The organism is [Roseibacterium] beibuensis, from assembly GCF_039542305.1.
GTDB lineage: Bacteria > Pseudomonadota > Alphaproteobacteria > Rhodobacterales > Rhodobacteraceae > Roseibacterium > Roseibacterium beibuensis.
Genome location: NZ_BAABHW010000001.1, coordinates 1124975 through 1182645, shown reverse-complemented (window position 1 = coordinate 1182645; position 57671 = coordinate 1124975). Strand labels below are relative to the sequence as shown.

At 65.8% G+C, this 57671-nt stretch carries 52 protein-coding genes (2 of these 52 running past the window's edge); 38 read left to right on the top strand and 14 right to left on the bottom strand.

From position 1 onward, the window contains the following. The 4 genes from obgE to ABD923_RS05835 all read left to right on the top strand — a co-directional run. Positions 1-667 carry the 3' portion of a GTPase ObgE gene (gene obgE, locus ABD923_RS05850; RefSeq protein WP_259546159.1) on the top strand. Its footprint begins 371 nt before the window's first position, so the window shows 667 of its 1038 coding nt (coding positions 372-1038); the start codon falls outside the window, past its left edge; its stop codon occupies positions 665-667. After that, positions 655-1788 carry a glutamate 5-kinase gene (gene proB, locus ABD923_RS05845; RefSeq protein WP_259546160.1) on the top strand — a complete coding sequence of 378 codons (1134 nt, stop codon included), beginning with the start codon at positions 655-657 and terminating at the stop codon, positions 1786-1788. Before obgE ends, proB begins: the two co-directional genes overlap by 13 nt. A 60-nt stretch (positions 1789-1848) precedes the next feature. Then, the gene (locus tag ABD923_RS05840) at positions 1849-3123 is read left to right on the top strand and encodes a glutamate-5-semialdehyde dehydrogenase (protein ID WP_259546161.1); all 1275 of its coding nucleotides are present in this window, start codon (positions 1849-1851) and stop codon (positions 3121-3123) included. Between the two features lie 170 nt (positions 3124-3293). Then, a complete protein-coding gene (locus ABD923_RS05835; RefSeq protein ID WP_259546162.1) occupies positions 3294-4484 on the top strand; it encodes a trans-sulfuration enzyme family protein in 1191 nt (396 codons plus the stop codon). Here the strand turns inward: ABD923_RS05835 and ABD923_RS05830 are convergent. Genes ABD923_RS05830 through ABD923_RS05820 form a run of 3 tightly spaced genes read right to left on the bottom strand, consistent with a single transcriptional unit; the run spans position 4481 to position 5633 of the window. Further along, entirely contained in the window at positions 4481-4843 is a 363-nt protein-coding gene (locus tag ABD923_RS05830) for a hypothetical protein (protein ID WP_345229433.1), read from the bottom strand. The genes ABD923_RS05835 and ABD923_RS05830 overlap by 4 nt on opposite strands. Then, the gene (locus tag ABD923_RS05825; protein ID WP_259546164.1) at positions 4840-5214 is read right to left on the bottom strand and encodes a hypothetical protein; all 375 of its coding nucleotides are present in this window, start codon (positions 5212-5214) and stop codon (positions 4840-4842) included. Before ABD923_RS05825 ends, ABD923_RS05830 begins: the two co-directional genes overlap by 4 nt. Beyond that, positions 5211-5633, bottom strand: coding sequence for a hypothetical protein (locus ABD923_RS05820; RefSeq protein ID WP_259546165.1), 423 nt, complete (start codon positions 5631-5633; stop codon positions 5211-5213). The genes ABD923_RS05825 and ABD923_RS05820 overlap by 4 nt, the downstream gene beginning before the upstream one ends. A 309-nt stretch (positions 5634-5942) precedes the next feature. Between ABD923_RS05820 and ABD923_RS05815 the strand changes: the two genes are divergently transcribed. The 9 genes from ABD923_RS05815 to ABD923_RS05775 all read left to right on the top strand — a co-directional run bounded on the left by ABD923_RS05815 (position 5943) and on the right by ABD923_RS05775 (position 15431). Further along, positions 5943-7025, top strand: a complete 1083-nt coding sequence (locus ABD923_RS05815) for an ATP-binding protein (protein ID WP_222187362.1) — start codon at positions 5943-5945, stop codon at positions 7023-7025. 203 nt (positions 7026-7228) lie between these two features. Beyond that, complete coding sequence (locus tag ABD923_RS05810; RefSeq protein ID WP_259546166.1) at positions 7229-8254, top strand: PstS family phosphate ABC transporter substrate-binding protein; 1026 nt, start codon at positions 7229-7231, stop codon at positions 8252-8254. A gap of 94 nt (positions 8255-8348) precedes the next feature. After that, the gene (pstC, locus tag ABD923_RS05805; RefSeq protein ID WP_259546168.1) at positions 8349-9917 is read left to right on the top strand and encodes a phosphate ABC transporter permease subunit PstC; all 1569 of its coding nucleotides are present in this window, start codon (positions 8349-8351) and stop codon (positions 9915-9917) included. Further along, positions 9917-11674 carry a phosphate ABC transporter permease PstA gene (gene pstA / locus ABD923_RS05800; protein ID WP_259546169.1) on the top strand — a complete coding sequence of 586 codons (1758 nt, stop codon included), beginning with the start codon at positions 9917-9919 and terminating at the stop codon, positions 11672-11674. Before pstC ends, pstA begins: the two co-directional genes overlap by 1 nt. A gap of 19 nt (positions 11675-11693) precedes the next feature. Next, on the top strand, positions 11694-12491 hold the full coding sequence (gene pstB / locus ABD923_RS05795) for a phosphate ABC transporter ATP-binding protein PstB (RefSeq protein WP_259547396.1): 798 nt from the start codon (positions 11694-11696) through the stop codon (positions 12489-12491). A gap of 24 nt (positions 12492-12515) precedes the next feature. Beyond that, a complete protein-coding gene (phoU, locus tag ABD923_RS05790) occupies positions 12516-13217 on the top strand; it encodes a phosphate signaling complex protein PhoU (RefSeq protein WP_259546170.1) in 702 nt (233 codons plus the stop codon). 33 nt (positions 13218-13250) lie between these two features. Then, entirely contained in the window at positions 13251-13937 is a 687-nt protein-coding gene (gene phoB / locus ABD923_RS05785; protein WP_259546171.1) for a phosphate regulon transcriptional regulator PhoB, read from the top strand. Positions 13938-14190: 253 nt separating this feature from the next. Further along, positions 14191-14628 carry a type II 3-dehydroquinate dehydratase gene (gene aroQ / locus ABD923_RS05780; RefSeq protein WP_259546172.1) on the top strand — a complete coding sequence of 146 codons (438 nt, stop codon included), beginning with the start codon at positions 14191-14193 and terminating at the stop codon, positions 14626-14628. A 2-nt stretch (positions 14629-14630) separates the two neighbouring features. Further along, entirely contained in the window at positions 14631-15431 is an 801-nt protein-coding gene (locus tag ABD923_RS05775) for a helix-turn-helix transcriptional regulator (protein WP_259546173.1), read from the top strand. 403 nt (positions 15432-15834) lie between these two features. On the opposite strand, the gene tsf is transcribed toward ABD923_RS05775, so the two are convergent. Next, entirely contained in the window at positions 15835-16710 is an 876-nt protein-coding gene (gene tsf, locus ABD923_RS05770; protein WP_259546174.1) for a translation elongation factor Ts, read from the bottom strand. A gap of 76 nt (positions 16711-16786) precedes the next feature. Further along, on the bottom strand, positions 16787-17587 hold the full coding sequence (gene rpsB / locus ABD923_RS05765; RefSeq protein WP_259546175.1) for a 30S ribosomal protein S2: 801 nt from the start codon (positions 17585-17587) through the stop codon (positions 16787-16789). Positions 17588-17883: 296 nt separating this feature from the next. Between rpsB and ABD923_RS05760 the strand changes: the two genes are divergently transcribed. The 5 genes from ABD923_RS05760 (at position 17884) to adh (ending at position 23157) form a co-directional block, all read left to right on the top strand. Next, on the top strand, positions 17884-18777 hold the full coding sequence (locus ABD923_RS05760; RefSeq protein ID WP_259546176.1) for a PfkB family carbohydrate kinase: 894 nt from the start codon (positions 17884-17886) through the stop codon (positions 18775-18777). Then, positions 18770-19678 (top strand): pseudouridine-5'-phosphate glycosidase, encoded by a 909-nt coding sequence (locus ABD923_RS05755; protein ID WP_259546177.1) that lies wholly within the window; start codon positions 18770-18772, stop codon positions 19676-19678. The genes ABD923_RS05760 and ABD923_RS05755 overlap by 8 nt, the downstream gene beginning before the upstream one ends. Positions 19679-19775: 97 nt before the next feature. Next, positions 19776-20486, top strand: coding sequence for a DUF502 domain-containing protein (locus tag ABD923_RS05750; protein WP_259546178.1), 711 nt, complete (start codon positions 19776-19778; stop codon positions 20484-20486). Positions 20487-20574: 88 nt separating this feature from the next. Next, a complete protein-coding gene (locus ABD923_RS05745; protein ID WP_259546179.1) occupies positions 20575-21507 on the top strand; it encodes a helix-turn-helix domain-containing protein in 933 nt (310 codons plus the stop codon). A gap of 129 nt (positions 21508-21636) precedes the next feature. After that, entirely contained in the window at positions 21637-23157 is a 1521-nt protein-coding gene (gene adh, locus ABD923_RS05740; RefSeq protein ID WP_259546180.1) for an aldehyde dehydrogenase, read from the top strand. Between the two features lie 66 nt (positions 23158-23223). Here the strand turns inward: adh and ABD923_RS05735 are convergent, their stop codons facing one another. Beyond that, complete coding sequence (locus ABD923_RS05735; protein ID WP_259546181.1) at positions 23224-25035, bottom strand: extracellular solute-binding protein; 1812 nt, start codon at positions 25033-25035, stop codon at positions 23224-23226. 275 nt (positions 25036-25310) lie between these two features. Here ABD923_RS05735 and ABD923_RS05730 point away from each other — a divergent pair, with 275 nt between their 5' ends. From ABD923_RS05730 to ABD923_RS05705, 6 genes are all read left to right on the top strand, one after another. Continuing rightward, positions 25311-26096 (top strand): 3-hydroxybutyrate dehydrogenase, encoded by a 786-nt coding sequence (locus ABD923_RS05730; RefSeq protein ID WP_259546182.1) that lies wholly within the window; start codon positions 25311-25313, stop codon positions 26094-26096. A 63-nt stretch (positions 26097-26159) separates the two neighbouring features. Beyond that, positions 26160-27209: a patatin-like phospholipase family protein gene (locus ABD923_RS05725; protein ID WP_259546183.1), complete on the top strand. Its 1050-nt coding sequence runs from the start codon at positions 26160-26162 to the stop codon at positions 27207-27209. 70 nt (positions 27210-27279) lie between these two features. After that, a complete protein-coding gene (locus ABD923_RS05720) occupies positions 27280-27627 on the top strand; it encodes a hypothetical protein (protein ID WP_259546184.1) in 348 nt (115 codons plus the stop codon). Positions 27628-27700: 73 nt separating this feature from the next. Continuing rightward, positions 27701-29188, top strand: a complete 1488-nt coding sequence (locus tag ABD923_RS05715; protein ID WP_259546185.1) for a class I adenylate-forming enzyme family protein — start codon at positions 27701-27703, stop codon at positions 29186-29188. Beyond that, on the top strand, positions 29185-29829 hold the full coding sequence (locus ABD923_RS05710) for a DsbA family oxidoreductase (RefSeq protein ID WP_259546186.1): 645 nt from the start codon (positions 29185-29187) through the stop codon (positions 29827-29829). Before ABD923_RS05715 ends, ABD923_RS05710 begins: the two co-directional genes overlap by 4 nt. After that, positions 29826-31064, top strand: coding sequence for a multidrug effflux MFS transporter (locus ABD923_RS05705; protein WP_259546187.1), 1239 nt, complete (start codon positions 29826-29828; stop codon positions 31062-31064). Before ABD923_RS05710 ends, ABD923_RS05705 begins: the two co-directional genes overlap by 4 nt. A 21-nt stretch (positions 31065-31085) precedes the next feature. On the opposite strand, the gene ABD923_RS05700 is transcribed toward ABD923_RS05705, so the two are convergent. The 3 genes from ABD923_RS05700 to ABD923_RS05690 all read right to left on the bottom strand — a co-directional run bounded on the left by ABD923_RS05700 (position 31086) and on the right by ABD923_RS05690 (position 35946). Further along, the gene (locus ABD923_RS05700; RefSeq protein ID WP_259546188.1) at positions 31086-31799 is read right to left on the bottom strand and encodes a DUF2306 domain-containing protein; all 714 of its coding nucleotides are present in this window, start codon (positions 31797-31799) and stop codon (positions 31086-31088) included. Positions 31800-31870: 71 nt separating this feature from the next. Beyond that, positions 31871-35374 carry a transcription-repair coupling factor gene (gene mfd, locus ABD923_RS05695; RefSeq protein ID WP_259546189.1) on the bottom strand — a complete coding sequence of 1168 codons (3504 nt, stop codon included), beginning with the start codon at positions 35372-35374 and terminating at the stop codon, positions 31871-31873. Positions 35375-35427: 53 nt separating this feature from the next. After that, positions 35428-35946 carry a component of SufBCD complex gene (locus tag ABD923_RS05690; RefSeq protein ID WP_259546190.1) on the bottom strand — a complete coding sequence of 173 codons (519 nt, stop codon included), beginning with the start codon at positions 35944-35946 and terminating at the stop codon, positions 35428-35430. A 173-nt stretch (positions 35947-36119) separates the two neighbouring features. Between ABD923_RS05690 and hemB the strand changes: the two genes are divergently transcribed. From hemB to ABD923_RS05650, 8 genes are all read left to right on the top strand, one after another. Next, a complete protein-coding gene (hemB, locus tag ABD923_RS05685) occupies positions 36120-37118 on the top strand; it encodes a porphobilinogen synthase (RefSeq protein ID WP_259546191.1) in 999 nt (332 codons plus the stop codon). Between the two features lie 192 nt (positions 37119-37310). Beyond that, on the top strand, positions 37311-37868 hold the full coding sequence (locus ABD923_RS05680) for a lipid-binding SYLF domain-containing protein (RefSeq protein WP_259546192.1): 558 nt from the start codon (positions 37311-37313) through the stop codon (positions 37866-37868). 80 nt (positions 37869-37948) lie between these two features. Then, positions 37949-40420, top strand: a complete 2472-nt coding sequence (locus ABD923_RS05675; protein WP_259546193.1) for a penicillin acylase family protein — start codon at positions 37949-37951, stop codon at positions 40418-40420. 106 nt (positions 40421-40526) lie between these two features. Further along, positions 40527-41405: an ATPase gene (locus ABD923_RS05670; protein ID WP_259546194.1), complete on the top strand. Its 879-nt coding sequence runs from the start codon at positions 40527-40529 to the stop codon at positions 41403-41405. A gap of 34 nt (positions 41406-41439) precedes the next feature. After that, the gene (locus ABD923_RS05665) at positions 41440-42399 is read left to right on the top strand and encodes a homoserine O-succinyltransferase (RefSeq protein WP_259546195.1); all 960 of its coding nucleotides are present in this window, start codon (positions 41440-41442) and stop codon (positions 42397-42399) included. Further along, on the top strand, positions 42396-43343 hold the full coding sequence (locus ABD923_RS05660) for an alpha/beta fold hydrolase (RefSeq protein ID WP_259546196.1): 948 nt from the start codon (positions 42396-42398) through the stop codon (positions 43341-43343). The genes ABD923_RS05665 and ABD923_RS05660 overlap by 4 nt, the downstream gene beginning before the upstream one ends. A 54-nt stretch (positions 43344-43397) precedes the next feature. Beyond that, positions 43398-44288 carry a polyphosphate kinase 2 gene (gene ppk2 / locus ABD923_RS05655; protein WP_259546197.1) on the top strand — a complete coding sequence of 297 codons (891 nt, stop codon included), beginning with the start codon at positions 43398-43400 and terminating at the stop codon, positions 44286-44288. Between the two features lie 4 nt (positions 44289-44292). Further along, a complete protein-coding gene (locus tag ABD923_RS05650; RefSeq protein ID WP_222187411.1) occupies positions 44293-44910 on the top strand; it encodes a TetR/AcrR family transcriptional regulator in 618 nt (205 codons plus the stop codon). Between the two features lie 237 nt (positions 44911-45147). On the opposite strand, the gene ABD923_RS05645 is transcribed toward ABD923_RS05650, so the two are convergent. Then, on the bottom strand, positions 45148-48555 hold the full coding sequence (locus ABD923_RS05645; RefSeq protein WP_259546198.1) for an indolepyruvate ferredoxin oxidoreductase family protein: 3408 nt from the start codon (positions 48553-48555) through the stop codon (positions 45148-45150). A gap of 205 nt (positions 48556-48760) precedes the next feature. Between ABD923_RS05645 and ABD923_RS05640 the strand changes: the two genes are divergently transcribed. From ABD923_RS05640 to ABD923_RS05615, 6 genes are all read left to right on the top strand, one after another. Continuing rightward, complete coding sequence (locus ABD923_RS05640) at positions 48761-49675, top strand: LysR family transcriptional regulator (protein ID WP_259546199.1); 915 nt, start codon at positions 48761-48763, stop codon at positions 49673-49675. 177 nt (positions 49676-49852) lie between these two features. Further along, the gene (locus ABD923_RS05635; RefSeq protein ID WP_345229432.1) at positions 49853-50398 is read left to right on the top strand and encodes a GNAT family N-acetyltransferase; all 546 of its coding nucleotides are present in this window, start codon (positions 49853-49855) and stop codon (positions 50396-50398) included. 63 nt (positions 50399-50461) lie between these two features. Continuing rightward, positions 50462-52621: a phosphoribosylformylglycinamidine synthase subunit PurL gene (purL, locus tag ABD923_RS05630; RefSeq protein ID WP_259546202.1), complete on the top strand. Its 2160-nt coding sequence runs from the start codon at positions 50462-50464 to the stop codon at positions 52619-52621. Positions 52622-52717: 96 nt separating this feature from the next. After that, positions 52718-52954, top strand: coding sequence for a BolA/IbaG family iron-sulfur metabolism protein (locus ABD923_RS05625; protein ID WP_222187421.1), 237 nt, complete (start codon positions 52718-52720; stop codon positions 52952-52954). 285 nt (positions 52955-53239) lie between these two features. Then, the gene (gene grxD / locus ABD923_RS05620) at positions 53240-53605 is read left to right on the top strand and encodes a Grx4 family monothiol glutaredoxin (RefSeq protein WP_222189570.1); all 366 of its coding nucleotides are present in this window, start codon (positions 53240-53242) and stop codon (positions 53603-53605) included. 7 nt (positions 53606-53612) lie between these two features. After that, a complete protein-coding gene (locus ABD923_RS05615) occupies positions 53613-54113 on the top strand; it encodes a hypothetical protein (protein WP_259546204.1) in 501 nt (166 codons plus the stop codon). On the opposite strand, the gene der is transcribed toward ABD923_RS05615, so the two are convergent. The 4 genes from der to ABD923_RS05595 all read right to left on the bottom strand — a co-directional run. Further along, on the bottom strand, positions 54110-55573 hold the full coding sequence (gene der / locus ABD923_RS05610) for a ribosome biogenesis GTPase Der (protein WP_259546205.1): 1464 nt from the start codon (positions 55571-55573) through the stop codon (positions 54110-54112). The two genes, ABD923_RS05615 and der, sit on opposite strands and share 4 nt — an antisense overlap. 74 nt (positions 55574-55647) lie before the next feature. Continuing rightward, a complete protein-coding gene (locus ABD923_RS05605; RefSeq protein WP_259546207.1) occupies positions 55648-56106 on the bottom strand; it encodes a YaiI/YqxD family protein in 459 nt (152 codons plus the stop codon). Further along, positions 56103-57143, bottom strand: coding sequence for an aldose epimerase family protein (locus tag ABD923_RS05600; protein ID WP_259546208.1), 1041 nt, complete (start codon positions 57141-57143; stop codon positions 56103-56105). Before ABD923_RS05600 ends, ABD923_RS05605 begins: the two co-directional genes overlap by 4 nt. Further along, on the bottom strand, positions 57140-57671 hold the 3' portion of the coding sequence (locus tag ABD923_RS05595; RefSeq protein ID WP_259546209.1) for an HpcH/HpaI aldolase family protein. It continues 230 nt past the right edge of the window; only the last 532 of its 762 coding nucleotides appear in the window; its start codon lies off the right edge, out of view; the stop codon is at positions 57140-57142. The genes ABD923_RS05600 and ABD923_RS05595 overlap by 4 nt, the downstream gene beginning before the upstream one ends.

Below are 57671 nucleotides of genomic sequence, written 5' to 3'. Positions count from 1 at the left end.
CTTTGGCAACCTGCATTTCAAGACCGCGACCAACCAGGCTCCGCGCCGCGCCAATCCCGGCCAGCCGGGGGTGGAGCGCACGATCTGGCTGCGGCTGAAGCTGATCGCGGATGTGGGCCTGCTGGGCCTGCCCAATGCGGGCAAATCGACCTTTCTGGCCGCGACCTCGAACGCGCGGCCCAAGATCGCCGATTATCCCTTTACCACCCTGCATCCCAATTTGGGCGTCGTGGGTGTCGATGGCGCGGAATTCGTCGTGGCGGACATTCCCGGCCTGATCGAGGGCGCGCATGAGGGGCGGGGGCTGGGGGACCTCTTCCTTGGCCATGTGGAGCGCTGCGCGGTCCTCTTGCACCTGATCGACGGCACGTCCGAGGACGTGGTGGCCGATTACCACACGATCATCGAAGAGCTTGAGGCCTATGGCGGCGGGCTGGCCGAGAAGCCGCGCGTGACCGTGCTCAACAAGATCGACGCGCTGATGGACGAGGAGATCGACGAAAAACGCGCGGCGCTGCAGGCCGAAACGGGGGGCGAGGTGATGACCATGTCGGGCGTGGCGCGCACCGGGCTGGTCGAGGTGTTGCGCGTGCTGCGCTCCAAGATCGACGCCGACCGGCTGCGCATGCGCGCCGACCGCGAGGAGCCCGAGCCGTGGCGGCCCTGAGCGCGGAGGCACGCAGCGTGGGCCTCGCGGAGGCGAAACGGCTGGTCGTCAAGATCGGCTCGGCCCTGTTGGTGGATCGCGAGACCGGCGCGCTCAAGGCCGATTGGCTGCGCGCGCTGGCGTTGGACGTGGCCATGCTCAAGGCGCGCGGGGTGGACGTGATCCTTGTCTCCTCCGGCTCCATCGCGCTGGGGCGCGGGGTGCTGGCGCTGGGGCAGGGTGCGCTGTCGCTGGACGAGGCGCAGGCAGCCGCCGCCGTGGGCCAGATCCGGCTGGCGCGCGCCTATGAAGAAGCCTTCGCGCCCCATGGCATCACCACCGCGCAGATCCTGCTGACGCTGGACGATAGCGGCGACCGGCGACGCTACCTGAACACGCGCGCGACCATGGCGGCCCTTCTGGCGCGCGACGTCGTCCCGATCGTCAACGAGAACGACACCATCGCCACCGACGAGATCCGCTATGGCGACAATGACCGCCTGGCGGCGAATGTCGCCGTGATGGCGGGGGCCGATACCTGCGTGCTGCTGTCCGATGTCGATGGCCTCTATACCGCCAATCCCAACGAGGACCCGAGCGCGCGGCACCTGCCCGTGGTCGAGGCGATCACCCCCGAGATCGAGGCAATGGCCGGCGATGCCGGGTCGGGCCTGTCGAAAGGCGGGATGAAGACCAAGCTGATGGCCGCGCGCACCGCGACCGGCGCGGGCTGTGCCATGGCGATTGCCGAAGGCCGGGGTTTGCGCCCGGTTTCCGCGCTGGACGAGGGCGCGCGGGCGACCTGGTTCATTGCGACGCTCGACCCGCAGGCGGCGCGCAAGCGCTGGATCTCGGCCATGAAACCCCGCGGGGTGCTGCGCCTCGATGCCGGGGCGGCGGCAGCGCTGGGGCGGGGCAAATCGCTGTTGCCCGCGGGCGTCACCGACGTGTCGGGCGATTTCCAGCGCGGCGACCCGGTGCGGATGGAGGGCCCCGACGGGGCGGCGCTTGGCCTTGGGCTCAGCCGCTACACCGCCAGGGAAGCGCGCGCCATCGCGGGGCACCGCTCGGACGAGATCGAGGCGATCCTGGGCTATCCAGCCCGCGCCGCGCTGGTCCATCGCGACGACATGGTTCTCTGAAGCCTTCCTGATCCTGCGAAAACCCCGTATCTTCACCGCAACCCCGAGATGAGGTTCGCCATGAAAGACCTGCCTGACAGCCAAGAGATCGCCGCCCTGATGGACGAGATCGGCCGCCGCGCGCGTGCTGCGAGTGCCGAGCTGGCCTTTGCCGCGCCAGAGGCGAAGCGCAGGGCGCTGGAGGTGGCCGCGGCTGAGGTGCGCGCGCGCGAGGGCGAGATCATCGCGGCGAATGAAAAGGACATGGCCTTTGGCCGCGACAAGGGCCTCAGCGCGGCGATGATGGACCGGCTGATGCTGGATGCGGGCCGGATCGAGGGCATCGCCAAGGGGCTGGAGGCCGTGGCCGCGCAGGACGATCCCGTGGGCGCGGTCCTCACCGAATGGGACATGGCGTCGGGCCTGCATATCCAGCGGGTGCGCACTCCCTTGGGCGTGATCGGCGTGATCTACGAGTCCCGCCCCAACGTGACGGCGGATGCAGGCGCGCTGTGCCTGAAATCCGGCAACGCGGTGATCCTGCGCGGCGGCTCGGAGAGCTTTTATTCCTCCGGCGTGCTGGCCGAGTGCCTGAAGGCGGGCCTGCGGGCCGCCGAGCTGCCCGAGGATGCGGTGCAGCTTGTCCCGACCCGCGACCGCGAGGCGGTGCGCCAGCTTCTGACCATGACCGAGTATGTGGACGTGATCGTGCCGCGTGGAGGCAAGGGGCTCGTCGGTCTCGTGCAGCGCGAGGCGCGGGTGCCGGTCTTTGCCCATCTCGAAGGGATCTGTCACGTCTATCTCGATGCGAGCGCCGACGCCGAGAAGGCGTTGAAGGTGACGCTGAACGCCAAGACGCGGCGCACCGGCATTTGCGGATCGGCGGAATGCCTGCTGATCCATCGCGACGTGCTGGACACGATCGGGCAGGGCGTGGTGCGCGCCCTGATCGACGCCGGGGTCGAGCTGCGCGGCGATGCCGAGTTGCAGAAGATCGAGGGCGTCGTCCCGGCCACCGAGGAGGATTTCGGGCGCGAGTTCCTCGACATGATCATCGCGGCCAGGGTCGTGGACGATATCGACGCGGCCATTGCCCATATCCGGCGCTATGGCTCGAACCATACCGACAGCATCATCGCCGAGGATGACGCGGCGGCGCAGCGCTTCTTCCAGCGGCTCGATTCGGCGATCCTGATGCGAAACGCCTCGACCCAGTTGGCCGATGGCGGTGAGTTCGGGATGGGGGCCGAGATCGGGATTGCCACCGGCAAGATGCATGCGCGCGGGCCGGTGGGGGCGGAGCAGCTGACCTCGTTCAAGTATCTCGTGACGGGCGACGGCACCGTCCGGGCCTGATCGCGTTGGGCCGCGCCGGGCAGGGGGGCTCTGCCCCCCGGCCTTTCGGCCTCCCCCCGGCATGTTCGGGGGATAAAGATGCACGGGACAAGGGGCCGTGACGTCGGCCCTTTTCTCTTGCCGGAGCGGGGTGTTAGATGCGCCGTCCGAGAAACCGAGAGAGGCCCCAGATGACCGAGGATCGCCGTAACATCCGGCCCGAAACCCTTGTGCGGCGGATGCCGCTGGCCGAGGGCGTCAGCCGCCCCGTGGTCACGCCGATCCAGCCCTCGGTCGTCTATGCCTCCCCGTCCATCGACACGCTGCATGCGCAATACGAGGGGCGCGAGACGGGCTACACCTACGCCCGCGAAGGCCACCCGAACGCGACGCTTCTGGCGCAGAAGATCGACGCCATGGAAGGCGCGACGGGCGGTATCGTCACCGGGTCCGGCATGGCGGCGGTGACGGCGGCGCTGATGGGGCTGATGGGGGCCGGGGACCATGTGGTGGGCGGCAACCAGCTTTATGGCCGGTCGTTGCGGCTGATGCACCAGGACCTGGGCCGCTTCGGGATCGCGACCAGCGTGGCCGACCCGACCGATGCCGAGGCCGTGCGCGCCGCGATCCGGCCCGAGACCAAGATGATCCTGGTCGAGGTCGTGTCGAACCCGACCCTGCGGGTGGCGGACATGGACGGCATCGCCAAGGTCGCGCGCGAGGCGGGCGTGCTTCTGGCCGTGGACAACACCTTCACCACGCCGCGCGCCTGGCGGCCCTTCGAGCATGGCGCGGATATCGTGATTCACTCGGTGACGAAGCTGTTGGCCGGGCATTCCGACGTGACGCTGGGATATGTCGTGGCCAAGGACGCGGCGCTGCAAAAGGCGATCTACGATTTCGCGGTGACCACGGGGCTGACGCCGTCGCCCTATGAATGCTGGCTGGCCGAGCGGGGGCTTTACACCTTCCCGCTGCGCTATGACCGGGCCGAGGCGAATGCCGCCGCGCTGGCCGATTTCCTGGCCGGGCACCCCAAGGTCAAACGCGTGCTTTACCCGGGCCGGGACGATCACCCCGATCGCGCGCGCGCCAAGGCGCTGTTGGGCGAGCGAACCGGCAACATGGTCAGCTTCGAGATCGAGGGCGACGAGCGCGCCGCGAACCGCATGGTCGAGGCCGCGCCGCAACTGCCCTTCGCGCCGACGCTGGGGGATGTGGGCACGACGCTCAGCCACCCGGCAAGCTCCAGCCACCGCGCCCTGACCTCCGAGGCGCGGGCGGAATTGGGCATGAGCGACGGGTTCTTCCGCGTTTCGGTCGGGATCGAGGAGATCGATCTGCTGATCTCGGATTTCGAGCAGGGGCTGGCCGCCGTCTAATCCGGGCAGCGCGTCCACTCGACGACCGATCCATCGCGTATGATGGCGATCCCTGCGCGGGTCGCCATCAGCATCACGCGCCCGCCATCGTATTCGACGCCTTCGCCGGCGCATTGCGTGTCGAAAAGCATCGCGTCCATGCCGCGCAGCTCGACCGGGTCGGTAAGCGTGCAGGCGTTCTCCAACCCGATCAACTGGCCGTCGCGGATGCCGAGGCGCCCGCCGATCAGGCCCCATTGGCCGTCGCAGCTGAACCGCGCGGCCTCCGGGGCGGGGGGCAGGTAGGACCCTTCGAGGCGCGGCAGGAAATCCTCCTGCGCGGCAAGCGGCGTGGCGCAGAGCGCCAGGGCAAGGGTCAATCGGTGCAGCGGGGCCAAAATTGCATCCTTCCGTCCTGTATGAACCATAGCCCCTCCTCGGTGGGCATCAGCATCGTGCGCCCGGCATCATAGGGTGTGCCCGTCTCGCCGGTGCAACTGACATCGTAGAGGATCGCGTCCATGCCGCGCACCGGGGTTGCGGTGTGGAAGCGGCAGGTGAAATTCGCTCCGTAATAGGTCTCGCCCTCGAAGCCGACGGGGCGGCCGCCTTCCGGGGCGGCAGGCGGACAGGGGCTGCCTTGGGGCAGGCCGATGCCGCCGGCATAGCGCCCGGCGATGCGGTCGGTGAAATTTTCCTGGGCGGTCGCGGGCAGGGCCGCCAGCAGCAGAAGGACGGTTGCGCGGATCACAGAGAGTGCAACGGGGTGGAGCCATCCAGCACCACCACGTCGAAATTCAGGTCGGGCGACTGCGCCTCGACCTCGCGCCGGATGAGGTTGGCCGAGGGCAGTTTTTCGACCAGAGCAAGGTAGCGCCCGCGATAGGCGCGCTGGCTGAGGTATCGGGCAAGGTCGATGGCATCGAAAAACGGCGTCAGAAGCGGCGACAGCACCAGCGCCGGCGCATCCGGGCCCGAGAAATGCATCGAGTCGAGCTCGTCGTAAGACGCGCGGGCGATGTAGGAATGGGGTTCGAGCACGTTGCGCGGCAGCAGGTCCAGCACGTCCGAGGCGAGCGCCACGGCCAGCACGCGGCAACCCTGCACATCGCTGGCATGGGCGTCGCGTTGCGTGGATCTGGGACCGGGCTTCTGGCCTGTGTCTCTCATACTCGTTCAACCGGTAAACGGCTGTCCCTGCATGGTGCCTGGCACCGCGCGGCCCCGGTTCCGCGGCGGCGAGCGGGTCCGCGCGACGCTGTTGAGTCTAACAATACTTTCGTTTGATAGGAAGTTTTCTTCGCGGCTGCGCGCCCTGTTCCAGCAGAATTTCAGAGCTTTACTCGCGCTAACCGCGATCATGTGTCAAGATCCTGCCACCCTGCGGCGAGCGTCGCTGACGCGTGGTTGAATACGCGCGGGATTCGGCCCTACTGAAGGCTGACGTGCCCCGCCGTTTTCCAGCATCGGACCTCCCGCATGAGTGACACGCCGCTGAACGACCTGCTCGAATCGGTGCTTGGCGCCGTGCCAGAACCGATGCTTTACCTCGACGCGACGGGGACGGTGGCGGTGACCAACCTCGCGGCCTGCCAGTTGTTCGGGGATTGGATCACGGGGCGCAACTACGCCACGGTGCTGCGGCAGCCGGGCCTTCTGGGCCGGATCGAGGCGGCCCAATCGGGAGAAAAGGGCGGGGAATCCCGCTTCGAGTTGCCCGACACCGCTGGCGTGACGCAGTTCCGCGTGCGCATCACGCCCTTGCCCGTCGGACCGGATCGGTCGCTGCGCGCGAACCGGGTGCCCGTTCTGCTGCATTTCACCGACATCACCCATCTGCGCGAGGCCGAGGAGATGCGCCGCGATTTCGTCGCCAATGTCAGCCACGAGTTGCGCACGCCGCTCACCGCCGTGATGGGGTTCATCGAAACGCTGCGTGGCCCGGCGCGGAGCGACCCGGCGGCGCAGGACCGGTTCCTGGGAATCATGGAGGCCGAGGCGCGGCGGATGAACCGGCTGGTCTCGGACCTGCTGTCGCTCAGCCGCGTGGAAAGCCAGGAACGCATGCGCCCGTCGGACGAGGTCGATCTTTCCGCCGTGCTGGACGGGGTGGTGGCCGCGTTGCGCCCCGCGGCGCAGGACTCCGGCAATACGCTGGAGATCGAGCGCCACGTTCCCGATGGGCAGCGCACGGTGATCCAGGGCGACCGGGACCAGTTGATGCAGGTGTTCCTGAACCTCGCCGAAAACGCGCTGAAATACGGGGGGCCGAACAAGCCGGTGACATTGCGCCTCGTGGCCGAGGCGGGCAGCGGCTCGATGAAGGGAACGGTCCTGCGCGTGGACGTGATCGACCGCGGCGAAGGGATCGAGGCGCGTCACATTCCGCGACTCACCGAGCGATTCTACCGCATCGACACCCACCGCTCGCGCGAGATGGGGGGAACGGGCCTCGGGCTGGCCATCGTGAAGCATATCGTGAACCGCCATCGCGGCCGGCTGCGGATCAGTTCGGTGGCGGGGCAGGGCAGCACCTTCAGCGCGATTTTTCCCGCTGTTTGAGGCCCCTGTCCCATGTGCTGTGGCAGCAGGTCGCGGGCGAAACCCAAGGCCCGGATGACAACTGACGCAGCGGCAAGGGTCGCTGTCATAAAACTGTTACGCAACTGTCACAGAAGCGTTGTGCCAGGCCGATAGGTCGCCGCTGAGCGCGCGCAAAAACAGACTGCGCGTTCGCGATGTCTGAAAACCTAGGAGAGTCATTCATGTCGCTCGTCAAACTTTCTGTCTCGGCTCTGGCCGTGGCCGCCGTGTCCGCCACCGCCGCCGTTGCACAGGGTCGTGACAACGTTCAGATCGCTGGTTCGTCCACCGTTCTGCCCTATGCCAACATCGTTGCCGAAGCCTTCGGCGCCGAGACCGATTTCGCCACCCCCGTCGTCGAAGGCGGCGGATCGTCGACCGGCCGTCGCCTGCTTTGCGAAGGCGTGGGCGAAGGCACCATCGACATCGCCAACTCGTCGAGCCTGATGAAGGACTCCGAGGCCGAGGTCTGCGCCGCCAACGGCGTGACCCCGATCGAAGTGCGCTTCGGCTATGACGGCATCGTGTTCGCCTCGGACATCAACGGCCCGTCCTTCGCCTTCACCCCGGCCGACTGGTACATGGCGCTGGCCGCCGAGATCCCGATGGACGGCGAAATGGTCGCCAACCCCAACAGCTCGTGGGCCGACGTCAACGGCGATCTGCCGGACCAGGCCATCAACGCCTTCATCCCCGGCACCAACCACGGCACCCGCGAAGTCTTCGAAGAGAACGTGATCCTGGCCGGCTGTGAAGCCACCGGCGCGTTCGACGCGATGGTCGAAATGGGCATGGACGAAGATGCCGCCGAAGAGGCCTGCCTGGCCATCCGCACCGATGGTGCCTCGGTCGACATCGAAGGCGACTACACCCAGACGCTGGCCAACCTCGACTCCACGCCCACCGGCATCGGCGTCTTCGGCCTGTCGTTCTACGAGAACAACACCGACCGTCTGCAGGTTGCCACCATGTCGGGCATCACGCCCTCGACCGAGACCATCGCCTCGGGCGAATACCCGGTGTCGCGCCCGCTGCAGTTCTACGTCAAGCAGGAGCATATCGGCGTCATCCCCGGCCTGCTGGAATATGTCGAGTTCTTCATCTCCGACGAGATCGCCGGCCCCGGCGGCCCGCTCTCCGAATATGGCCTCGTGCCCGATCCGGAACTGGCCGCGACCCAGGAAATGGTTGCCGCGCTCGGCCAGTAAGGCCAACGCCTGAACCCAACGGTGCGGGCGGCCCGGTGCGGCCGCCCGTTTCCGCCAGAACGACCCACGGCTCGCCCAGTCCAAAAGGCCCAGCATGTCCGCTCTTCTCACCCTGCCGACCGCTCTGCTGATCGTGTTCATCCTCGCGGCCGCGGGGTTCGTTCTTGGGCGAAAGCGCGCCATCCGCGCGGCGGGCAGTGACCAATCCTCGCTTCATTCCCTGCCCAAGCAGCATGGCTGGCACGTGGCGCTGGCGACCGCCGCGCCGGCCTTCGTGCTGATCATTTTCTGGAGCTTCTTCTCGGGGCTGGCGTCGAACATCTATGTCGAAGCGATCGTGCCCGAGGATCAACCTGAGCTGCGCCTGCCGCTGGACCAGCGCGAGGGGCTGTCCGACCGCGAAATCGAGATCCGCATCGAGGGGCGGCGCGACCTGTTCATCGCGAATGTCAAAAGCCTTGCCGTCGCCATCGACGGCTACATCGCCAACGGAAACGCGACCGAGGCCGAGGTCGAAAACTGGCGTGCCGATCTGGCCCCGTTGCAGGAACGCCTGCGCGCCGATGGGCAGGTGGTTGGCTCCTCCGTCACGCAAGGCGCGCTGACCCATGCGCTGAGCCTGCGCAGCTTCAACCGGGGTCTGGCCGTGACCGGCCCCGCCCTGGCGATTGCCCTCTCCGTGATCGGGTTCGCGCTGTCGCTGGCGCTGATCAAGCGCGACTTCCGCGCCCGCATCGCCGTCGAAGGCTGGGCGCGCGGGTTCCTGGTCTTCGCGTCGACCATGGCGATCCTGACCACCGTCGCGATCCTTTACGCACTGACCGCGCCCTCGCTGACCTTCTTCCGCGAATACGGGTTCTTCAACTTCCTCTTCGGCCTCGAATGGGCGCCGGCAGGCGACGTGGCGGGCGTGCCCGAGGGGCATGATGGCGAATACGAATCCGCGCTCGGCTTCCTGCCGCTGATCTGGGGCACGCTCTACATCGCCCTTGTCGCGCTGCTGGTTTCCGTACCCTTGGGCCTGTTCGCCGCGATCTACCTGTCGGAATTCGCCTCCAAGCGGGTACGCGCCTGGGTCAAACCGGCGCTCGAGATCCTCGCCGGGGTGCCGACCATCGTTTACGGCATCTTCGCGCTGGTCACGATCGGCCCGTTCCTGCAGGCGGTTGTCGGCTCCACCGTCATGCCGAACACGGTGTCGGTCGTCACCGCCGGAACGGTGATGGGCATGATGCTGGTGCCCTTCGTGTCGTCGCTTTCGGATGACGTCATCAACGCCGTGCCGCAGGCGATGCGCGATGGCTCGCTCGGGCTGGGTGCCACGCCGTCCGAAACCGTCTTGCAGGTGATCCTGCCCGCCGCCCTGCCGGGGATCGTGGGGGCCATCGTCCTCGCCGCCTCGCGCGCCATCGGCGAGACGATGATCGTGGTTCTGGCCGCCGGTGCGCTGTCGAACGTCACGGGGCTGGAGCCGAACCCCTTCGGCGCGGTGGTCACTGTGACGACGCGCATCGTCGCGGTTCTGACCGGCGAAGGGTCGGGCTTTGACTCCATCGACGTGCTGGCGGTTTTCGCGCTGGCCTTCACCCTCTTCTTCATCACGCTGGGTCTGAACCTTCTGGCACAGCGCATGGTCGCCAAATACCGGGAGCAGTACGACTAATGACCGACGCAACTGGTTTCGACGCGCCGATCCCCCCGGCCGCCCGCGTCTCGCTCTACGAGCGGTCGGCGCAGGTCAAGCAGCGCCATCGCAAGGGGGCCGCGCTGCGCTACCTCGGGGTGGCTGCCATCACGCTGGTGCTGTTCTTCCTCGCCGTTCTGCTGTGGTCGATCTTTTCGCGCGGCATCCCGGCGCTGTTCCAGTACCAGGCCGAGATCGAGATCTATTACGACCCCGAGATCCTGAACCCCGATGGCGGGCCCGTGACGCCGGAAGAGATCGGGGATGTCAGCCTGCGTTCCGGGTTTGAACGCGGCATTTTCCTCATTTCGCTAAAGCGCACGCTGGACAGCGCCGGGATCGACGTGGCGCAGGTCGTCGCCGACAGGTGGATCGAGGAAGCGGTCGAACGCCTGAACACCGTTGGCCTGTCGGGTGGCGCTGAGATCATCGCCGGGGCAGGGGCCCCGTCCGACGGCGCGCGCCTTTTGGGTCAGACCGGCAACACCCTGCGGGCCGCGGCCAGCGCCCTTGGCGGCGACGATCAGGCCGCCGCGGTCGAGGCCCTGGAGACCGCGAGCACGGCGCTGGCCGAGGCCGGGTTCGCCGAGGCCGCCGCGACCCTCGCCGAGATTGCCGCAACCGCAGGGCAGGGGGCGCTCAGTGACGCCGCCGATGCCTTGACCGCGACCGGCTACCAGCAGGCGCTGTTCGACGCCGCCGGTTTCCTGCGCCAGCCCGACCAGTTCGATGATGGCGACCTGTCGGCCATCATCTATGCCGCGAACCGGCGCGACGTGCGCGACCGCCTTGTCGCCAACCCCGACCTCGTCGGCGAAACCGCGCAAGAGGGTGTTCCGATCGACATCTCGGTGACGCGCTACCTGTCGGGTGAATTGTCGGGCGAGGGGCAGGCGAACATGCCGCCCGGCTTCAACGAGGCGCAACTCGCCATCGTGGACGAGATGGTGGAGGCGGGCATCATCGACCGCAATTTCCGCTGGAGCTTCTTCACCAATGTCTATTCGCAGAATGGCGAGGTGGCGGGGATCGGCCCGGCGCTGATGGGCTCGGCCTACATGATGCTGGTGGTGCTGGTCTTCTCGCTGATCTTCGGGGTGGCCGCGTCGATCTACCTTGAAGAGTTCGCGCCCAAGAACAAGATCACCGATTTCATCGAGATCAATATCGCCAACCTCGCGGCCGTGCCCTCCATCGTGTTCGGTATCCTTGGCGCGGCGATGCTGTTCACGCTGACGGAACTGGGGTTCGGAAACTCGATCCGGGGGACGGCGTTGCTCGGCGGGCTGGTCCTGTCGCTGATGACGCTGCCCACCATCGTGATCGCCACCCGCGCCGCGCTGAAAGCGGTGCCGCCCTCGATCCGCGATGCCGCGCTCGGGATCGGGGCGTCCAAGGTGCAGACGGTGTTCCACCACGTCCTGCCGCTCGCCGCGCCCGGCATCCTGACCGGGACGATCATCGGCATCGCGCAGGCCCTTGGCGAAACCGCGCCGCTTCTGCTGATCGGCCTGTCGGTCTCGACCGGGGCCGACATCCTGTCCTCGCCCTTCTCGGGCGGTCTGCTGGAACAGGCGCAGTCGATGCCGACGGTGGTCTATCTCTTTGCCCAGAACGAAGACGCCCCCGTGCGCGAAGGCCTGGCCCAGGCGGCTATCATCGTGATGCTGCTCCTGCTATTTGCGTTGAACTTCATCGCGATCATTCTTCGGCGCCGGTTCGAGCGGAGGTGGTAATCCCATGGAGGATACGGACATGAACGACATGCTGATGACCCGCAACAGCGTCGGCAGCGAAGACATCAAGATCTCGGCGCGCCATGTGCAGGTCTTTTACGGCGACAACCATGCCATCAAGGACGTGGATGTCGATATCAACGACAAGACGGTGACCGCCTTCATCGGCCCGTCGGGCTGCGGCAAATCCACCTTTCTGCGCTGCCTGAACCGGATGAACGACACGATTGACGTCGCCCGCGTCGAAGGCGACATCCTGCTCGATGGCGAGGATATCTATGACAAGCGCGTCGATCCGGTGCAGTTGCGCGCCAAGGTGGGCATGGTGTTCCAGAAGCCCAACCCGTTCCCCAAGTCGATCTATGACAATGTCGCCTATGGCCCCAAGATCCACGGCTTGGCCAGGTCGAAAGGCGAGCTGGACGAGATCGTCGAGAAGTCGCTGCGCCGTGCCGCCCTCTGGGACGAGGCGAAGGACCGTCTTGACGAGCCGGGCACGGGCCTGTCGGGCGGCCAGCAGCAGCGCCTTTGCATCGCGCGCGCCGTCGCCACGAACCCCGAGGTTCTGTTGATGGACGAGCCGTGTTCCGCGCTCGACCCGATCGCCACGGCCCAGGTCGAGGAATTGATCGACGAGCTGCGCGAGAACTTCTCGGTGGTGATCGTGACCCACTCCATGCAGCAGGCCGCGCGCGTCAGCCAGAAGACCGCGTTCTTCCACCTTGGCAACCTTGTCGAGTTCGACGACACGACCAAGATTTTCAGCAATCCCGAGGACCCGCGCACCGAAAGCTACATCACCGGGCGCATCGGGTAATTCACAAGGGCAGGGCGATCAGACATGCCGACTTCAGAACATATCGTCAGCTCCTTCGACCGTGATCTCGAAGGGATTCAAGGCCTCATCATGCGGATGGGCGGCTTGGTCGAGGAAGCGATCTCGGACGCGGCCAAGGCGCTCGACACGCGCGATGTCGAACTGGCGCAGAAGGTGCGGGCCGGAGATGCCGCCATCGACGTGCTGGACCAGACGATCAACGAGGAAGCGGCGAACATCATCGCCCGCCGCCAGCCCATCGCGCGCGATCTGCGCACCGTGCTGACGGTCTTCCGCATCTCCAACAACCTCGAACGGATCGGCGATTACGCCAAGAATATCGCGAAACGCTCCGAGGCGATCATCGAGCATCCGCCGGTCGAAGGCACCGGCGCCTCGCTGCGGCGCATGGCGCGCCAGGTCGAGTTGATGCTCAAGGACGTGCTGGATGCCTATATCCAGCAGGACGCCGACAAGGCGCAGGACGTGCGCGAGCGCGATATCGAGGTCGACCAGATGTATTCCGCTCTGTTTCGCGAATACCTGACCTTCATGATGGAAGATCCGCGCAACATCACCACCTGCATGCACCTGCATTTCATGGCCAAGAACATCGAGCGCATGGGCGACCACGCGACCTCGATCGCCGAGCAGGTGATGTATCTGGTGACCGGCGAGTTGCCCGACGATGAACGGCCCAAGGCCAACGCGGTGCCGATGGCTTAACAGGCCCTTGGGCCCAGGGTAGGAGAGACAACGATGGCTGGCGAACCCACCGTTCTGGTCGTTGAGGACGAACCCGCGCAGCGCGAGGTTCTGGCCTATAACATACGCGCCGAAGGCTATGACGTGCTGACGGCCGAGGCCGGGGACGAAGCCCTGACCGTGGTGCGCGAAACGCCGCCCGATGTCATCATCCTCGACTGGATGCTGCCCAACGTCTCGGGCATCGAGGTGTGCCGCCAGCTCAAGATGGGGGCCGACACGGCCGGTATCCCGATCATCATGCTCTCGGCGCGGTCCGAGGAGACCGACCGCGTTCGCGGGCTCGAGATCGGGGCGGATGACTATGTGACCAAGCCGTATTCCGTCGCCGAATTGCTGGCGCGGCTACGCACGCAGTTGCGCCGCATCCGTCCGGCCGCCGTGGGTGAACGGTTGGAATACGAGGATATCGTCCTCGATATGACCGAACACCGGGTCTACAGGGGAGGGGATGCGCTCAGCCTCGGACCAACCGAGTTCCGGCTGCTGACCGCGTTCATGGAACGGCCCGGTCGCGTCTGGAGCCGCGAGCAACTCCTCGACCGTGTGTGGGGCCGCGACATCTATGTCGACAGCCGCACGGTGGACGTTCATGTCGGACGTCTGCGCAAGGCGCTGCGGGCAGATGCAGCCGGCGATCCGATCCGCACGGTACGCGGCGCGGGGTACGCGCTGGGATAGACCGAAGATTGGCCATAGCCACGGGCCAATCCATTGGGCCGATAATCATGATTATGTAAATATTACGCATGGGCCGAATTGGCGAGGCTGCGCATGCATTTCCTGAGCTGCGCGGCCCAAGTCCTTTTCCTGAAACGATATTACGCCCGCCTCCCGCGGCCATGACGCGCCCCGCGCCGGTGCTCCGTTTCTGCTATCGACGCGGCGTCAGCCGTGATTATACTGCAAGATCAAAGGGACAGCGAAATAACTCATGCATTACCTCGTTCTGAACGGGCCTAACCTGAATCTCCTTGGCACGCGGGAGCCCGCGATCTACGGCTCGCACACTTTGGCCGATATCGAAGCCGCTTGTCGCGCCAAGGCCGCGACGCTCGGCGCGACCCTCGATTTCGCGCAGTCGAACCACGAAGGCAGCCTTGTCGATCTTCTGCACGACGCGCGTGGCAAAGCCGATGGCGTGGTTCTGAACGCCGGCGCCTACACTCATACCTCGGTCGCGCTGCGCGATGCCATATCGGCGGCGGAGCTTTCTGTGATCGAGCTGCACCTCTCCAACACGCATGCGCGCGAGGCGTTCCGGCATGTCTCGCTTATCGCGCCGGTCTGTATCGGCGTGATCCAGGGCTTTGGCGCCGCTGGCTACCCGCTCGCCCTTGATGCGCTTCACCAGTATCTCGGCAGGACTTGAACATGAAACGGCTGCGCCCTTACCTCGAAATGACCACGGTCGACGACCTTTGGGCGCATCACAGCAACGTCATGGCAGAATTCGGATTCGACCGGCTGTTCTACGCGTTCAACGCGTTTCGCGGTGCCGGCCTCTACGACAATCCCGAAGATGCCCTGCTGCTGACGACCATGCCCACGGACTACGTCGAGGCCTATGTCGACGGCGGCATGTTCCGGGACGGCATCATGATGCGGTGGGCCATCGAGAATGTCGGCGTCGCGTCATGGGCGCAGGTCTATGAACAGATGCAAGACCAGTCCCTGACCGAGGGCGAGAAAGCGATGCGCGCGCTGAACGAGCGCCACGGCATTGTTGCTGGCTACACGATCAGTTTTCCGATGGCGATCAAGAACGCGAACGCCGGGATCGGCATGGCGGTCAAGAAAGGCATGACGCAAGCGGATGCGGATGCGATCTGGGCCGAGCATGGCGTCGAAATCGAGATCATCAACAACGTCGCGCACCTGTGTATCCTGCAACTGCCGGCCACGGGGCAACAGCGTCTTTTGACACCGCGGCAGTCCGAGGTGCTGGAACTGGTCGCCGATGGCAAGACGATGCAGGACATCGCCCTCTTGCTGGAGCGCAACGTGGCGACCGTGGAAAAGCACCTGCGCGGCGCGCGTGATGCCCTTGGGGTCGAGACGACGGCGCAGGCGGTACGCAAGGCCTCGATCCTCAACCAGATCTTCCGGCTGGATGGCGCAGGCGGCGATTCCAGCCCGCCGAAAATGCCGGGCACCATTGCCCGGCGGCGCTGACGACCACCCTGCCCTATGGCGGGTTGAATTTTCCTGTGGAGAATTCAGCCCGTTGCGCGGAGTCTTTCGACCAGAATATCAAAGGGTAAGGATTCCCTGACTTTCGATATCTCCGGTTCTGACGCAAGGTCACCCCTGTTCCGCGAGTGAAGGCAATTTTGCCTGGAACATTGAGCTTACGGGGGCGGCATAGTCCCGTTCCGAAGTTCAGTCCCGAGGCTGTCCCGCGTCGGGTTGCGAACGCGCTGCCGGTTGTATTGCCACCGGTAGCGCGCTCGTCTTTCGGGCCCGGCGCGCTGTCCCCAGACCCTGCGCCGGGCCCACCCTTTCCCCACGCTGCGCCCCAAAGAAAAAGGGCAGGGTTTGACCCCTGCCCCGTTTCCAAGTCTTTGCGTTCGGACGATCAGCCCTGAGCGGCCTTGGCCACTTCTTCCGCGAAGTTTTCTTCTTTCTTCTCGATGCCTTCACCGACTTCGAGGCGGATGAAGCCCGACAGCGAAACACCGGCTTCTTTCGCGGCGGCGCCGACGGTCAGGTCGGGGTTCACCACGAAGGCCTGGTTCACGAGGGTGACCTCGGCGAGGAACTTCTTCATGCGGCCTTCGATCATCTTCTCGATGACCTGCTCGGGCTTGCCCGATTCGCGCGCGATGTCGATCTGAACCTGGCGCTCCTTGTCGACGATGGCCTGGTCGAGTTCATCCTCGTTCAGGGCGGCCGGGTTCACGGCGGCGACGTGCATCGCGACCTGGCGGGCAAAGGCTTCGTCGTCGCCCGAGAAGGCGACCAGAACGCCGATCTTGCCCATGCCCTCGCCGGCGGCGTTGTGGATGTAGGACACCACCTTGTCGCCCGAGATCTTGGCCATGCGGCGCACGCTCATGTTCTCGCCGATCTTGGCGATCTTGTCGGTGAGGGTTTCCTCGACCGTCTTGCCGCCCAGGTCGGCCGCTTTAAGCGCATCGATGTCATCGGCCTTGAGCGCGGCCTGCGCGATATCGGCCACCATCGACTGGAACTCGGCGTTCTTGGCGACGAAATCGGTCTCGGCGTTCACTTCGACGGCCACGGCGGCGCCGCCATCGGTCGCGACAGCCACGAGGCCCTCGGCCGCGGTGCGGCCCGATTTCTTGGCGGCCTTGGCGAGACCCTTGGTGCGCAGCCAGTCGGTTGCAGCTTCCATGTCGCCATCGTTTTCGGTCAGCGCCTTCTTGGCGTCCATCATGCCTGCGCCGGTTGCTTCGCGCAGTTCCTTCACCATTGCAGCGGTAATCGCCATGGTCTGATCTCCTGGATTGAAACGGTGGTCGGGCCGGGTTCTACCCCGGCCCGCGTGTCAGGGATGTGACGGCGGCTCAGGAGCCGGCGGTTTCCTTGGCCGGAGCCTCTGCGGCGGCGGCGTCTTCGGCCAGCGCTTCTTCGACGCTGCCTTCTTCCAGCGCGCCGAGATCGACACCGGCGGTTTCCAGCTGGGCGCTCATGCCGTCCAGCGCCGCGCGGCTGATCAGGTCGCAGTAGAGCGCGATGGCGCGCGCCGCGTCGTCGTTGCCGGGGATGATGTAATCCACACCCTCGGGCGAGCAGTTGGTGTCGACGACGGCGACGACCGGGATGCCCAGCTTCTTGGCTTCGGCGATGGCCAGGTCTTCCTTGTTGACGTCGATCACGAACAGCAGGTCGGGCAGACCGCCCATTTCGCGGATCCCGCCGAGCGAGGCCTGCAGCTTGACCTGGTCACGCTCCATGCCAAGGCGTTCCTTCTTGGTCAGGCCTTCGAGGCCCTGTTCCATCTGCTCGTCGATCTGCTTCAGACGCTGGATCGAGTTCGACACCGTCTTCCAGTTGGTGAGCGTGCCGCCCAGCCAACGGTGGTTCATGTAGTACTGCGCGCAACGCTCGGCGGCTTCGGCGACGGGCTTCTGCGCCTGGCGCTTGGTGCCGACGAAGAGGATGCGGCCGCCCTTGGCGACGGTTTCGCGCACGACGTTGAGCGCCTGGTCCAGCAACTCGACGGTCTGGGTGAGGTCCAGAATGTGGATGCCGTTGCGGTCACCGTAGATATACGGCGCCATGCGCGGGTTCCAGCGTTGGGTCTGGTGGCCGAAGTGAACGCCAGCTTCAAGCAGCTGACGCAAAGAGAAATCAGGAAGCGCCATGTCCTTGGTCCTTTCCGGTTTGCGCCTGGGGCGAAGGATCAGGGGCGGATGCCCCAACCGGTGGACGCACGGGGATGTCTCCCCCGCAGGCCCGCCTTCGCCTGAGTGATGAGCGCGCCTTTAGGGGGTTTGGCGGGGAATGGCAACCCCCCTGCCCCTTTGCGCGGCTTGGCGGGCGGGTGCGGGGGCTCTGCCCCCCGCGCCTTCGGCGCGTCCCCCGGAGGTTTTTTGGCCAAGATGAAGAGGGTTTCGTTTCGCGATGGACCTGTGCGGGGTGTGCGGTTACCACGGCGCGCATGAGTGCCCGTCCTGATATCCTGTGCATCGGCTCCGTCCTGTGGGACGTGATCGGCCGGAGCGACCTGCCGATGGTGGCGGGCAACGACAAGCCCGGCCGCATCACGCGCCTGCCGGGTGGTGTGGCGCTGAACATCGCGATGACGCTGCGGCGCTTCGACCTGACGCCCGCGCTGATCTCGGTCGTGGGCGACGACCCCGAGGGGCGGGACCTGATGTCGGCCTGCGGGCGCATGGGGCTGATGACCCAGCATATGCTGGTCGATCCGGACTTGCCGACGGATCGCTACATGGCGATCGAGGCGCAGGGCAACCTGATCGCGGCGATTGCCGATGCCCACTCGCTGGAAGCCGCGGGGGCGTGCATCCTCGTGCCGCTTTGGGATGGACGCCTTGGCGCCCCCGAGGCGCCCTGGTCCGGGCCGGTCGCGGTGGACGGGAACCTGACCGAGGACCTTCTGGCCGAGATCGCCGAAAGCCCGGTCTTCGCCGCCTCCGATCTGCGTCTTGCCCCGGCTTCGCCCGGCAAGGCGGAACGCTTGCGCCCGCTGATCGGCCATCCGCGCGCGACGCTTTACGTGAACCTGGAAGAGGCCGGGCTGCTGACCGGCACGGTCCATGCCGGGGCGCAAGCCGCGGCCGAGGCCCTGGTTGCAGCCGGTGCGCACCGGGCCCTGGTGACCGAGGGCGGTGACGCCGCCGCCTGTGCAGATGACGCGGGTTGCCGCCTGTGCACGCCACCCCGGATCGAGGCGCGGCGGGTCACCGGCGCGGGCGACACCTTCATGGCCGCCCATATTGCAGCGGAACTGCGCGGGGCAAGCCGCGAGGACGCATTGAACCAGGCGGTGCTGGCCGCCGCCGCCTATGTCGCTGGAGAAGACCATGGATGACGTGATCGTACGATCGGATGAGGTGGCCGCCGCACAGGCGGAGGGGCGAGCGGTCGTGGCGCTGGAATCCACGATCATCACCCATGGCATGCCTTATCCGCAGAACCTCGAAACCGCCCGGCGCGTCGAAGCCGAGGTGCGGGCCAGCGGCGCCGTGCCCGCCACCATCGCCGTGATGGGCGGGCGCATTCGGGTGGGCCTGTCGGACGCAGAGCTGGACGCGCTGGCCCAGGCCAAGGGCGTGGCCAAGCTCAGCCGGGCGGATCTTGCGGTCTGCCTCGCGCAAGGTGGCGTGGGCGCCACGACCGTGGCCGCGACGATGATCTGCGCCGCGCGCGCCGGGATCGCGGTTTTCGCCACGGGCGGGATCGGCGGGGTTCACAAGGGCGCGGAGGACAGCTTCGACATCTCCGCCGATTTGCAGGAACTGGCGCAGACCCCCGTGACGGTGGTTGCCGCCGGGGCGAAGGCGATCCTCGACCTGCCCAAGACGCTGGAAGTGCTGGAGACGCTAGGCGTGCCGGTCATCGCCCACGGACAAGACGCCTTCCCCGCGTTCTGGAGCCGGGAAAGCGGGTTGGCCGCGCCGCTGCGCCTCGACACGCCCGAAGAGATCGCGGCGGCTCACCGGATGCGGGGGACCCTTGGCCTGCCCGGCGGGCAACTGGTGGCGAACCCCATCCCGCCCGAGGCAGAGATCCCGGCAGACAGGCTGGCGCCGCTGATCGCGCAGGCGCAAGCCGAGGCCGATGCGCAGGGCGTCGCAGGCAAGGCTGTCACGCCCTTCCTGTTGCAGCGCCTGTTCGAATTAACCGAGGGACAGTCGCTGGAGGCCAATATCGCCCTCGTTCTGAACAATGCGCGGCTAGCGGCGCGCATTGCACGGGCGCTGGTGGGCTGAAAACGGACTGTTCCTGCCCTGCCCCGCATCCGCGCTTGTGCCGCCCTGCGCCTGTGCCTAGATAACCACTGACGTACCGGACACAGCCAAGACACGCATGCAGCTCCCGCCAACGCCACCACCGCCGAAACGCGGGTTTCTCGCCTCGCTCCGGTCGAGCTTTCTGACCGGGCTGATCGTGATCACGCCCATCGGCGTGACGATCTGGCTGATCTGGACATTGACCGGCTGGATCGACAGCTGGGTGCTGCCCTTCATCCCGCAGGCCTACAACCCCTCGACGCTGATCCGCGAATATACCGGGATCGAGGTGAACATCCGCGGCATCGGCGTTGTGACCTTCCTGCTGTTCACGATCCTCGTGGGCTGGATCGCCAAGGGCCTGATCGGGCGCTCGCTCATCCTGTGGGCCGAGAGCGTGGTGCTGTCGATCCCGCTGATCCGTTCGCTCTATTCGGGGCTGAAGCAGATCGTCGAAACGGTGCTGGCGCAGGGGCAGCAGAATTTCGACAAGGCCTGTCTCTTGGAATACCCGCGCAAGGGGATCTGGGCCATTGCCTTCATCTCGACCACCGCCAAGGGCGAGATCTCGAAACGCCATGGCTCCGAGGAAATGGTCTCGGTCTTCCTTCCGACCACACCAAACCCGACCTCGGGGTTCCTGCTGTTCGTGCCGCGCAAGGATGTAACCATCCTTGACATGTCGGTGGAGGATGCCGCGAAGCTCGTGATCTCGGCGGGGCTTGTCTACCCGAACCAGGACGACACGAACGCCGCGCGTGAGGGCCTGCCCGAGGCCGCGGAATAAGCGCCTTCCCAAGCTGCGCGGCCAACCCTATGGTTGTGTGCGGGAGGAAAACGCCATCTCCAGATCTTCAGACCGCCACGCAATCCGCGTGATCGAAACTGCGTCCAATGCGCAGGCAGCGGCGCTCTCGCGTCTTGCTGCGTCGTGGCGGCGGTCTCTCGACCATCACGGATTGGACCCGGCGCAGCGGGACGGCGTGAACCGCGTCACCGAGGGCGCACTGGCCGAACGGCGTGACCGGTCCGAGGCGCTGATGCGCGTGGCGACGCCGCGGCTCGATGCGCTTTATCAACTTGTGGGCAGTTCCGGATGCGGTGTTCTTCTGACCGATGACGAAGGGGTCGTGCTGGATATCCGGGCGTCGGATGCCGATGCCGGGGTGTTCGATGACTGGGGGCTTTGGCCCGGCGCGGATTGGTCTGAGCGTTCCGAAGGCACGAACGGGATCGGCACCTGCCTCGCCGAGAACCGCCGCGTCACCATTCATCGCGACGAGCATTTCCATGCCAGAAACACCGCGATGAGTTGCATGGACGCGCCGATTTACGGACCGGATGGCAGCATTCTTGGGGCGCTCGACGTGTCTTCGGCGCGGGCCGACCAGACCGAGGGGTTCAACAGGCTGATCGCGGCGATGGTGGCCCAGACGGCCCGCCAAATCGAAAGCGATGCGTTTCGCACCAGCTTTCGCGATGCGCGTATCCTTGTTGCCGAAGCGCCCGACACCGAGGCGGCGACGCTTCTTGCCATCGACAGCCACGATATCGTCATCGGGGCCACGCGCGGGGCGCGCCGCGCGTTCGGCCTGTCGCAGAGCGGGCCGATCTCTCCGGTGCCGGCGGGCGATCTGCTGGGACGCGGCGACGGACCGACCGGCTTCGAGAAAGCCGAACGCGCCGCCGTGATGCGCGCCCTGACCCGCGCAGGCGGAAACGTGTCCAAGGCCGCGCGCGCCCTCGGGATCGGGCGCGCGACGCTTTATCGGCGGATGAAACGCCTCGGGATCGACGAGACCCGCTAAGACTGTCTCAGTCCTGAGACAGGTGGCGCGATCCACCTGCCCCGCCCCGGCTGACTCCGATCAGACCCTGGCCGAATGCTCTTTCCATCGCCCGGAGGGAGCCGGGCGTCTGTTTAGGAGGAGGATCTCATGAACGAGATGACCCAGATCGCGGGCACGTACACGTCGCCCTTCAAGACCCGTTACGACAACTTCATCGGAGGCCGGTTCGTGGCCCCGGTGAATGGCCGGTATTTCGAGAACGTCACGCCGATCACCGGTGCGGTGGTCTGCGAAGTGGCCCGGTCCGATGCTGCGGACGTGGAGCTGGCGCTGGATGCGGCCCACGCCGCCAAGGACGCCTGGGGCAAAACCAGCCCCGCCGAGCGCGCCAACACGCTTCTGAAAATCGCCGACCGGCTGGAAGAGAACCTCGAGCTTCTGGCGCAGGCCGAGACATGGGACAACGGCAAGCCGATCCGCGAGACGACCGCCGCCGATATTCCCCTGTCGGTCGATCATTTCCGCTATTTCGCCGGTGTCCTGCGCGCGCAGGAAGGCACCATGTCGGAAATCGACGCCGATACCGTGGCCTACCATTTCCACGAACCGCTGGGTGTCGTGGGTCAGATCATTCCGTGGAATTTCTCGATCCTGATGGCGGCATGGAAACTGGCGCCCGCGTTGGCCGCCGGCAATTGCATCGTGCTGAAGCCCGCCGAACAGACCCCCGCCGCGATCATGGTGCTGGCCGAGCTGGTCGCCGACCTGTTGCCCGCGGGCGTTCTGAACGTGGTGAACGGCATGGGCCCCGAGGTGGGCGCACCGCTGGCCACCAGCCCGCGGATCGCCAAGATCGCCTTCACCGGATCGACCGAAACCGGCCGGATCATCATGAAGGCCGCGACGGAAAACCTGATCCCGGTGACGCTGGAACTTGGCGGCAAATCCCCCAATATCTTCTTCTCGGACGTGATGGCCGAGGATGACGCCTATCTCGACAAGGCGGTCGAGGGGTTTGTCCTGTTCGCCTTCAACCAGGGTGAGGTCTGCACCTGCCCCAGCCGCGCATTGATCCAGGAAGACATCTACGAGGAATTCATCAAGCGCTGCATCGCGCGCGTCGAGGCGATCAAGCAAGGTGATCCGCGCGATATGGAAACCATGGTCGGGGCGCAGGCCAGCAAGGAACAGCAGGACAAGATTACCTCTTACCTGACCATCGGCGTCGAGGAAGGGGCCGAGGTTCTGACCGGCGGCGCGGCCGCCCGGTTCAACGGGGAGCTCGCCAACGGCTACTACATCCAGCCGACCATCCTGAAAGGCCACAACAAGATGCGCGTCTTCCAGGAAGAGATCTTTGGCCCCGTGGTCTCGGTCACGACCTTCAAGGACGAGGAAGAGGCGCTCGCCATCGCCAATGACACGATGTACGGCCTCGGCGCCGGCGTCTGGTCGCGCGATGCGAACCGTTGCTACCGCTTTGGCCGCGCCATCGAGGCGGGCCGCGTCTGGGTCAACAATTACCACGCCTATCCGGCCCATGCGGCCTTTGGCGGCTACAAGCAATCGGGCATCGGGCGCGAGACCCACAAGATGATGCTGGACCACTACCAGCAGACCAAGAACATCCTGATGAGCTACAATCCCAACAAGCTCGGCTTCTTCTGAGGTCTCCTCCCTCAGGATGTGGAAAGGGCGGCCTCCGGGTCGCCCTTTCCTTACTGCGTGGCTGAATCAGTCCTCGGCGTACCACCAGACATCGGGCTGCCAGTTGATCCAGTCGCCATAGATCGGCAGCGTCCCGGGGTAATGCAGGTTCGCGTCATGGGCGATGCGCGCGATCGGGTTGTACCAGAAGGGCACGACATAGCGCTGCGAGGTCAGGACGCGGTCCAGGGCACGGGTGGCGGCCAGGAAATCTTCCTGGCTTTCCGAGGTCAGCAGGCGTTCGATCATCGCGTCGATGGCCGGGTTGCACGCCCCCATCAGGTTGCGCGAGCCTTCGGTCCCGGCCATCTCGCAGCCCCAGTAGAGGCGCTGCTCGTTGCCCGGGCTGAGCGACAGGCCGCGCGCGTAATAGGTCATGTCGAAATCGAAGGCGTCGGTGCGTTCGCGATACTGCGCCGGGTCGATGGACGAGATCGTCACCGCGATCCCCAGCCGCTCCAGCGCCTCGGAATAGATATTGGCGATGGCCTCGTTCTCGGACGAGCCGTTTTGCAACAGGATCTCGAAGGTGAAGGGCTGACCGTCGGGGCCGGTCATCACGCCCTGCTGCACGGTATAGCCCGCCTCTTCCATCAGGCGCAGCGCCTCGCGGATGCCGGCCCGGTTACGCTCGGACCCGTCCGAAACGGGCAGGCTGTAGCCCTCGATCGCGCCGGGCAGCAGGTCGTCGGCGAAGGGGGCCAGGAATTCGGCCACCCGGCCCTCGGCAGGACCATGGGACATTCCAAGCGGCGAGTTCGAGAAATACGAGGTGATGCGAGGGGCAACACCGCCGTTGAGCGTCTGGTTCACGAATTCGAAGTTGAAGGCCTGGATCATCGCCTCGCGCACGCGCCAGTCGGCGAAATGCGGGCGGCGGGTGTTCATGACGAACCCGATGATGCCAGAGGGGCGTTCATGCGGGACCTCGGACAGCACCACCTCGCCCGATTGCACGCGCGGGAAATCGTAGCGCGTGGCCCAGTCGGCCGCGTTGGTTTCGCGGATGGTGGTGATGACCCCGCTGGTGAAGGCCTCGAACATGGCGGTGCCATCGGCAAAGAACTCCAGCCGGATTTCGTCGATCACGTTGGTGCCGCGCCGGAACGGCAGGTCGGCGCCCCAGTAGTCGGGGTTGCGGCGCAGCGAGACGAAACGCCCGGCCTCGAAATCGTCGATCACGTAGGGCGCGCTGGCGATGGGGATCACGTCGAGACCGGATTCGGCGAAATCGGTCTCCTGCCATTGTGCGGCTTGCAGGATCGGGCGCAGCCCCATGATCAGGGCAAGCTCGCGGTCGGGTTCGGTGAAGGTCAGCCGCACCGAGCGCTCGCCCGTCTGCTCGATCGAGGCGACGCGGCCCCAGGCATTGAGGTAACGCGGGTGGCCCTCGGTCCCCAGCGTCTCGTAGGACCAGATCACGTCGGCGACGGTGACCGGGCTGCCATCGGAGAACCGCGCCTCGGGACGCAGGGTGAACTCGACCCACATATGGTCGGGATCGACCTCGACCGATTCGGCGAGAAGGCCGTAGAGCGAGAACGGTTCGTCGTAACTCCGGCCCATGAGCGATTCGTAGGCGAGGAACCGAAGTTGCCACGGCGTGGAGCCGCGGCGGATATGCGGGTTGAGACTGTCGAAACTGCCGACCTCGCCGGTGACGATCCGCCCGCCCGTGGGGGCGTCGGGGTTGGCATAGGGAAGATGGCGAAAATCGGGCGGCAGCGCAGGCTCGCCATACATCGCGACACCGTGCATTGGTTGGGCTTGCGCGCCTCCGGCAAGGCCAAGCGCCAGACCCGCCGTGGCCAGGATTTTGGTGAAACAATGCAGCGCCATCCGCGAACAATCCTCCGCTTTCCAGTGTTTGCGGGAGTTTGCGGCGTCCACCGGCCCGGGTCCAGCCAAACATTTGGGTTGGACTCCGGGCATGTCATTGCTTATAAAGGTGGCACTGCTCGATAGGTTTCTTGCCTGTATGAAACCTGCCTCAATAACTTAACGCCGGCTTCGTGCCGGCGTTTTTTTTGGCCACGGTTTCGCCACATCCCCTGTTTCTTTCGCAGCCGCAGCATTAGCTTGGCGACAAAGGACCATCAGCGGGAGCATTCACCATGGCCATCACCTTCGATCTTTCCGGCAAGACCGCCGTCATCACCGGGTCGAACTCCGGCATTGGACTCGGGATCGCGCGGGAACTGGCCATGGCGGGGGCGGACGTGGTTCTGAACTCTTTCACCGACCGCGACGAGGATCACGCCCTGGCCGAAGAGATCGCGAACGTGGCGGGCGTCAAGGCGCGCTACATCAAGGCCGACATGTCCAAGGGGGCCGAGTGCCGCAAGCTGATCGAAGAGGCCGGCGCCTGCGATATCCTGGTCAATAACGCGGGCATCCAGCATGTCGCCCCCATCGACGAATTCCCCGAGGAAAAATGGGACGCGATCATCGCGATCAACCTTTCCTCGGCCTTTCACACGACGGCGGCCGCCCTGCCCCTGATGCGCAAGGCGGGCTGGGGCCGCGTGGTCAACATTGCCTCGGCACATGGCCTGACGGCGAGCCCCTACAAGTCGGCCTATATCGCCGCCAAGCACGGGATCGTCGGCCTGACCAAGACCACGGCCCTGGAAACCGCGGAAGAGCCGATCACCGCCAACGCGATCTGCCCGGGCTACGTGCTGACCCCGCTGGTCGAGGCGCAAATCCCGGACCAGATGAAGGCCCATGACATGGACCGCGACACGGTCGTGCGCGAGGTGATGCTGGCGCGCCAACCCTCCAAGGAATTCGCCACCGTCGAGCAGATGGGCGGCACCTGCGCCTTCCTGTGTACGGATGCGGCAGCGCAGATCACCGGCACCACGATCAGCGTTGATGGCGGTTGGACCGCACTCTGAGCGGGGTTTGAGGGGGCTCTGCCCCCGTCGCTGACGCGACTCCCCCGGAGTTTTCTTGCCAAGATGAAGGACGCAACCATGGCGCAGGCGAAACCGATCAACCTGGCCTTGCAAGGTGGGGGCGCGCACGGGGCTTTCACCTGGGGCGTTCTGGATCGGCTGCTGGAGGCGCCCGAGATCGAGATCGCGGCGATCACGGGCACGTCTGCCGGGGCGTTGAACGGGGCGGCGGTAAAGGCCGGGATGGTGCGTGGCGGGCGCGACGCGGCGCGGGAAAACCTTGAATGGCTGTGGGAACAGGTGGGCGCGATCACGACGCCCGCCCTGGCCCCGTGGCTCGATGCGATCGCGCCGGTGGCGGTCAGCCGGGCGATTGAAGCCTCGCTGCCCTTTGCCTTCGGCGACGGGATCGCGCGCCTTGTCAGCCCCTATGACAGCGGCCCCTTCTACATCAACCCGCTGCGGCGCATCGTGGAGCGCTTCCATTTCGACGAGGTCTGCGCCGAGGCGGGGCCCGCCTTTCACATCTGTGCGACCAATGTGCGCAGCGGCAAGATCCGGGTCTTCTCGGGCGAGGAGATCAGCGCGGACGCGATCCTCGCCTCGGCCTGCCTGCCGACGCTGTTCCGCGCGGTCGAGATCCCCCATCCCGAAACCGGCGAGATGGAGGCCTATTGGGATGGCGGTTATACCGGCAACCCGGCGCTTTTCCCGTTGTTCGAGGGCGATCTGCCGGGCGACATCCTTGTCGTGAACATCAACCCGCTGGAGCGCGCCGACCTGCCCGTCAGCGCGCGGGAAATCCAGAACCGCGTGAACGAGATCAGCTTCAATTCCTCGCTGTTGCGCGAGTTGCGCGCCATCGATTTCGTGCAGCGCCTTTTGGATGACGGCACCCTGCCCCAAGGCGCGATGAAGCGGCTGCGCATTCACATGATCGCCGATGACGCACTGATGGGGCAGTTGTCGGTGGCGACCAAGCTGGTGGCGACACCGCAGATCCTGCACCAGTTGCGCGCCGCGGGGCGCGCGGCGGCGGACAGGTTCCTCGACGCGCATCTGGGTGCCATCGGCATCGAAAGCAGCGTCGATCTGCGCGCGATGTTCGGCTGACGGGTCGGAACCGCAGGGACGCCCGGTCGTTTCCTTTCCAACGCACCTGCGAACAGGAAAGGACAACGCTATGCAATGGAGCGACATTCAACAGAACTGGCGCGCGATGATTCCGGCGATCCAGGGCCGCTGGCCCGACGTGGCCGAGGAGGACCTGATCGCGCTGTCCGGGGACCGTGACGAGGTCATCGCGACGGTTGCGGGCGCGACCGGAGAGACGCCGGCTGAGATCGGGCGCCAGATGGAGGACTGGCAGCAAGGTCCGATGCCCGCCGATGCCTATGCGGACCCCACCCATGACGAGGCCGCGGCGCGCGACTCGGAGCGTTACCTGCCCGACGGAGAGGATGTCTATTCGGGCGACGACCGCTTCGGCGACGATGACGTGGCTGACCGGCCCATGGGGCGCCGGGACTGAGCGCCAACCTCTCGGGGCGATCTGTGCGGTTGCGCAGGTTGCCTTGACCGGGGCGGCGGCGTAGGCGGGGACTATGACCACACCTTGCCCTGCCCCCTTCAACCTGTCGCACTATGTCTTGAGCCAGGCCGAGCGCCTGCCCGACAAGGTTGCACTGGCCGTCCTTGGCCCCGCCCGCGCCGAACGCTGGAGCTATGCAAAGCTGGAGCGCGCCGTGCGCGGCATGGCGGGCGGATTGCTGGCGCAGGGATTTCGGCCCGGCGACAAGCTGCTGCTCAGATTGGGCAATACGCCCGAGTTTCCGGTGGCCTTCCTTGGCGCCATTGCCGTGGGGATCGTGCCTGTGCCCACGGCGGCGGGCCTGACGGTAAGCGAAATCACGAAGCTGGCCGAGGTGATCGCACCCGCAGGTATCCTCGCCGGGGATGGCATCGCCCTGCCCGAGGGGTTTTCTGGCCCCGTGATCCGCGACCTCGCCCCATTGATGGCACATGAGCCAGCCGATTACGTGATGGGTGACCCTGACAGGCTCGCCTATCTGGTCTTCACCTCGGGGTCCGGCGGGACGCCGAAGGCGGTGGCCCATGCCCATCGCGCCATCTGGGCGCGGCGGATGATGCACGGGGGCTGGTACGGCCTGCACGAGGACGACCGCTTGCTGCATGCGGGCGCCTTCAACTGGACCTTCACGCTGGGCACCGGGCTGCTGGACCCCTGGTCGGTTGGCGCAACCGCCTTGATCCCCGCACCGGGGGTGCAGCCCGGCGCCCTGCCCCTGCTGCTGAAGCGGCATGACGCGACGATCCTTGCCGCCGCGCCGGGCATTTTCCGCAAGCTGCTGGCGGGCGACGCGCCGTTGCACCTGCCCAGGCTGCGGCACGGGCTAAGCGCGGGCGAAAAACTCCCCGAGGCGCTGCGCCAGCGCTGGACCGAGGCGACCGGCACTGCGGTGCACGAGGCGCTTGGCATGTCGGAATGTTCCACCTTCATCTCGGGCTCACCGGCCCGCCCCGCCCCCGAAGGCTCGCTTGGTTATCCGCAGCCCGGGCGGCGCGTGGCGGTTCTGTCGGAGGACGGCGGCGAGGTGTCCGAGGGCGAAACCGGCATCCTGGCGATCCATCGCGACGATCCGGGGCTGATGTTGGGATACCAGCGCAAGGACGGGTCACTGGACCTGCCGCTTGCCGGCGACTGGTTCCTGACGGGCGATCTGGTGGATCGGCAGACGGACGGATCCTTCCGCTACCACGGGCGGCGCGACGACCTGATCACGGCCGGCGGGTTCCGCGTCTCGCCGCTGGAGATCGAGGCGGTCTTTCAACACGCACCGGGCGTGCATGATTGTGCGGCACTGGCGCTTACGCCGAAGGCAGACACGACCATCGTGGGGCTGGCCTTTGCGGGCGACGCGACGGAAGACGCCCTGCGCCGCTTGGCCGAGGCGCGCCTTGCCCGCTACAAGCAGCCGAGGGCCTTCCTTCGATTGGACGCCCTGCCCCGCAACCCAAACGGAAAACTCGACCGCGGCGCCTTGAAGGCGCTGGTGGGGGAAGAACGATGATCAAGCTCGATATCCTGTCCGACCCGATCTGCCCGTGGTGTTTCATCGGGTGGAGCAACCTTGCCCGGGCGTTGGAGGCGCGGGCCGATCACCCCTTCGCCATCGAGTGGCATCCTTTCCAGCTGAACCCGGAGATGCCCAAGGGCGGCATGGATCGGCGCAGCTACCTCGAGGCCAAGTTCGGCGGCAAGGAGGGTGCCGTGACCGCCTATCTGCCGGTGGCGGAGCATGCCGCGAAGGCCGGGCTGGACCTGAAGCTTGACCAGATCAAGCGCACGCCCAACACGCTGGACGCCCATCGCCTGATCCATTGGGCCGGGATCGAAGGGCGGCAGACCGCGGTCGCGGTGGCGCTGTTCCGGGCCTATTTCCAGGACGGTCTCGATATCGAGGACCCGGATGTTCTGCGCGCGATTGCCGAGAAAGCCGAGATGGATGGGGGCATGGTGGCGCAGCTTCTGGCCGGAGACGCCGATACCGACGAGATCCGCGCCCGGGACGCCCATGCGCGGCAAAGGGGCGTGCAGGCCGTGCCGACCTTCGTCGTGGCGAACACGCATGTCGTGCCGGGGGCGCAGCCGCCCGAGTTGTGGATGCAGGTGATCGACGAACTGGCCGCCGCACCCGAGGGCAAGTCATGAGCGCGACCACCGACCCGATGATGCAGGACGAGCGCCGCCGACTTGGCCGGGTCGAGTTCATCGCCATGATGGGGACGATCTTTGCGACGGTGGCCTTTTCCATCGACGCCATGCTGCCCGCCCTGCCCGAGATCGCCGGAGACCTGACGCCCGAGGCGGTGAACCGCGCGCAGTTGATTCTGACGAGTTTCGTTCTCGGCATGGGGCTGGGCACGCTGGTGGTGGGTCCGCTTTCGGACGCGTTGGGCCGCAAGACGGTGATCCTGTTGGGGGCGGTGCTGTACCTGGCGGGGGCCTTGCTGGCCCTTGTGGCGCCAAGCCTCGAATTGATCCTGCTGGCCCGCGTGATCCAGGGCCTCGGCGCCTCCGGCCCTCGCGTGGTGTCGATCGCGATGATCCGCGATCTCTATTCCGGGCGCGCCATGGCGCAGATCGTGTCCTACGCGATGATGATCTTCACGCTTTTCCCGGCGGTCGCGCCGCTGATCGGGGCGGCGATCATCGCGGGCTTTGGATGGCGGTCGATCTTCGTGGCTTTCATGGTCTTCTCGGTCGTTTCGGTGTCCTGGGTGATGTTGCGCCAGCCCGAGACCCTGCCCCGCGAGGCGCGCCGCAAGCTGAGCCTTGGCCAGACCTGGCGGGATATGCGCGAGGCGATGGCGAACCGGCAGATGCAACTGTCGATCCTCGTGCAGACCTTCGTCTTCGGGGCCCTGTTCGGCACGCTCAGCTCGGTCCAGCAGGTGTTTGACCTGACCTATGGTCGGGGGGAGAGCTTTCCCCTTTGGTTCGCGTTCATCGCGCTTTTATCCGCCCCGGCCGCGCCCACCAATGCGCGGTTGGTGATGCGGCTTGGCATGCGCCCGATGATCCGCACCGCGCTGTGGGTTTCGGCGACGTGTTCCTTCGCCGCGGCGATCGTGATCGGGGTGCTGAACCTCGGAGCGGCGGAGTTCTGGGTCTACTTCGTGTGGACCGTCAGCATTTTCGCGTCGGCGGCCTTCACCATCGGCAACCTGAACGCGCTGGCGTTGGAGCCGTTGGGCCATATTGCCGGCACCGCCTCGTCCCTGATGGGGGCGTTGGCCACTGTCGGCGGGGCGTTGGCCGGGGCCGCGCTGGGTCAGCTTTACGACGGCACGGCCGTGCCTTTGGCCATTGGCGCAGGCGTGATGCTGACCTTGGGGGCAGTCGTCATGCGCAAGATGCCGCGGGAATTGCCGGGCGGCCTGTAACGGCGGCCCGACGCGTCTGGCTTACTCTGCCGGGGTCGCGATCGCGGCGCGCTTGGCATCGCGCGTCTTTTCGTGGTGCCACCACCACAAGACCACCAGCACGTTCGGCACCCAGCAGGACCAGCCGATATAGGGAAAGACCACGTCCTGGTCGAACCAGATCCGCAGGATCGGCAGTTGCAGGCGGAAGCTGACCGCGCCGAAGCTGAGCGCCGCCATCATGATCATCCAGCGCCGGTGCCGTTGCACGTCACCTGCCAGGATCGCTTGCATGCCGATGGCCAGCGCGGCGAACCAGTTGAACGCCCCAAGCGCAAAGCCCGCCTCGGACCAGAGCGGCCAGCGCATGTTGAAACTCACCGGAATGGTCGTCAGCGCCGAGATCGTCACGACCGGCACAAGGAACCAGCCCAGCCACTTGTGGCTGTTCCCGCGGCGACGCCACCAGCGCGACACCTGCAACGGGATCAGGATGACGGCGAGGCCGCCGAAGAACATGTGGACGGCCAGCGTCGTGCCCACGTTCTCGATATGGTAGGCGACGTGGCGCGCGCCCTCGCGGATGCCCTGCTCCACGAATTGCCAAGCAGCGACGGAAACGCCTTCCTCCAGCGACGGGAAGAAGCCGTAATAGAGGCCCGGCGGCACGAATTTGAAAGCCGAGAGAGCAGAGAGAAGCGAGAAGAACCAGAAGGCGAACCATCCCACCTTGGTCCAGGCGCTGTTTCGTTCCATGGAACACCCCTTTTCACCCTCGCGCGCGAAGGCTGCTTACCGCCGAATGGTTGGCGCTGACAATCCTCTGCTCAGCTTTTCTTGGGCGGCGTGGCATATTGGGCAAGATCTCGCGCAATGGCGAAGGCGCCCTTGATCTTGTCGGCCTCTTTCACCCAGTCGCGGCGCACGACGATCCTGTTATCCTTGACCTTGGCCAGCCCCTTCTGGTTCTGGATGAAATCCACCAGCCCCTGCGGGTTCGGAAACTTGTTGTCGTGGAATTGCAGGGTCGCACCCTTCGGCCCGGCATCGAGCTTGGCGATATGGGCGCGCTTGCACATGGCCTTGATGCGCACCACCAGAAGCAGCGTGTTGACCTCGCGCGGGAGCTTGCCGAAGCGATCGATCAACTCGGCGGCGAAGCCTTCGAGATCGACCTTGGTCTCCAACTGGCTGAGCCGGCGGTAGAGGCCAAGCCGCACATCGAGATCGGGCACGTAATCCTCGGGGATCAGGACCGGCACGCCGAGATTGATCTGGGGCGACCACTGGCCATCGTCGCCCGGCAGCCCCTCGGCCTCGCCCGAGCGGATCTTGGAAATCGCCTCTTCCAGCATGGATTGATACAGCTCGAACCCGACCTCGCGGACGTGCCCGGATTGCTCCTCGCCCACGATATTGCCCGCACCGCGAATATCGAGATCCTGCGACGCGATGGTGAACCCCGCGCCGAGGCTGTCGAGGCTGCCCAGAACGCGCAGGCGTTTCTCGGCCGATTGGGTCAGCTTGGCGCGCGGCTTCGTCGTCAGGTAGGCATAGGCGCGGGTCTTGGCGCGGCCCACGCGGCCCCGGATCTGGTAGAGCTGCGCCAGCCCGAACATGTCGGCGCGGTGGATGATCATGGTGTTGGCGGTCGGGATGTCGATGCCGGATTCCACGATGGTCGTGGCCAGAAGCACGTCATATTTGCCGTCGTAAAACGCATTCATGCGGTCGTCGAGCTCGCCCGCCGCCATCTGGCCATGCGCGGTGACAAAGCTGACCTCGGGCACCTGGTCGGTCAGGAACTCCTCGATCTCGCGCAAGTCCTCGATGCGGGGCACCACGTAGAAGGACTGCCCGCCGCGATAGTGCTCGCGCAGCAGCGCCTCGCGGATCGTCACCGCGTCGAACTCGCTGACATAGGTGCGGATGGCGAGGCGGTCGACCGGCGGCGTGCCGATCAGGCTGAGGTCGCGCACGCCCGACAGCGACATCTGTAGCGTGCGCGGAATCGGCGTGGCCGACAGCGTCAGGACATGCACGTCCGAGCGCATTTCCTTCAGCCGTTCCTTGTGGGTCACGCCAAAGCGCTGTTCCTCGTCGATCACCAGCAGGCCGAGGTTCTTGAACCGGATGTTCTTGGCCAGCAGCGCATGGGTGCCGATGACGATATCGACCGAGCCATCGGCCATGCCCTTCTTGGTCTCGCTGGCCTCTTTCTGGCTGACGAAGCGCGACAGCTGGCGCACGTTAATCGGGAAGCCCCGGAAACGGTCGCGGAAGGTCTTGGCGTGCTGGCGGGCCAGCAGCGTCGTCGGTGCGATGACCGCGACCTGAAGCCCCTGGGCGGCGGCGAGGAACGCCGCGCGCATCGCCACCTCGGTCTTGCCGAAGCCTACATCGCCCACCACCAGGCGGTCCATCGGACGCCCGCGTTCGAGATCCTCGATCACGTCGGCGATTGCGCTGAGCTGATCGTCGGTCTCCTCGTACGGAAAGCGGGCGCAGAAGGCCTCCCACATGTCGCCGGGCGGTTGCAGCATGGGGGCCGAGCGCAATTCCCGCTCGGCGGCGATGCGGATGAGCTTGTCCGCGATCTGGCGGATGCGTTCCTTGAGCCGGGCCTTTTTCGCCTGCCATGCCCCGCCGCCCAGCTTGTCGAGCAGCCCTTCTTCATGGCCGTAGCGCGAGAGAAGCTCGATATTCTCCACCGGCAGGAACAAACGGTCGCCCCCGGCATATTCCAGCGCAAGGCATTCATGCGGCGCGCCCATCGCGGTGATGGTTTCAAGTCCGTTATAGCGGCCAACCCCGTGATCGACATGAACGACCAGGTCGCCGGGCGACAGCGTCTGCGCCTCGGTCAGATAGTTCTCGGCCTTGCGCGTCTTGCGGCGCGGACGGATCAGCCGGTCGCCCAACACGTCCTGTTCCGAGATAACGGTCAGGCCCGCCCCGGTGAAACCCTGCTCCAGCGGCCAGACGGCCAAATGCACACCGCCGGTGGAGGGGCCAGAAAAACTCGAGTTTTTCTGGCCGGAAAACTCGAGTTTTCCGCCCCCTATGTCACGGGCATCGGTGATCTCGACGGTATCGGTGATGTCCTGGTCTTCAAGCAGGCCTTTGAGGCGTTCGCGCGCGCCCTCGGACCAACTGGCGATGACCACGGCGCCGTCTTCACGCTTTGCGCGAACATGATCCGCCAGAGCCCCGAAAAGACTGATATTTTCGTTCTGCCGCTCGGGCGCAAAATCGCGACCTGCCCGTCCGCCCGCGTCGATGACGCCGGGGCCCGGCGCTTGCGACAGGGGCGACAGCTGCACCACCCGATGCCCGGCAATGGCCGCCTGCCAGGCGTCATCGGAGAGGTAGAGTTGGTCGGGTGGCACCGGTTTATAAACCGTGTCCAGCCGCCCCTTCTGGGTCAGCGCCGTTTTGCGGGTGTCATACTGATCGGCGATCGACTCCCACCGCGCCAGCCGTTGAGGGGTCGATTGATCGTCCAGCGTGACGGCGGCATCCGGCAGGTAGTCGAACAGCGTTTCCAAACGCTCGTGGAAGAAGGGCAGCCAGTGCTCGACGCCCTGGTGCTTGCGGCCCGCGCTGACCGCTTCGTACAGCGGATCGTCCGTGCCGGCCGCGCCGAACTCGATCCGGTAATTCTGCCGAAACCGCGTGATGGAGGCCTCGTCCAGGATCACCTCGGAGACCGGGGCAAGCTCGATCCGCTCTAGCTTTTCGGTGGTGCGCTGGCTGACCGGATCGAAGCGGCGAGCCCCGTCAAGCGTGTCGCCGAAAAGGTCGAGGCGCACCGGCGCGTCCTCTCCCGGGGGCCAGACGTCGATGATGCCGCCGCGCACGGCATAGTCGCCGGGCTCTGTCACCGTGGGGGCCTGAACGAAGCCCATGCGCACGAAAAAGTCCTTCAGCGCGGCTTCGTCGATCCGGCCGCCGACGGTCGCTGCGAAGGCCGAGTTCCGCAAAAGGTCGCGCGGCGGGATATACTGCATCGCCGCGTTGAGCGTCGTGAGCAGGATGAAGTCGCCCCGGATCGCCCCCGCCGCCAGCGCCGCCAGCGTCGCCATGCGCTGCGCCGAGATGTCGGGATTGGGCGACACCCGGTCATATGGCAGGCAATCCCAGCCGGGAAAGCGCAGAACGGGGACCGTCGGGTCGAAAAAGGCGAGCGCGGTCGCCATCGCCTCGGCGCGCTTGTCATCGCGGGCGATGTGCAGCACGGGGCCGTCGCGCCGCGCCAGTTCGCGCAGCAGAAGCGTGGCGTCGAAGCCCTCGGGCGCGCCGCCGGCAAGGATGTGATCAGGCTGACTCATGGCGCGCGAGACCTACGCCGCGAGCGTGGGAAGTCAAGCACCTGTCCCGGCCCTCAGCCGAGCGGGCCGACGGTGACGTTGGTGTACATGCCCCAGAACGCGGTCAGGAAGATGAAGAGCACGCCCAGCATCTGTACCTTGATCCGATGGGAACGCAGCACGCCGGACACGTCCTGGTAGCCGCTGGCCTGCAACCGACGCGCCGTCGCGACCAGGAGCGCCCCGACGAGGAACGCGGGGAAGATCAGCAGGAAGATGGCCTGGCAGAACTCCACCCGGTAGGCCCATCCCGTGATCGCCAGCCCGGTCGACAGGAAGGCGGCAAAGCCCAGCATGACCGGCCCGGAGACCGCAGTCACAGCAAGCAGGCGTTCGCTGTTGATCTCGACCAGCGCCTGCATGTCCCGGGCCGCCCGCGCATCGCCGCGGCGGGCGCGATTGACGATGTGATAGGGCACCCCGAGGGTCCAATGCGACAGGGTCGACCACATGATCGCCAGCACGATCCAGTACCAAAGGTTCGAAAACGACCTGAGGTCGATCACTTCTGTCACAAGGTCGAGAAAATCCACGCGGATGCGTCCGTTCACTGCTGGCTGCCGATTTGGCGCGCACCATAGGCGCGGGGTTTGTGGGATGCCAGCGACGAAAATGCCGCTCCGCGCGCTTTGCCGCCTTGAAGCCACACCCCTTGGCGTGGCACCGATTTGCGCAACGCCAAGATGAGAAAACAAGGACGCACGCCATGAGCGCCAACCAGGCCCCCTTCCCCGCCGCCCGTTTCCGCCGGACCCGCGCCAGCGCGTCGCTGCGCAACCTCGTGCGCGAGACCGAGATCAGCGTGAATGACCTGATCTGGCCGATCTTCGTGCGCGATGGCGAAGGCGTGGAAGAACCGGTGGCCTCGATGCCCGGCGTGATCCGTCGCAGCGTCGACAAGATCGTCGAGGCCGCGCGCGAGGCCCACAGCCTGGGCATCCCGGCCATCTGCCTGTTTCCCTACACGGACCCGTCCCTGAAAACCGAGCTTTGCGAAGAGGCGTGGAACCCCGACAACCTGTCGAACCGCGCGATCCGCGCGATCAAGGACGCGGTGCCCGAGCTTGCGGTGATGACCGATATCGCGCTCGACCCCTACAATGCCAACGGCCATGACGGGATCGTCCGCGACGGGGTCATCGTGAATGACGAAACCGTCGAAGCACTGGTGAAGATGGCGCTGGCGCAGGCCGAGGCCGGGGCGGATATCCTTGGGCCGTCGGACATGATGGACGGGCGCATCGGGGCGATGCGCAGCGCGCTCGAGGCCGAGGGCCATGTGAACGTCACGATCATGTCCTATGCCGCGAAATTCGCCAGCGCCTATTACGGGCCGTTCCGCGACGCGGTGGGCGCCTCGGGCGCGTTGAAGGGCGACAAGAAGACCTACCAGATCGACCCCGCCAACCGGGCCGAGGCGCTGCGCTGCGTCGAGCGTGACCTGACCGAGGGCGCGGACATGGTCATGGTCAAACCCGGCCAGCCGTATCTCGACATGGTGCGCGAGGTGAAGGACCGCTTCGGCGCGCCGACCTATGCCTACCAGGTGTCCGGCGAATACGCGATGATCGAGGCCGCCGCGCAGAACGGCTGGATCGATGGCGAGAAGGTCATGCTGGAAAGCCTGATGTGTTTCCGCCGCGCCGGCTGCGACGGAGTGCTGACCTATTTCGCGCCGCGTGTGGCGAAACTGCTGAACGGCTAGGTCTGGTCGGGCGCGCAACCTGTAGCGGTCTGATCGGCGGAAACCCGCATGGCTTGTGGTATTGGTGGATGACAGGCGCAGCAAACCCGCGTAGTCTGTCGCTGGAACCTTGCGCAGATGACGCGAGGCTGAATTGAGGCATCCCGTCCGCCGACAACTGGCCGGACCACAGGACAAAGGGCAGATCGACCCATGAGCAGCACCACGCGCAGGAATTTCGTGATTGGCGGGGCTTCGATCCCGCTTCTGGCCGCATGCGGCAACGGGCTGAACAGCCAGGGCAGCCAGCGTATCGACGCCCGCGTCGATAGCGCCATCGAGTTCATGTATAGCGAGGTGCCCGGCACCCGCGAACTGGCCCGGGACGCCGCGGGCATGCTGGTCATGCCGCTGGTGACCGAGGCGGGCTTCGGCTTTGGCGGCAGCTACGGGCGCGGCGCATTGCGGATCAACGGCGCGACCGTCGATTACTACTCGGCCACCTCGGGCAGCTTCGGGTTGCAGATCGGCGCGCAGCAATACGCCCACACCCTCTTTTTCATGACCGAGGACGCGCTGCGCGAGTTCCGCTATTCGACCGGTTGGTCGGTCGGTGCGGACGTGCGCTATGCCGTCAACAGCGAGGGCGCGACCCTTGGGGTGGACACCACCACCCTGCTCGATCCGGTGATCGCGGTGATCTACGGACAAGCCGGCCTGATCGTGGGCGCCACGCTCGAAGGCACCCGCTACGCCCGCATCCTTCCGTAACGTCCGTTTGACAGCACTGCGCTTTGCATTCGCGTCTCTGACCGGCTAGATGGCGCGGTAGTTTTCCGCCCCGAGGTTTCATGCCCGTCATCCTGCGCTGGCTAGTGCGACTGGTGTCGATCGCGATCGCGCTGAGCGTGGCCGCGATTGCCGTTGTCTGGTGGATTGCGGGGCGCTCGATCCCCGAGTACGACGCCAACTGGCAGGTCGACGGGCTGACCGGCCCGGTCGAGATCGTGCGCAACACCTCGGCCATCCCGCATATCTTCGGAGAAACCGACGAGGACGTGTTCTACGGCCTCGGTTTTGCCCATGCGCAGGACCGGTTGTGGCAGATGCTCATGGTCCGGCGCACCGTGCAGGGCCGCTTGTCCGAGCTCTTCGGGCGGCCCACGGTGCAGATCGATGACCTGATGCGGCGGCTGGATCTTTACGGGCATGCGCGCCGCTCGGTCGAGGCGCTGGAGCCGCGGACCATATCCGAGTTGCAGGCCTATTCCGACGGCGTGAACGCGTGGATCCGGCTGGTCGGGTCCGAAGCCCTGGGTCGCGGCGCGCCCGAACTGTTCCTGTTCGAACCGGAAATCGCACCGTGGCGCCCCGCCGACAGCGTCGCGGTCAGCTTTGCCATGGCCCTGCAACTGGCCAACCATCACGAGGAAGAGGTGCTGCGCGCCCGCGCGGCGCTGGCGCTGGATGACCCGGAACGTTTGGCCGACCTGCTGCCGGATGCCCCGGGCACGGGCGCGACCGAACTGGCCGATTACGCAAGTCTTTTCGATGCGCCGCTGCCGCGCTACGCGCAGAGCGTTTCGCCCCCGCGCCATCCGCTGCATCCCAACTATCTCGGGCGGGGGCGCAGCGGGGCGTCGAACATCTTTGCGGCCACGCCCGAACGCTCGGCCGCGGGCGGTGCGCTTCTGGCCAATGATCCGCATCTGGAACTGACGGCCCCCTCGCCCTGGTATCTTGCCCGGCTGGAGCTTTCGACCGGCGGCGTGATCGGGGGGACCATCCCTGGCATGCCCATGGTGGTGGCCGGCCGCAGCGAGACCTTGGCCTGGGGCATCACCAACGCCTATCTCGACGACATGGACCTGCATGTCGAGGAACTGAACCCCGACAACCCGCAGGAGTACCGCACGCCGGAGGGCTGGGCTCCCTTCGCGACGCGCCGCTCGATCATCGAGATCGCGGACGAGACACCGATCACCATCACCCTGCGCAATACCGAGAACGGGCCGGTCATCCCCGGCACCCATTACGACATCGCGACCGTGACGCCGCCGGGCCATGTCATGAGCCTGAGCTGGACGGCCCTGACCGACGAGAACACCTCGATCCAGACCGGCATGCGCCTGATGCGCGCGCAGACCATCGAGGAGGCCTTTGCCGCGGGCGAGGATTTCGTCGCGCCGGCGCAGAACCTGATGGTGGCCAGCGCCGACGGGCGCATCGGCATGCAGGTGATCGGCCACATCCCCTGGCGCATGACCGGCCACCAGACGCAGGCACGCATGCCCTCGCCGGGCTGGGAGCCCGACAACCGCTGGCAAGGTATCACGCAGTATTTCGCCAACCCCACCTTCATCGACCCCGAGGGCGGTGTCCTTGGCAACACGAACAACAAGTCGGTGGATCGCGATTTCCCGCTCCATATCAGCTTCGACTGGGGCGACACGCAGCGCATCACGCGACTTACGCGGCTGATGCGCGATCGGCAGGTGCATACCCGCGACAGCTTCATCGAGGCGCAGCTAGACGCGGTCTCGGCGGCGGCGCGCAACATCCTGCCCCTCGTCGCGCGGGACCTGTGGTTCACCGGTGAAACCGCCCCCGCCGGGACGCCGGAACGCCGACGCCAGCGCGCGCTGGAGCTTCTGGCCGATTGGGACGGCGAGATGAACGAACACCTGCCCGAGCCGCTGATCTACGCAAGCTGGATGCGGCACCTGCAACAGCGCCTGATCCGCGACGAGATCGGCCCGCTGGCCGACGAATTCTGGCAGCTTGAGCCGGTCTTCATCGAACGGGTGTTCCGGGACGTGAACGGCGCGGCGGTCTGGTGCGACGTGGGCCCCTCGACCGCGACCGAGACCTGTACCGGCATCGCGCGGCTGGCGCTGGACGACGCCTTGCAGGAACTGTCCGAGGCCTATGGCGGAGACCTCGAAAGCTGGCGCTGGGGCGCCGCGCACGAGGCGCATCACGATCACCCGGTCTTGGGCGACACGCGGCTGTTTTCATGGATCGTGAACATTCGGCAGCCCACCTCGGGCGGGGATTTCACGCTGCAACGCGGGGCCACCCTTGGCGATGGACCGACGCCCTACGCCAACATACACGCGGCTGGCTATCGCGGTGTCTATGATTTCGCCGATCCCGAAAGCTCGGTCTTCATCATCTCCACGGGCCAGTCCGGCCACCCGTTGAGCCGTCACTACGACGATCTGGGGGAGTTGTGGCGGCGCGGCGAATACGTGCCCATGACGCTTGACCCCGACCTGGCGCGCGCCGGAAACCTTGGCATCACGACCCTGACCCCGCGCTGACACCCTATGCCTCGTCACTTGGACCGGCTGGGAAAACGCCCCTTCCCGGTCTCGCGTGGCTGCGCTAGGAAACGGCACGCTTGTTCATCCCATCAAGGTGTCGTCCATGCCCCTTCTCTATGACAGCCCCGAGGCGTGGCTTGCGTCGCCCGAAAAACGCCTATCGGTTTTCGGCATGTCGGGGCTTGGGAAGACGCGGCTGGCCAGCCTGCTGCGCGAGCATGGCGACTGGTTCCACTACTCGATCGATTACCGCATCGGCACCGCCTATATGGGTGAGCACATCACAGACAACCTCAAGCGGCAGGCCATGCAGGTGCCGTTCCTGGCGGACCTGCTGCGCTCGGATTCGATCTATATCGGCTCCAACATCCGCTTCGATAACCTCGCGCCGCTCTCGACCTATCTTGGCAAGCCGGGCGATCCGGCCAAGGGCGGCTTGCCCTTCGATGAATACATGCGTCGGCAGGACCTGCACCGCCGGGCCGAGATCAACGCGTTGCTGGATACACCCGCCTTCATCGCCCGTGCCCATGACCTTTATGGCTACCCGCATTTCGTGAACGACACCGGCGGGTCGATCTGCGAGGTGGTGGACCCGGCCAACCCGAAGGACGAGGTGCTCTGCGCGCTTTCGCACCACACGCTGCTGGTCTGGATCGAGGGCACCGAGGCCCATACCGATGAACTGATCCGCCGCTTCGACCGCGCGCCGAAACCGATGTATTACCAACCCGCCTTCCTGCGCGCGGAATGGGCCAGCTACCTTGACCAGAGCGGCCAGTCGCCCGAGACGGTCGACCCCGACGCCTTCGTGCGGTTTGCCTATGCCCGCGCCCTGGCCCATCGCGCGCCGCTTTATGCCGCGATGGCGCAACACTGGGGCGTCAGCGTCACCGCGGCCGAGGTCGAAAGCGTGCGTGACGCCGCCGATGCCGAAGCGATGGTCGCCGCCGCCCTTGGACGCCGCGCCGCAAGCGCCTAGATCAACCCCCCGGACCTATCGGAGAATTCAGCCCGTGCCCATTCGCCTGCCCACCAGCCTGCCCGCCTTCTCGATCCTGAAGGACGAGGGCGTCATGGTCATGGGCCGGCGCGCCGCCGACAAGCAGGATATTCGCCCGCTGCGCATCGCGCTTCTCAACCTGATGCCCAAGAAGATCCAGACCGAGACGCAATTCGCCCGGCTGATCGGCGCGACGCCTCTGCAGGTCGAATTCTCGCTGATCCGCATGACCGATCACGAGACCCGCAACACCGCGCCGGAACATATGGAGGAGTTCTACCGCCCCTTCCGCGATGTCGAGGCCACGGGCGAGAAATTCGACGGGCTGATCATCACCGGCGCCCCGATCGAGCATCTGCCCTTCGAAGAGGTCACCTACTGGGACGAGTTGACCCGCGTCTTCGAGTGGACCCAGACCCATGTCCATTCCACCTTCGGCGTCTGCTGGGGCGGGATGGCGATGATCCACTACTTCCATGGGGTGAAGAAACATCTGCTGCCGCGAAAGCTCTTCGGGTGCTACCGGCACCAGAACCTTGCCCCCGACAGCCCCTATTTGCGCGGCTTCTCGGATGACTTCGTCATGCCGGTCAGCCGCTGGACCGAGATGCGCCGCGACGAGATCGAGGCCGCCGGCCTGCCCGTGCTGCTGCATTCGGACGCCGTGGGGACGGGCCTCGTGGAGGACCCCGACCGCCGCGCGCTTTATGTCTTCAACCATCTCGAATACGACAGCGGCACGCTGAACGAGGAATACCAGCGCGACCTCGCCGGCGCGCAGGTCGATGGCGCCGAGATCCAGCTGCCGGTGAATTATTTCCCCGATGATGATCCCGCGCGCCGCCCGCCGAACCGCTGGCGCAGCCAGGCGCATCTGCTCTACGGCAACTGGATTTCCGAGGTCTACCTGACCACCCCCTTCGAGATCGAGCGGATCGGCACGACCAGCACGGACTGGCGCAAGGGCGAATGAAGCTCATTCTCCTCCTGCTTGGCCTTGTTGTGTTTTCGGTCGCGCTGACGCTCTGGAAGGCGGCGCGGCACGAACGCCTCTCCGAGGAACATTGGCCGCCCGAGGGGGAATTCCTGACGATCGACGGGCATCGCGTGCACTATGTCCTGCGCGGCAGCGGCCCCGACCTTGTCCTGATCCACGGGGCCAGCGGAAACACCCGCGATTTCACCTTCGCGATGGTGGACCGGCTGGCCGGGCGCTACCGCGTCATCGTCTTCGACCGGCCAGGGCTCGGCTACACGGACCGGATCAACCGCACCGGCGCGACGCTGCGCCAACAAGCCGACCTGCTGGTGCGCGCGGCGACCGAACTCGGCGCCGAACGGCCTTTGGTCTTCGGCCATTCCTATGGTGGCTCGGTCGCGCTGGCCTGGGCGGTGCATCATCCCGAGCGGCTGTCGGGGCTGACCCTGTCTGCGGCGGCCTCGAACCCCTGGAGCACCGGCCTCGGCACCTATTACACCGTGCTGTCGCACCCCATCGGACAATCCCTCGTGATCCCTGCGCTTACGGCCTGGGTGCCGGACCGCGTGGTCGACGACACGATCGACAGCGTCTTTCTGCCCGACATGGCGCCTGAGGGATACCACGCCCATATCGGCGCGGGCCTGACGCTGCGCCGCGTGTCGATGCGGGCCAACGCCTTGCAGCGCGCCAACCTGCTGGAGGAAATCACGGCACAGGTCCCGCGCTATGGCGAGATTGCCGTCCCGGTCGAGATCGTCCACGGCGATGCGGACGAAACCGTGCAGCTCAGGGTGCATTCGATCCCGCTGTCGCAGCAGATCGCCGGCGCCAACCTGACCGTGCTCGACGGGATCGGTCACATGCCCCACCATGCCGTGCCCGAAGCGACCGACGCCGCCATCGACCGCACCGCGTCCCGCGCCGGATTGCGCTGAGCGGCCCCGCCGCCTAATGTGACGCCTCATAACATGACGGCAAAGGCAGGCCAGATGAGCAAACCCTTCGATGGCGCGATCACCAGGTTCTACAAGGAAGAGGCGCCCGAAAGCGTGCGCAAGGCGATCAAATCCGCCAAGAAGGACACGATCCTCGACCCCGGCTACCCTTATCCCGAACGGATGGACAAGAAGGAGTACGAGGGTCAACTCGCCGCGCTTCAGATCGAGCTGGTGAAATTCCACGCCTGGGTGCGCGACACGGGCGAACGCATTGCCGTGGTCTTCGAAGGGCGCGACGCGGCCGGCAAGGGCGGGTCCATCAAGCGCGTGCGCGAAAACCTCAACCCGCGGGTGGCCGGCGTCGTGGCCTTGCAGAAACCGACCGAGCGCGAAGCCAGCCAATGGTATTTCCAGCGCTACGTGCACCACTTGCCCGCCGCCGGAGAGATCCGGCTATTCGACCGCAGCTGGTACAATCGCGGCGTGGTCGAGCATGTCTTCGGCTTCTGCATGCCCGAGCAGCGGCAGGCCTTTTTCCGCCAACTGCCCGATTTCGAGCATATGCTGGTGCGCGACGGCGTACGCCTGACGAAACTCTGGCTGAACGTGGGCCGAGCCGAGCAACTCCGCCGGTTCCTCGACCGCGAGAATGACCCGCTGAAACAGTGGAAACTCAGCTGGATCGATGTCGAAGGCCTCAAGAAATGGGACGCCTATTCGGATGCGATCGGCGAAACGCTGGCGCTTGGCCACACGGCGCATGCGCCCTGGACGGTGATCCGCGCCGATGACAAGCGCCGCGCGCGGCTGGCCGTGATCCGGGCGATCCTGTCGGGCATGGACTATCCGGGCAAGGATGACGAGCTGGTCGGCAAGCCCGACCCCATGATCTGCGGCGGCCCCGAGATGTGGGCCGATCACTCCGCGCCGAACGGCGGCTGAGCGCATGTCAAAACGCGGCTATCACCACGGCAACCTCAAGCAGGCGCTGGTCGACGCGGCCCTGCGCCTGATCGAGGAAAAGGGCCCGACCGGTTTCACCCTGTCGGAGGCGGCGAAAAATGCCGGCGTAACGCCCGCCGCGGTCTACCGTCATTTCGAGGGGCGCGAGGACCTGATCGCGGAATGCGCGCGGCAGGGGCACGCGATCTTCTCGGACCTGATGGAACATGCGTTCAACGGCGGCCAACCCTCCGCGCTTGCGGCCTTCGAGGCGACGGGGCGCGCCTATCTCGCTTTCGCGCGGCGCTACCCGGGCCACTACATGGCCATGTTCGAAAGCGGCACCTCGGCCAACGCGACGCCCGAACTCGCCGCCGCCGCCAGCCGCTCGCGCGCGGTCCTCGAACGCGCGGCCGAGGCCTTGAGCGAGCAGCTGCCGGTTGAAAAACGCCCGCCGCCGACGATGTTCTCCTCCCATATCTGGGCCATGAGCCATGGGGTCGTGGAACTCTTCGCGCGCGGACGGCCCGGGGCCAACACCCCCTTCCCGCCCGAGGACCTGCTGGAAGCGGGGATCGGAATCTACCTGCGCGGTCTCGGCCTGATCCCGCCCGACCGCTGAATCCAATGGGGTTCGCCGCGCTGACGCGCGCCGACCCGTGCGAGGGGGCTGTCTGCCCCCTCGCGCTCCCCCGAGGATACTTCCCCGGATAAAGAAACAAGCACGATCCTGCCCGATCTTTATCCTTCAAATATGCATCGGCGCGACGCGCCAAGGCGCGGGCGATCGCCTCCGCAGGAGGCGTGAGGCCGCGCCTCCACCGGGCGACGGCGAAGCCGGCGCAATCCCTGCTTTGGTCTACTCGGCGGCCTCTGCCAAGGGCGCCCCGCCTGCGCGAAGAAGCGCAAGCAGATCTTCCCTTTGCCGCGCCGTCTTCTCGGCATTGGCCTCTTTCACCGGGCCGAAGCCACGGATCTGCAAGGGCAGTTCGGCCAGCGCCACGAGGGCATCCATCGTCTCGGACCGCGCTTCGGGGATGAAGGCCGCCATGTCGCGTTCGTATTGCTTGATCAGGCGGCGCTCCATCCGGCGCTCTGCGCTGTAGCCAAAGAGGTCCAGTGGCGTGCCGCGCAGACGCTTCATCCTTGCAAGCAGCGGATAGGCAGATTCGATCCACGGGCCGAAGGCCCGTTTCCTCGGGCGGCCATTGGCGTCCGTGCCGGGGATCAGCGGCGGGGCAAGGTGGTATTTCAGCGTGAACTCGCCCTCGAATTCCTCTCGCGCCTTTTCCGCCGTCTGCAAATGCAGCCGCGCCACCTCGTACTCGTCCTTGTAGGACAGCAGCTTGTGATAGCCCTTTGCAACAGCCTCCTTGAGGCGCGGATCGTCGATCCCGTCGACCATCTTGCGGTAGCGTTTCGCAAGCCGCGGCCCCTGGTAGTCGGTCAGATGCGCCTCGCGGAATGCGATCTTCTCGTCGAGGGGTTTCGGCAACTCGATCACGTCCGACCGCGTCAGCCGCTCGGCGGCATCGGGGTTCACAACGGCCCACCGCCCCATCTCGAAGGCCTGCAGGTTCGTCTGCACGGCGGCGCCGTTCAGCTCGATGGCCGCGCGGATCGCGTCGTGGCTGAGCGGCACCAGGCCCATCTGCCACGCCGCGCCGAAGGTCATCATGTTGGAATAGATCGAGTCGCCCAAAAGCGCCTTGGCCAGGTCCGTCGCATCGAAAAGCGCGAGGCGGTCCTGCACCCGCGCGCTGATCGCCGTTTTCAGGTCCTCTCCGGGGATGCGGAACTCGGGGTCGCGGGTGAAGGCGCCGGTGATGATCTCGTGGCTGTTCACGGCGGCGCCTGTTTGGCCTGTACGCATGGCCGACAGAGTCTTGGCGCCCCCGGTCACGACCAGGTCGCCGCCGATCACGGCATGGGCCTCGCCGGCGCCGATGCGGATGGCGCTGATATCCTCGGGGCGGTCCGCAAGCCGCAGGTGGATCCAGACGGCCCCCCCCTTCTGCGCAAGGCCCGCCATCTCGATCATGCCGGCCCCCTTGCCGTCGATCTGGGCGGCCTGCGCCATGACGGCCCCGATGGTGACGACGCCCGTACCGCCCACGCCGGTGACCAGCACGTTATGGGTGCCGTCAATGGCAGGCAGCGTCGGGTCCGGCAGGCCCGACAGATCGACCTCGGCCGTTGCCTGCTTGCGGATCTTGCCGCCCTCGACCGTGACGAAGCTGGGGCAGAAGCCCTTGAGGCAGGAAAAATCCTTGTTGCAGCTCGACTGGTCGATGGCGCGCTTGCGGCCAAGCTCGGTCTCCACCGGCACGATTGAGACGCAGTTCGACTGCACCCCGCAATCCCCGCAGCCCTCGCAGACATCGGTGTTGATGAAGACGCGGCGATCCGGGTCGGGGAAGGTGCCGCGCTTGCGGCGGCGGCGCTTCTCGGCGGCGCAGGTCTGGACGTAGATGATGACCGAGACGCCTTTCAGCGTCTGGTATTTCTCCTGCACGGTCATCAGGTCGTCGCGTTCGTGCCGCTCGCAGCCCTTGGGGAAGAGCGAGAAGTCGATCTCTTCCTTCGGGTCGTAGATCAGCGCGATGTGCTCGACCCCCATGGCCTGCACTTCATGCGCGATGCGGGCCGGGTCCAGGTCGCCCTCGTTATGCTGCCCGCCCGTCATGGCGACAGCATCGTTGAAGAGGATCTTGTAGGTGATGTTGGTCCCCGCCGCCACGGCCGCGCGAATGGCGAGGATGCCCGAGTGGTTGTAGGTGCCCTCCCCGAGGTTCTGGAACACGTGATCGCGGGTCGAGAACGGCGCCTCGCCCACCCAGTTCACGCCTTCGCCGCCCATATGGGTATAGGCCTCGGTGTTGCGGTCCATCCATTTGACCATGAAGTGACAGCCGATGCCGGCCCCGCCGCGCGCATCCTCGGGTACGCGGGTCGAGGTATTGTGCGGACAGCCCGAGCAGAACCACGGTGTGCGCTGCGCGAGGTCAGGCGTGTTGGAGGCGCGCATCGCCTGTTCAACCTTCGCCATGCCGGCGCGGATGCGGTCGGTCTCGCGCCCCTCCTCGATCAGGATATGACCGAGTTTCAGCGCGATATCGCCGGGATCGAGTGCGAAGTGGGTCGGGAAGAGGATCTCTCCATCCCCGCCCTTCCGGTAACCATAGACGCGGCGGCCGCGACGATCGTCGAAGATCGCCTCCTTGACCTGCACCTCGATCAGCTTGCGCTTTTCCTCGACCACGACGATCAGGTCGAGCCCTTCGGCCCAATCGCGCAGGGATGTCATGTCCATCGGCCAGGTCTGGCCCACCTTGTAGGTCGTGATGCCAAGGCGTTCGGCCTCCGGCGCGTCGATCCCCAGGGCGGAGAGCGCCGACATCAGGTCGAGCCAGTTCTTGCCCGCAGCGACAAGGCCGATCTTCGCCCCCGGCTTGCCCCAGACCCGCTTGTCGATGCCGTTTGCGCGGGCGAATGCCTCGGCGGCATAGCGTTTGTGCGCGACGAGCCGTTCTTCCTGCGGAACCCAGTGGTCGCCGAGGCGGATGTTCAACCCGCCCTCGGGCATGTCGAACTGGGGCAGGACAAAGGACATCCGGTCGGGGCGGCCATCGACAACCGCCGTGGCCTCGACCGTGTCCTTCATGGTCTTGAGGCCAACCCAGACACCGGCAAACCGCGACAGCGCGTAGCCGTAATGCCCGAAATCGAGAATTTCCTGCACGCCCGCCGGCGACAGGACGGGCATATGCGCATCGACCAGCGCCCAGTCGGACTGGTGGCAGGTGGTCGAGGATTCGCCGGTGTGATCGTCGCCCATCGCCATCAGCACGCCACCATGCGGCGAGGTGCCGGCCATGTTGACGTGACGCATGACATCGCCTGACCGGTCCACGCCCGGCCCCTTGCCATACCAGAGACCGAAGACGCCGTCGTATTTCCCTTCGCCGCGCAGCTCGGCGGTCTGGCTGCCCCACAAAGCGGTCGCGGCCAGGTCCTCGTTCAGACCGGGCTGGAAAACGACGTCGGCGTCCGTCAGCTGTTTGCCCGCACGCATCATCTGCATGTCGACCGCCCCGAGGGGCGATCCGCGATAGCCGGTGACAAGGCCGGCCGTGTTCAGCCCCGCGGCACGGTCCCGCGCTTTTTGCGCCAGCATCAGGCGCACCAGCGCCTGCGTGCCGTTCAGAAGGACGGGCGATTTCGTAAGGTCGAACCGGTCCGAAAGGGAAACCTGTTGCAAACCCATGGGGCACCTCCCTTGCCAGCTGGGGCTTTCACTATATATCGATTATAGGTCAAAAATACTGACCTGAAAACCACTTTTTCGCGGGGTTCGCGTTCAATGGTATACAAATGACGACGGAATTTCGGGCAAAGGCGCTTTTGCCTTTGAACGCGCTTTCAGACCCGCATATCTGGTATGCGCAAATGTAATGCCGAGGATTTGAAACGTGGATTGGGACAAGCTGCGCATCTTTCACGCCGTTGCCGACGCGGGCAGCCTGACTCATGCGGGTGACACCCTGCACCTGAGCCAATCCGCGGTCAGCCGACAGATTCGCGCCCTGGAAGAAGGGTTGAACACGACGCTCTTTCATCGCCACGCGCGGGGTCTGATCCTGACGGAACAGGGCGAACTCCTGTTCGACGCGACGCGCCACATGACGAAAAGGCTGGAGGCCGCCGCCGCCCGAATCCGCGACAGCGAGGAAGAGGTCTTCGGCGAATTGCGGGTGACCACGACGATCGGATTCGGGTCGCTCTGGCTCGCCCCGCGCCTGCCCGCGCTGTACGAGAAGTATCCGGACCTGAAAATCGACCTGATGCTGGAAGAGCGCGTGCTGGACCTGCCTATGCGCGAGGCCGATGTGGCGATCCGCATGAAAGAGCCGAGCCAGGCCGACCTGATCCGCCGCAAGCTGATGGCGATCAACATGCGCCTCTACGCCTCACCGAGCTACCTGGAAAAACACGGCACGCCGCAAACGCTGGAAGATCTGAGCGAGCACCGCCTGATCAGCCAGAACGCGAATTCCGCGCAGGTGTCGTCGGGCGCCGTGCTGGTGCGTGAACTGATGAGCTACGACGTCGGCAGCCATCTGACCGTGAACAACTATTTCGGCGTCTTGCAGGGGGTTATCCACGACCTCGGCATCGGGGTTCTGCCCGACTACCTCACGCAGGATTTCCCGGAGATCGTTCGCGTCTTGCCGGATGTGGAGTCCAACGAAGTGCCCGTATTCCTCGCCTACCCCGAGGAGTTGCGCCACTCAAAACGGATCGAGGCATTCCGGGAATTCGTCACCGAAGAGGTGATCGCGCATCGCCGTCGACTGAAGGAGGCCGCTGCCGGGGAATCCGCCTGAGTGCACCCCCGCACAGGCCGAGCCCTTTCTACCCTTGGCTGTGTGCTATGCGCCACATTCATACCCGGATTGCGGCGGCGCGGCACGAAACGGCTTGATCGATTCCAATGTGCTGACTATTTCAGCATTAATGGAGCGGCGCAGGCAACTGCCCCTTCATTACCTCCCTGTTGGACTTTGGCCGAGATTCGTCTCGGCCTTTTTTTTGGCGTCTGGTCAGATACGGGGATGCGCATGACCGCCCAGCCCATCGTTTCTGAAGTGGAAACAAACCCCTCTGATTTCGAGGATTGGTTGGGTCTGCATGGGCTGTTGAGCGACAGCTTCGCCTATATGGACGGTCGAATCGATCCGCCCTCGTCCCTCCTGCGGCTGACGCCTGAGGGGTTGGAACAGAAAAGCCGGACCGAAGATCTGTATTTGATCCGCGATGGTGGGGCGCCGGTGGCCTGCGCGTTCGGCACGATCACAGGTGAGTGCTACTACCTCGGGAAGCTCGCCGTTGCCGCGTCGCAGCGTGGCCAGGGCCTCGCGCGCGGGATCATCGAGGCTGCGGCGCAGACAGCACGCAAACGCGGGCTGAGCCGACTCGAGCTACAGACCCGGGTTGAGTTGCGCGAAAATCACCGGACATTCCGCCGCCTCGGTTTCACATTGGTCGGCGCCAGCGCGCACCCGGGGTATGACCATGCCACGTCCCTGACCTTTCGGCGCAGGGTTTAGGCGATGCAGGCCCTTTTCCCTGCGCCCGCCCTGCCCTAAAGACAGGCCAACCGGAGGGGACAGATGACCGAACCTGCCATCACGCAAGAATTGATCGAGGCCCATGGCCTCAAACCCGACGAATACGAGCGTCTGCTCGAGATCATGGGGCGCGAGCCGACATTCACCGAGTTGGGCATCTTCTCGGCCATGTGGAACGAGCATTGCTCCTACAAATCCTCGAAGAAATGGCTGCGCACCCTGCCTACGGACGGGCCGCAGGTGATCTGCGGCCCCGGCGAGAACGCGGGCATCGTGGATATCGGCGACGGTCAGGCCGTGGTCTTCAAGATGGAGAGCCACAACCACCCCTCCTATATCGAACCCTACCAGGGGGCTGCGACGGGCGTGGGCGGCATCCTGCGCGATGTCTTCACCATGGGCGCACGCCCCATCGCGGCGATGAACGCGTTGAGTTTCGGCGAAAAGGACCACCCCAAGACGAAGGCCTTGGTGCATGGCGTGGTCGAAGGGATCGGCGGCTACGGCAACTGCTTCGGCGTGCCCACCATCGGCGGCGAGACCCGGTTTCACGCCGCCTATAACGGCAACTGCCTCGTGAACGCCTTTGCCGCCGGCTTGGTCGATGCCGACAAGATCTATTACTCCGAGGCCTCGGGCGTCGGCATGCCGGTGGTCTATCTTGGCGCCAAGACGGGTCGCGACGGCGTTGGCGGGGCCACCATGGCCTCGGCCGAGTTCGACGACACGATCGAGGAAAAGCGCCCCACGGTGCAGGTGGGCGACCCCTTCACCGAGAAGCGCCTGATGGAAGCCACGCTGGAGCTGATGGCGACCGGCGCCGTGATCTCGATCCAGGACATGGGGGCCGCGGGCCTGACCTGTTCAGCGGTCGAAATGGGCGACAAGGGCGGACTTGGCGTGCAGCTGCGCCTTGATGACGTGCCGCAGCGCGAAGAGAACATGACCGCCTACGAGATGATGCTGTCGGAGTCTCAGGAACGGATGCTGATGGTGCTCCACCCCGAAAAGGAGGCCGAGGCGCGCGCGGTGTTCGAGAAATGGGACCTCGATTTCGCGATCGTCGGCGAAACCATCGCCGAGGACCGTTTCGTCATCCTCCATGGCAACGAGGTCAAGGCCGACGTACCTTTGTCGAAACTTTCGTCCGAAGCGCCGGAATATGACCGGCCCTGGGTGCCGACCGAGCCAGCGACGGAGCTGGAGCCGGTCCCCGAAGTCGATGCCATCGACGCGCTGAAAATCCTGCTGGGCAGCCCGAATTATTGCTCGCGGTCCTGGATCTACCAGCAATACGACCACATGGTCATGGCCGACACGGTCGTGGCCCCGGGCCTCGGCGCGGGGGTCGTGCGCGTGCATGGCACCGAAAAGGCGCTTGCCTTCACCTCGGACGTGACGCCGCGCTACGTCAGGGCCAACCCCGAAGAGGGCGGCAAGCAGGCCGTGGCCGAGGCCTACCGCAATCTCTGCGCCGTGGGGGCAAAGCCGCTGGCCACCACCGACAACCTGAATTTCGGCAACCCCGAAAAGCCCGAGATCATGGGCCAGTTCGTCGGCGCGATCAAAGGCATCGGCGCGGCCTGTTCGGCCCTCGACATGCCCATCGTGTCGGGCAATGTCAGCCTCTATAACGAGACGGACGGGCAAGGCATCCTGCCGACCCCGACCATTGGCGCGGTCGGTCTGCTGACGTCCCTCGACGAGTTGATCGCGGGCACAGCGCGGGACGGGCATCTGGCGATTCTCGTCGGCGAGACCGAGGGCCATCTGGGTCAATCCGCCCTGCTCTACGAGGTGTTCAACCGCGAAGACGGCAACGCGCCCCATGTGGATCTGGACGCCGAGCGGCGCAACGGGGAATTCATCCGCGAAAACCGCGAATGGATCAACGCCTGCACCGACCTCAGCGACGGGGGCCTTGCGCTGGCCGCGGTGGAAATGGCCATTGCCGGCGAGGTGGGCGTGACGCTCGATGCGGCGGACACGGCCACGCTCTTTGGCGAGGACCAGGGGCGCTACCTGATCGCGTGCAGCTTCGACAAGGCCGAAGCCTTGATGGTGGCCGCCGGACGGGCGGGCGTGACGATCCAGACGGTTGGCAAGTTCAACGGCGATACGGTCCGCATCGGCGGGTCGGATGCGCCGCTGGACGAGTTGCGCACGATCTGGGCCGAGGCCTTCGCCGGCCATTTCGCCTGACGCTTGGATCGACGGAAAGGGGCGCGCGCACGGCTTGCGTGTGCCATTCCACGTGCTTACATTTTTCTCAACGACACGTCCGGGGGAACGACTGACATGGCGATCACCGCCCATGAAATCGAAACGATGATCCGTGAACAATTTCCGGATGCGAAAATCACCGTGCATGGCGACGATGGCCAGCATTTCGCGGCGCAGGTGATCGACGAAAGCTTCCGCGGCATGAACCGGGTGCAGCAGCAGCGCGCCGTCTATGCCGCGCTCAAGGGCAAGATGGACGGCAGCCAGGGGGAGTTGCACGCGCTGGCCCTGACCACGAAAGCCCCGGAATGAGGTCTCTCTCGCATGAATGCGCGACTGCTCGCCGCGATAATCCTGTCCCCTTTCATCATCGTGTTTTTCTACGCGGTGTTTCACGAATTGAGGCGCTACAAGTCTGAAGGCCGATCACAATATGGCCTGACCTTCAACGAGGAAACAGGAACGAGCCATGTCGGGGCGCTCGCCGAAGACGAAAGCGGCTTCGATCCCGAAACCTTCGATCCCAGCGACTACAACGACCCAGACATCGCCTCTAGCGACCCAAACCCAGCAACCGACGCAGAACAGGACCCAACCATGACAGACGATGCACAAACCCGGATCAAGGACACCGTGACCGCGAATGACGTTGTCCTGTTCATGAAGGGCAGCAAGGAAATGCCGCAATGCGGGTTCTCCAGCCGCGTGGCGGGCGTGCTGAACTACATGGGCGTGACCTACCAGGACGTGAACGTGCTGGCCGACGAGGACATCCGCCAGGGCATCAAGGATTATTCCGACTGGCCCACCATTCCGCAGCTTTACGTGAAGGGCGAATTCGTCGGCGGCTGCGATATCGTGACCGAGATGACGCTGTCGGGCGAACTGGACCAGCTTTTCGACGACAAGGGCGTCAGCTACGACAAGGACGCCGCCGAGAAAATCCGCGAAGCCAACGCCTGATCGCACAATGCTGCTCTGGGGTCTTCTTGCGCTTCTGGTGCCGGCCCTGGCCTACATGACGGTGACACGACCGGCCGCCCTCTACCTGGGGGCGGCCTTTTTCTGGCTGGTGTTCGGGTTGGGCGTGCGGGCCTTTGCGACGCAACTGTCACAAGGGGCGCTTGGCGAGGATGGCGTGTTCCAGGACGTCTACTACGTCGTGACCGACCGCCGCCCCCTGATCATCGCCTCCGTGATGGGCGGCTTCGGCGCCGCGATCTGGGCCGCGACGGCGGTTTTTCAGGCCAACACCCGCGCCCTCGCGTGGCTGTTCGGCGCCAGCTACGCGGGCGTTCTCGTCTTTCTCTACGGTGCGCCGCTTCTGTTGACCGACCTCGGCCCACCGCGCCTCGACCTCGATGCAACGGCGGCCTCGCGGGTCTCGGCGCTGATGGGGTATGCCGGGGCCGCGCTCTTTGCCCTTGGCGTCGGCGGGTCGATCCTGTCGCTCCGCCCCCGCCGCCGCTAACCCTTTTTCTTCGTCGCGCCCGACCGGACGTGTTTCGACAGCCGCGAGGGCGTCGATTTCTTGCGGTCCTTGTAGGGGTTCTGATCCGCCTGGCTCCGCATCCAGAGGCGAATGGGCGTGCCGGGCATGTCGAAATCCTCGCGCAGGCCGTTGATCAGGTAGCGCGAATAGCTTTCCGGCAGCTTGTCGGGATGCGAGCACATCACGACAAAGCCCGGCGGCCGCGTCTTGGCTTGGGTCATGTAGCGCAGCTTGATCCGCTTGCCGCCGGGCGCGGGCGGCGGGTGCGCCTCGGTCATGGCGGTCAGCCAACGGTTCAGGCGCGCGGTCGAAACGCGGCGGTTCCACGTGTCATAGGCCTTGAGGATCGCGGCATTGAGCCGGTCCAACCCCCGGCCCGTCTTGGCCGAAACGGTGACCAGCGGCGCACCCTTGAGCTGCGGCAGCAGACGCTCGAACCCCGCGCGCAGGTCGCGCAGTTTTTCCTGCTTCTCCTCTTCGAGGTCCCACTTGTTCACCGCGACCACGACGGCGCGTCCCTCGCGCTCGGCCAGATCGGCGATGCGCAGGTCCTGTGTCTCGAAGGGGATCGCGGCATCCAGCAGCACCACGACCACCTCGGCGAATTTCACGGCGCGCAACCCGTCCGCGACGGAAAGCTTTTCAAGCTTTTCCTGCACCTTGGCCTTCTTGCGCATCCCGGCGGTGTCGAAGATGCGCATATGCGTGCCGTCCCATTGGAAGGGAACGGCGATGGAGTCGCGGGTGATCCCGGCCTCGGGACCCGTCAGAAGGCGGTCCTCGCCGATGATGCGATTGATGAGGGTGGACTTGCCCGCGTTGGGGCGGCCCACGACGGCGATCTGAAGCGGACGCTTGGCCGTGATCGGGCGCGGGCCGTCGCCCTCCCCGTCATCGTCCTCGACATCGATATCGGTCTCGGCCTCTTCCGCGCGTTCCTCGGCCGCCTCGACCATCGGGGCAAGCCGGGTGGCCAATTCGGCCAGCCCCTCGCCATGTTCGGCCGACAGGGCCAGCGGCTCGCCCAGCCCCAGTTCCCAGGCCTCGATCAGCCCGGCTTCGGCGGCGCGGCCCTCGGCCTTGTTGGCGGCCAGGATCACCGGCTTGCCCGAGCGGCGCAGGATATCGGCAAAGAGCGTGTCGTTCGGCGTGATCCCGGCGCGGGCGTCGATCAGGAACAAGCAGGCATCGGCCATCTCGACCGCGCGCTCGGACAGGCGGCGCATCCGGCCCTCAAGGCTGTCGTCGGTCGCATCCTCGAGCCCTGCCGTGTCGATCACGGTAAAGCGCAGATCGCCAAGCCGCGCCGCACCTTCGCGCAGGTCGCGGGTCACGCCGGGCTGGTCATCGACAAGCGCAAGGCGCTTGCCGACGAGGCGGTTGAACAGGGTCGACTTGCCCACATTGGGCCGACCGACGATGGCGAGGGTGAAGCTCATGACGCTCTCTCGAATATCCGAAGGGGCGCGTTTATCGGAAAGCGCGCGCCTTGGAAATCCCCTACCCGCGCAGCCTACCCTTTGCCAAGCCGCCTGAGCGCCGTTTCGATCGCATTGGCAAATGCGCTGCGGTCGGATTTCGAAAATGGCTTGGGGCCGCCCATGGTCATCCCCTCCAGCCCGCCGCGCAGATCGGCCATCAGGTCGCGCGTGGCCAGTTTCGAGCCGATATTGCGGGCATCGAGCGCCTCGCCCCTTGGCGTCAGCACCAGCGCCCCCGCCTCGATCACGCGCGCGGCCAGCGGGATATCGGCGGTGATGACCAGAGCACCGGGCGCGGCGGCCTCGGCGATCAGGTCGTCGGCCGCGTCGAAGGTCTCCCCCGCCATGGTCATGGAAATCAGCGGATGATCGGGGTGACGCAGGTACTGCGCCGCGAACAGACGCACGGGCAGCTTGTGGCGATAGGCTGCGGCATAGATCTCCTCCTTCACCGGGCAGGCATCGGCATCGACGAGGATCTGGGCGGTCATGACGGGAAGAACCCTTCCATGAAGGGGATGTCGACCCGCGCGCCAGAGCGTTCGGTCAGGGTCAGCGTCCCGCGGGTGATTGAAAGCGCCGCGATCTCGACCCAGCCGGGTGGGCGCGGCAGCGACAGCATCGCGTGGCGGATGACATGGCGCGGCCCCAGCGACACCGTCGTGGGCACCCCAAGCGCGGTCAGCCGGTTCTCGGCCATCGCGGCCCGCAGGCCCATGGTGCCGTTTGCGATCCCGTCCTCGATCCCGATCACACCCGTATGGCGCCCGTTCCACGGCGCGAAATCGCGCCCGCCGTTGGAGATCCAGAGCATCGTGACGGGCAGAACCCGGGCCTCCTTGATGACGATGAGCATGTCGTCCTCGGCCTGCCGGATCAGCGCAGTCCATCCCAGTTTTGCCCCGCGCGCCTCCACGAGGATGGTGAAGTCCTCGACCCGGTGACGCGCCGGGTAGTGGTGCAGGTCCCACTGGCTGCCATCCTCGCAATCGAGGTGAAGATCGCCCCGCAACTGGTTCAGCGACCACAGGTTATGGCCGGGATATTGCGCGACCGGATCGGTGAGAGCGGCGCGTTTCGGAGAAAACGACAGTCGCCCGCCCTCCGCCATGCGGCTCATTGGGTGATGGGCCAGCGTCACCTCGCCCGCACCGCCCTCGACCACGTGGGTTTGCAGCAGGGCCGACTCGACCAGTTGCACGCGCTTGGTGATCTTGGTGCCCCGCGGGCGGGCCTTGAGGCGCAGGGTCGCATGGGCCACATCCTGGTCCAGGACATCCCATTCGGAATTGGCGGTCAGACCGTGGGGTGGATCGCCCGCAACATCATCCTTGCCAAAGGGCAGGCAGAAGACATCGCCGGCAAGACGGCGGTTCACAAGGGGCAAGCTTTCATCGCCCTGCACCTCGGGGTCATCACGCCAAGGTGCCGCATGGAGCGGACGGCGCGCGCCCACCTGCCACGATGGAATATTGCCAACCGATGGGTCGATCAGCGCCGTCGCATCGGCATGGGCCAGCCGGATCATGCGGGCGCGGCGGCCTTCTTCAGCGCGGCAGCCAGAAGGGACGCGTCGGACCCGACCCCGAGGAAGGTCACGCCCCATTCCACCATCTGTGCCTCGGCGTCATCGCCGAACACGATGATACCCGGCGATTTTCCGGCCTCCCGGATCACGCCGATACCGCGCTCGATCTCGGCCCAAAGCTCGGGCGCATCCAGCGCGTCGCGATAGCCCATGTCGGCGCCTAGGTCGGCAGGTCCGATGAACACCCCGTCCACGCCATCGACGGAGGCTATCCCTTCCAGATCGGCCATGGCCGCGCGGCTCTCCGCCTGCACAAGGATGCAGATTTCGTCATTCGCGCTGGCGGCATAATCGGGGATGTTGCCATAGGCGCCGGCGCGCGCCACGGCGGCGCCCATTCCGCGCACCCCATCGGGCGGGTAGCGGCAGGCGCGCACCACCGCCTCGGCCTCGGCCACCGAGTTCACCATCGGCACCAAAACGGTCTGCACGCCCAGATCGAGCGCCTGTTTCAGGATCCAATCCTCG

Coding starts and splice junctions, on each gene's coding strand:
- hemB (WP_259546191.1), top strand. CDS start 36,120: ATGAGCGCCAACCAGGCCCCCTTCCCCGCCGCCCGTTTCCGCCGGACC.
- grxD (WP_222189570.1), top strand. CDS start 53,240: ATGACAGACGATGCACAAACCCGGATCAAGGACACCGTGACCGCGAAT.
- ABD923_RS05775 (WP_259546173.1), top strand. CDS start 14,631: ATGAAACGGCTGCGCCCTTACCTCGAAATGACCACGGTCGACGACCTT.
- ABD923_RS05705 (WP_259546187.1), top strand. CDS start 29,826: ATGAGCGCGACCACCGACCCGATGATGCAGGACGAGCGCCGCCGACTT.
- pstC (WP_259546168.1), top strand. CDS start 8,349: ATGTCCGCTCTTCTCACCCTGCCGACCGCTCTGCTGATCGTGTTCATC.
- ABD923_RS05725 (WP_259546183.1), top strand. CDS start 26,160: ATGAAGGACGCAACCATGGCGCAGGCGAAACCGATCAACCTGGCCTTG.
- ABD923_RS05760 (WP_259546176.1), top strand. CDS start 17,884: ATGAGTGCCCGTCCTGATATCCTGTGCATCGGCTCCGTCCTGTGGGAC.
- ABD923_RS05675 (WP_259546193.1), top strand. CDS start 37,949: ATGCCCGTCATCCTGCGCTGGCTAGTGCGACTGGTGTCGATCGCGATC.
- ABD923_RS05730 (WP_259546182.1), top strand. CDS start 25,311: ATGGCCATCACCTTCGATCTTTCCGGCAAGACCGCCGTCATCACCGGG.
- ABD923_RS05700 (WP_259546188.1), bottom strand. CDS start 31,799: ATGGAACGAAACAGCGCCTGGACCAAGGTGGGATGGTTCGCCTTCTGG.
- ABD923_RS05600 (WP_259546208.1), bottom strand. CDS start 57,143: ATGATCCGGCTGGCCCATGCCGATGCGACGGCGCTGATCGACCCATCG.
- ABD923_RS05615 (WP_259546204.1), top strand. CDS start 53,613: ATGCTGCTCTGGGGTCTTCTTGCGCTTCTGGTGCCGGCCCTGGCCTAC.
- ABD923_RS05645 (WP_259546198.1), bottom strand. CDS start 48,555: ATGGGTTTGCAACAGGTTTCCCTTTCGGACCGGTTCGACCTTACGAAA.
- ABD923_RS05835 (WP_259546162.1), top strand. CDS start 3,294: ATGACCGAGGATCGCCGTAACATCCGGCCCGAAACCCTTGTGCGGCGG.
- rpsB (WP_259546175.1), bottom strand. CDS start 17,587: ATGGCGCTTCCTGATTTCTCTTTGCGTCAGCTGCTTGAAGCTGGCGTT.
- phoB (WP_259546171.1), top strand. CDS start 13,251: ATGGCTGGCGAACCCACCGTTCTGGTCGTTGAGGACGAACCCGCGCAG.
- ABD923_RS05720 (WP_259546184.1), top strand. CDS start 27,280: ATGCAATGGAGCGACATTCAACAGAACTGGCGCGCGATGATTCCGGCG.
- ABD923_RS05820 (WP_259546165.1), bottom strand. CDS start 5,633: ATGAGAGACACAGGCCAGAAGCCCGGTCCCAGATCCACGCAACGCGAC.
- ABD923_RS05660 (WP_259546196.1), top strand. CDS start 42,396: ATGAAGCTCATTCTCCTCCTGCTTGGCCTTGTTGTGTTTTCGGTCGCG.
- adh (WP_259546180.1), top strand. CDS start 21,637: ATGAACGAGATGACCCAGATCGCGGGCACGTACACGTCGCCCTTCAAG.
- mfd (WP_259546189.1), bottom strand. CDS start 35,374: ATGAGTCAGCCTGATCACATCCTTGCCGGCGGCGCGCCCGAGGGCTTC.
- pstA (WP_259546169.1), top strand. CDS start 9,917: ATGACCGACGCAACTGGTTTCGACGCGCCGATCCCCCCGGCCGCCCGC.
- ABD923_RS05605 (WP_259546207.1), bottom strand. CDS start 56,106: ATGACCGCCCAGATCCTCGTCGATGCCGATGCCTGCCCGGTGAAGGAG.
- der (WP_259546205.1), bottom strand. CDS start 55,573: ATGAGCTTCACCCTCGCCATCGTCGGTCGGCCCAATGTGGGCAAGTCG.
- ABD923_RS05715 (WP_259546185.1), top strand. CDS start 27,701: ATGACCACACCTTGCCCTGCCCCCTTCAACCTGTCGCACTATGTCTTG.
- ABD923_RS05680 (WP_259546192.1), top strand. CDS start 37,311: ATGAGCAGCACCACGCGCAGGAATTTCGTGATTGGCGGGGCTTCGATC.
- ABD923_RS05710 (WP_259546186.1), top strand. CDS start 29,185: ATGATCAAGCTCGATATCCTGTCCGACCCGATCTGCCCGTGGTGTTTC.
- ABD923_RS05810 (WP_259546166.1), top strand. CDS start 7,229: ATGTCGCTCGTCAAACTTTCTGTCTCGGCTCTGGCCGTGGCCGCCGTG.
- tsf (WP_259546174.1), bottom strand. CDS start 16,710: ATGGCGATTACCGCTGCAATGGTGAAGGAACTGCGCGAAGCAACCGGC.
- ABD923_RS05735 (WP_259546181.1), bottom strand. CDS start 25,035: ATGGCGCTGCATTGTTTCACCAAAATCCTGGCCACGGCGGGTCTGGCG.
- ABD923_RS05625 (WP_222187421.1), top strand. CDS start 52,718: ATGGCGATCACCGCCCATGAAATCGAAACGATGATCCGTGAACAATTT.
- ABD923_RS05650 (WP_222187411.1), top strand. CDS start 44,293: ATGTCAAAACGCGGCTATCACCACGGCAACCTCAAGCAGGCGCTGGTC.
- phoU (WP_259546170.1), top strand. CDS start 12,516: ATGCCGACTTCAGAACATATCGTCAGCTCCTTCGACCGTGATCTCGAA.
- aroQ (WP_259546172.1), top strand. CDS start 14,191: ATGCATTACCTCGTTCTGAACGGGCCTAACCTGAATCTCCTTGGCACG.
- ABD923_RS05755 (WP_259546177.1), top strand. CDS start 18,770: ATGGATGACGTGATCGTACGATCGGATGAGGTGGCCGCCGCACAGGCG.
- ppk2 (WP_259546197.1), top strand. CDS start 43,398: ATGAGCAAACCCTTCGATGGCGCGATCACCAGGTTCTACAAGGAAGAG.
- purL (WP_259546202.1), top strand. CDS start 50,462: ATGACCGAACCTGCCATCACGCAAGAATTGATCGAGGCCCATGGCCTC.
- ABD923_RS05750 (WP_259546178.1), top strand. CDS start 19,776: ATGCAGCTCCCGCCAACGCCACCACCGCCGAAACGCGGGTTTCTCGCC.
- ABD923_RS05670 (WP_259546194.1), top strand. CDS start 40,527: ATGCCCCTTCTCTATGACAGCCCCGAGGCGTGGCTTGCGTCGCCCGAA.
- ABD923_RS05840 (WP_259546161.1), top strand. CDS start 1,849: ATGAAAGACCTGCCTGACAGCCAAGAGATCGCCGCCCTGATGGACGAG.
- pstB (WP_259547396.1), top strand. CDS start 11,694: ATGAACGACATGCTGATGACCCGCAACAGCGTCGGCAGCGAAGACATC.
- ABD923_RS05815 (WP_222187362.1), top strand. CDS start 5,943: ATGAGTGACACGCCGCTGAACGACCTGCTCGAATCGGTGCTTGGCGCC.